General features: G+C 67.8%; 55 protein-coding genes and 1 riboswitch (1 of these 56 cut by a window edge). Of the genes, 18 read left to right on the forward strand and 37 right to left on the reverse strand.

Annotation, left to right across the window (positions count from 1 at the left end; all coding sequences use genetic code 11):
• From APY03_RS44970 to APY03_RS34505, 7 genes are all read right to left on the reverse strand, one after another.
• A partial coding sequence (locus APY03_RS44970) for an aminotransferase class III-fold pyridoxal phosphate-dependent enzyme (protein ID WP_232324522.1) occupies positions 1-887 on the reverse strand: 887 nt, incomplete at its 3' end.
• 186 nt (positions 888-1,073) lie between these two features.
• The gene (locus APY03_RS34480; protein ID WP_068684472.1) at positions 1,074-1,736 is read right to left on the reverse strand and encodes a DUF4126 domain-containing protein; all 663 of its coding nucleotides are present in this window, start codon (positions 1,734-1,736) and stop codon (positions 1,074-1,076) included.
• Positions 1,737-1,749: 13 nt separating this feature from the next.
• Positions 1,750-2,538 carry an enoyl-CoA hydratase/isomerase family protein gene (locus tag APY03_RS34485; protein ID WP_068684474.1) on the reverse strand — a complete coding sequence of 263 codons (789 nt, stop codon included), beginning with the start codon at positions 2,536-2,538 and terminating at the stop codon, positions 1,750-1,752.
• The gene (locus APY03_RS34490; RefSeq protein ID WP_068684476.1) at positions 2,535-3,044 is read right to left on the reverse strand and encodes a DinB family protein; all 510 of its coding nucleotides are present in this window, start codon (positions 3,042-3,044) and stop codon (positions 2,535-2,537) included. Before APY03_RS34490 ends, APY03_RS34485 begins: the two co-directional genes overlap by 4 nt.
• Positions 3,045-3,060: 16 nt before the next feature.
• Entirely contained in the window at positions 3,061-4,674 is a 1,614-nt protein-coding gene (locus APY03_RS34495) for a carboxyl transferase domain-containing protein (RefSeq protein ID WP_068684478.1), read from the reverse strand.
• A gap of 32 nt (positions 4,675-4,706) precedes the next feature.
• Positions 4,707-6,410 carry an AMP-binding protein gene (locus APY03_RS34500; RefSeq protein WP_068684480.1) on the reverse strand — a complete coding sequence of 568 codons (1,704 nt, stop codon included), beginning with the start codon at positions 6,408-6,410 and terminating at the stop codon, positions 4,707-4,709.
• 53 nt (positions 6,411-6,463) lie between these two features.
• Positions 6,464-7,636, reverse strand: a complete 1,173-nt coding sequence (locus APY03_RS34505; protein WP_068684482.1) for an isovaleryl-CoA dehydrogenase — start codon at positions 7,634-7,636, stop codon at positions 6,464-6,466.
• Positions 7,637-7,768: 132 nt separating this feature from the next.
• Here APY03_RS34505 and APY03_RS34510 point away from each other — a divergent pair, with 132 nt between their 5' ends.
• Positions 7,769-8,833 (forward strand): AraC family transcriptional regulator, encoded by a 1,065-nt coding sequence (locus APY03_RS34510; RefSeq protein WP_443082863.1) that lies wholly within the window; start codon positions 7,769-7,771, stop codon positions 8,831-8,833.
• A 74-nt stretch (positions 8,834-8,907) separates the two neighbouring features.
• Positions 8,908-9,105: a hypothetical protein gene (locus tag APY03_RS34515; protein ID WP_068684484.1), complete on the forward strand. Its 198-nt coding sequence runs from the start codon at positions 8,908-8,910 to the stop codon at positions 9,103-9,105.
• A gap of 33 nt (positions 9,106-9,138) precedes the next feature.
• Here the strand turns inward: APY03_RS34515 and APY03_RS34520 are convergent, their stop codons facing one another.
• From APY03_RS34520 to APY03_RS34540, 5 genes are all read right to left on the reverse strand, one after another.
• Entirely contained in the window at positions 9,139-9,831 is a 693-nt protein-coding gene (locus tag APY03_RS34520; protein ID WP_068684486.1) for an HAD family hydrolase, read from the reverse strand.
• A gap of 63 nt (positions 9,832-9,894) precedes the next feature.
• On the reverse strand, positions 9,895-11,781 hold the full coding sequence (gene thiC, locus APY03_RS34525; protein ID WP_068684488.1) for a phosphomethylpyrimidine synthase ThiC: 1,887 nt from the start codon (positions 11,779-11,781) through the stop codon (positions 9,895-9,897).
• Positions 11,782-11,858: 77 nt separating this feature from the next.
• Positions 11,859-11,965, reverse strand: a riboswitch (TPP riboswitch).
• A 27-nt stretch (positions 11,966-11,992) separates the two neighbouring features.
• The gene (locus APY03_RS34530) at positions 11,993-12,970 is read right to left on the reverse strand and encodes a VTT domain-containing protein (RefSeq protein ID WP_068684490.1); all 978 of its coding nucleotides are present in this window, start codon (positions 12,968-12,970) and stop codon (positions 11,993-11,995) included.
• A gap of 2 nt (positions 12,971-12,972) precedes the next feature.
• Positions 12,973-13,815, reverse strand: coding sequence for a DUF3047 domain-containing protein (locus APY03_RS34535; protein WP_068684492.1), 843 nt, complete (start codon positions 13,813-13,815; stop codon positions 12,973-12,975).
• A gap of 215 nt (positions 13,816-14,030) precedes the next feature.
• Entirely contained in the window at positions 14,031-14,459 is a 429-nt protein-coding gene (locus APY03_RS34540) for a YchJ family protein (protein WP_068684499.1), read from the reverse strand.
• Positions 14,460-14,561: 102 nt separating this feature from the next.
• Here APY03_RS34540 and APY03_RS34545 point away from each other — a divergent pair, with 102 nt between their 5' ends.
• Positions 14,562-15,296, forward strand: coding sequence for a helix-turn-helix transcriptional regulator (locus APY03_RS34545; protein WP_083944768.1), 735 nt, complete (start codon positions 14,562-14,564; stop codon positions 15,294-15,296).
• Between the two features lie 36 nt (positions 15,297-15,332).
• Here APY03_RS34545 and APY03_RS44975 read toward each other — a convergent pair whose 3' ends face one another.
• The 9 genes from APY03_RS44975 to APY03_RS34590 all read right to left on the reverse strand — a co-directional run bounded on the left by APY03_RS44975 (position 15,333) and on the right by APY03_RS34590 (position 25,573).
• On the reverse strand, positions 15,333-15,794 hold the full coding sequence (locus APY03_RS44975; RefSeq protein ID WP_068684501.1) for a hypothetical protein: 462 nt from the start codon (positions 15,792-15,794) through the stop codon (positions 15,333-15,335).
• Positions 15,795-16,081: 287 nt separating this feature from the next.
• On the reverse strand, positions 16,082-17,734 hold the full coding sequence (locus tag APY03_RS34555) for a hypothetical protein (protein ID WP_146039411.1): 1,653 nt from the start codon (positions 17,732-17,734) through the stop codon (positions 16,082-16,084).
• A gap of 93 nt (positions 17,735-17,827) precedes the next feature.
• Positions 17,828-19,348, reverse strand: coding sequence for an indoleacetamide hydrolase (gene iaaH / locus APY03_RS34560; RefSeq protein WP_083944769.1), 1,521 nt, complete (start codon positions 19,346-19,348; stop codon positions 17,828-17,830).
• Positions 19,349-19,438: 90 nt separating this feature from the next.
• Positions 19,439-20,569 (reverse strand): acyl-CoA dehydrogenase family protein, encoded by a 1,131-nt coding sequence (locus tag APY03_RS34565; protein WP_068684505.1) that lies wholly within the window; start codon positions 20,567-20,569, stop codon positions 19,439-19,441.
• A 177-nt stretch (positions 20,570-20,746) separates the two neighbouring features.
• Positions 20,747-21,265, reverse strand: a complete 519-nt coding sequence (locus tag APY03_RS34570; RefSeq protein ID WP_068684507.1) for a hypothetical protein — start codon at positions 21,263-21,265, stop codon at positions 20,747-20,749.
• Positions 21,266-21,371: 106 nt separating this feature from the next.
• A complete protein-coding gene (locus APY03_RS34575; protein ID WP_068684509.1) occupies positions 21,372-22,556 on the reverse strand; it encodes an acetyl-CoA C-acyltransferase in 1,185 nt (394 codons plus the stop codon).
• 47 nt (positions 22,557-22,603) lie between these two features.
• Positions 22,604-24,415, reverse strand: a complete 1,812-nt coding sequence (gene aceK / locus APY03_RS34580) for a bifunctional isocitrate dehydrogenase kinase/phosphatase (protein WP_068684511.1) — start codon at positions 24,413-24,415, stop codon at positions 22,604-22,606.
• A gap of 4 nt (positions 24,416-24,419) precedes the next feature.
• The gene (can, locus tag APY03_RS34585) at positions 24,420-25,139 is read right to left on the reverse strand and encodes a carbonate dehydratase (RefSeq protein WP_102905579.1); all 720 of its coding nucleotides are present in this window, start codon (positions 25,137-25,139) and stop codon (positions 24,420-24,422) included.
• A 38-nt stretch (positions 25,140-25,177) separates the two neighbouring features.
• Entirely contained in the window at positions 25,178-25,573 is a 396-nt protein-coding gene (locus tag APY03_RS34590) for a MerR family transcriptional regulator (RefSeq protein WP_068684513.1), read from the reverse strand.
• A 102-nt stretch (positions 25,574-25,675) separates the two neighbouring features.
• Between APY03_RS34590 and APY03_RS34595 the strand changes: the two genes are divergently transcribed.
• From APY03_RS34595 to APY03_RS34620, 6 genes are all read left to right on the forward strand, one after another.
• On the forward strand, positions 25,676-26,737 hold the full coding sequence (locus tag APY03_RS34595; RefSeq protein ID WP_068684515.1) for an MBL fold metallo-hydrolase: 1,062 nt from the start codon (positions 25,676-25,678) through the stop codon (positions 26,735-26,737).
• A 58-nt stretch (positions 26,738-26,795) separates the two neighbouring features.
• Positions 26,796-28,181: a leucine-rich repeat-containing protein kinase family protein gene (locus APY03_RS34600; RefSeq protein WP_083944770.1), complete on the forward strand. Its 1,386-nt coding sequence runs from the start codon at positions 26,796-26,798 to the stop codon at positions 28,179-28,181.
• A gap of 8 nt (positions 28,182-28,189) precedes the next feature.
• The gene (locus APY03_RS34605; protein WP_068684517.1) at positions 28,190-29,083 is read left to right on the forward strand and encodes a pseudouridine synthase; all 894 of its coding nucleotides are present in this window, start codon (positions 28,190-28,192) and stop codon (positions 29,081-29,083) included.
• Between the two features lie 86 nt (positions 29,084-29,169).
• Complete coding sequence (locus APY03_RS34610; RefSeq protein ID WP_068684519.1) at positions 29,170-29,814, forward strand: response regulator; 645 nt, start codon at positions 29,170-29,172, stop codon at positions 29,812-29,814.
• A complete protein-coding gene (locus APY03_RS34615; protein WP_146039412.1) occupies positions 29,807-31,627 on the forward strand; it encodes an ATP-binding response regulator in 1,821 nt (606 codons plus the stop codon). Before APY03_RS34610 ends, APY03_RS34615 begins: the two co-directional genes overlap by 8 nt.
• Before the next feature lie 56 nt (positions 31,628-31,683).
• Positions 31,684-32,454, forward strand: coding sequence for an SDR family oxidoreductase (locus APY03_RS34620; RefSeq protein ID WP_068684523.1), 771 nt, complete (start codon positions 31,684-31,686; stop codon positions 32,452-32,454).
• A 9-nt stretch (positions 32,455-32,463) separates the two neighbouring features.
• Here the strand turns inward: APY03_RS34620 and APY03_RS34625 are convergent, their stop codons facing one another.
• From APY03_RS34625 to APY03_RS34650, 6 genes are all read right to left on the reverse strand, one after another.
• The gene (locus APY03_RS34625; RefSeq protein WP_068684525.1) at positions 32,464-33,354 is read right to left on the reverse strand and encodes a M48 family metallopeptidase; all 891 of its coding nucleotides are present in this window, start codon (positions 33,352-33,354) and stop codon (positions 32,464-32,466) included.
• An 11-nt stretch (positions 33,355-33,365) separates the two neighbouring features.
• A complete protein-coding gene (locus APY03_RS34630; protein ID WP_068684527.1) occupies positions 33,366-34,121 on the reverse strand; it encodes a lysophospholipid acyltransferase family protein in 756 nt (251 codons plus the stop codon).
• Positions 34,121-34,696 (reverse strand): D-glycero-beta-D-manno-heptose 1,7-bisphosphate 7-phosphatase, encoded by a 576-nt coding sequence (gene gmhB, locus APY03_RS34635; protein WP_232081161.1) that lies wholly within the window; start codon positions 34,694-34,696, stop codon positions 34,121-34,123. The genes APY03_RS34630 and gmhB overlap by 1 nt, the downstream gene beginning before the upstream one ends.
• A gap of 11 nt (positions 34,697-34,707) precedes the next feature.
• Positions 34,708-36,861 carry a glycine--tRNA ligase subunit beta gene (glyS, locus tag APY03_RS34640; protein ID WP_068684529.1) on the reverse strand — a complete coding sequence of 718 codons (2,154 nt, stop codon included), beginning with the start codon at positions 36,859-36,861 and terminating at the stop codon, positions 34,708-34,710.
• A 3-nt stretch (positions 36,862-36,864) separates the two neighbouring features.
• Positions 36,865-37,785: a glycine--tRNA ligase subunit alpha gene (gene glyQ, locus APY03_RS34645; protein ID WP_068684581.1), complete on the reverse strand. Its 921-nt coding sequence runs from the start codon at positions 37,783-37,785 to the stop codon at positions 36,865-36,867.
• A 126-nt stretch (positions 37,786-37,911) separates the two neighbouring features.
• The gene (locus APY03_RS34650) at positions 37,912-38,982 is read right to left on the reverse strand and encodes a type II asparaginase (protein WP_068684531.1); all 1,071 of its coding nucleotides are present in this window, start codon (positions 38,980-38,982) and stop codon (positions 37,912-37,914) included.
• A 163-nt stretch (positions 38,983-39,145) separates the two neighbouring features.
• Between APY03_RS34650 and APY03_RS34655 the strand changes: the two genes are divergently transcribed.
• The gene (locus APY03_RS34655; RefSeq protein WP_232081162.1) at positions 39,146-39,826 is read left to right on the forward strand and encodes a TetR family transcriptional regulator C-terminal domain-containing protein; all 681 of its coding nucleotides are present in this window, start codon (positions 39,146-39,148) and stop codon (positions 39,824-39,826) included.
• 20 nt (positions 39,827-39,846) lie between these two features.
• Here APY03_RS34655 and APY03_RS34660 read toward each other — a convergent pair whose 3' ends face one another.
• From APY03_RS34660 to APY03_RS34685, 6 genes are read right to left on the reverse strand one after another with little or no spacing between them, the layout of a single operon-like run.
• Entirely contained in the window at positions 39,847-41,046 is a 1,200-nt protein-coding gene (locus APY03_RS34660; RefSeq protein ID WP_068684584.1) for an MFS transporter, read from the reverse strand.
• A 38-nt stretch (positions 41,047-41,084) separates the two neighbouring features.
• Positions 41,085-41,798, reverse strand: coding sequence for an arsenical resistance protein ArsH (gene arsH, locus APY03_RS34665; protein ID WP_068684535.1), 714 nt, complete (start codon positions 41,796-41,798; stop codon positions 41,085-41,087).
• Positions 41,788-42,846 (reverse strand): ACR3 family arsenite efflux transporter, encoded by a 1,059-nt coding sequence (gene arsB, locus APY03_RS34670; RefSeq protein WP_068684537.1) that lies wholly within the window; start codon positions 42,844-42,846, stop codon positions 41,788-41,790. The genes arsH and arsB overlap by 11 nt, the downstream gene beginning before the upstream one ends.
• Before the next feature lie 8 nt (positions 42,847-42,854).
• The gene (locus APY03_RS34675) at positions 42,855-43,349 is read right to left on the reverse strand and encodes an arsenate reductase ArsC (protein ID WP_068684538.1); all 495 of its coding nucleotides are present in this window, start codon (positions 43,347-43,349) and stop codon (positions 42,855-42,857) included.
• A gap of 47 nt (positions 43,350-43,396) precedes the next feature.
• Complete coding sequence (locus tag APY03_RS34680) at positions 43,397-43,882, reverse strand: ArsI/CadI family heavy metal resistance metalloenzyme (protein WP_068684539.1); 486 nt, start codon at positions 43,880-43,882, stop codon at positions 43,397-43,399.
• 14 nt (positions 43,883-43,896) lie between these two features.
• Positions 43,897-44,223: an ArsR/SmtB family transcription factor gene (locus tag APY03_RS34685; RefSeq protein WP_068684541.1), complete on the reverse strand. Its 327-nt coding sequence runs from the start codon at positions 44,221-44,223 to the stop codon at positions 43,897-43,899.
• A 137-nt stretch (positions 44,224-44,360) separates the two neighbouring features.
• Here APY03_RS34685 and APY03_RS34690 point away from each other — a divergent pair, with 137 nt between their 5' ends.
• The 6 genes from APY03_RS34690 (at position 44,361) to APY03_RS34715 (ending at position 49,984) form a co-directional block, all read left to right on the forward strand.
• Entirely contained in the window at positions 44,361-44,948 is a 588-nt protein-coding gene (locus APY03_RS34690; RefSeq protein ID WP_068684543.1) for an NAD(P)H-dependent oxidoreductase, read from the forward strand.
• 38 nt (positions 44,949-44,986) lie between these two features.
• Positions 44,987-45,844, forward strand: a complete 858-nt coding sequence (locus tag APY03_RS34695) for a creatininase family protein (RefSeq protein WP_068684545.1) — start codon at positions 44,987-44,989, stop codon at positions 45,842-45,844.
• Between the two features lie 64 nt (positions 45,845-45,908).
• Positions 45,909-46,904 carry an ABC transporter substrate-binding protein gene (locus APY03_RS34700; protein WP_068684547.1) on the forward strand — a complete coding sequence of 332 codons (996 nt, stop codon included), beginning with the start codon at positions 45,909-45,911 and terminating at the stop codon, positions 46,902-46,904.
• 20 nt (positions 46,905-46,924) lie between these two features.
• A complete protein-coding gene (locus tag APY03_RS34705) occupies positions 46,925-47,758 on the forward strand; it encodes an ABC transporter ATP-binding protein (protein ID WP_068684549.1) in 834 nt (277 codons plus the stop codon).
• Positions 47,755-48,615, forward strand: a complete 861-nt coding sequence (locus APY03_RS34710) for an ABC transporter permease (protein ID WP_068684551.1) — start codon at positions 47,755-47,757, stop codon at positions 48,613-48,615. Before APY03_RS34705 ends, APY03_RS34710 begins: the two co-directional genes overlap by 4 nt.
• 10 nt (positions 48,616-48,625) lie before the next feature.
• Positions 48,626-49,984: an FAD-binding oxidoreductase gene (locus APY03_RS34715; RefSeq protein ID WP_068684553.1), complete on the forward strand. Its 1,359-nt coding sequence runs from the start codon at positions 48,626-48,628 to the stop codon at positions 49,982-49,984.
• Here APY03_RS34715 and lnt read toward each other — a convergent pair.
• The 4 genes from lnt to APY03_RS34735 all read right to left on the reverse strand — a co-directional run bounded on the left by lnt (position 49,944) and on the right by APY03_RS34735 (position 53,788).
• Positions 49,944-51,518 (reverse strand): apolipoprotein N-acyltransferase, encoded by a 1,575-nt coding sequence (gene lnt, locus APY03_RS34720; protein WP_083944771.1) that lies wholly within the window; start codon positions 51,516-51,518, stop codon positions 49,944-49,946. The genes APY03_RS34715 and lnt overlap by 41 nt on opposite strands.
• Complete coding sequence (locus APY03_RS34725; RefSeq protein ID WP_068684557.1) at positions 51,515-52,393, reverse strand: HlyC/CorC family transporter; 879 nt, start codon at positions 52,391-52,393, stop codon at positions 51,515-51,517. Before APY03_RS34725 ends, lnt begins: the two co-directional genes overlap by 4 nt.
• 87 nt (positions 52,394-52,480) lie before the next feature.
• Positions 52,481-53,206, reverse strand: coding sequence for a GNAT family N-acetyltransferase (locus APY03_RS34730; RefSeq protein WP_068684559.1), 726 nt, complete (start codon positions 53,204-53,206; stop codon positions 52,481-52,483).
• 108 nt (positions 53,207-53,314) lie between these two features.
• Positions 53,315-53,788 (reverse strand): Lrp/AsnC family transcriptional regulator, encoded by a 474-nt coding sequence (locus APY03_RS34735; RefSeq protein WP_068684561.1) that lies wholly within the window; start codon positions 53,786-53,788, stop codon positions 53,315-53,317.
• Between the two features lie 157 nt (positions 53,789-53,945).
• Between APY03_RS34735 and hppD the strand changes: the two genes are divergently transcribed.
• Complete coding sequence (gene hppD, locus APY03_RS34740) at positions 53,946-55,073, forward strand: 4-hydroxyphenylpyruvate dioxygenase (protein WP_068684563.1); 1,128 nt, start codon at positions 53,946-53,948, stop codon at positions 55,071-55,073.
• 80 nt (positions 55,074-55,153) lie between these two features.
• Positions 55,154-55,492 carry the 5' end (the start) of a phenylalanine 4-monooxygenase gene (gene phhA, locus APY03_RS34745; protein ID WP_068684565.1) on the forward strand. Its footprint extends 531 nt past the window's final position, so the window shows 339 of its 870 coding nt (coding positions 1-339); the start codon lies at positions 55,154-55,156; its stop codon lies off the right edge, out of view.

Consider the following 55,492-nt stretch of genomic DNA (forward strand, 5'->3'; position numbering starts at 1 on the left):
CCCTTGGACAGGCACAGGAAATCGGGCCAGATGCCGGCCTGCTCGCAGGCGAAGAAGCTGCCGCTTCGGCCGCAGCCCACGGCGATCTCGTCGGCGATCAGGTGCACGCCGTACTGGTCGCACAGGGCGCGCACCCGCCGCAGGTACTCGGGGTCGTGCATCGCCATGCCGGCGGCGCATTGCACCAGCGGCTCGACGATCACGGCTGCGATGGCGTCGTGCTGCGCTGCGAGCAGCGCGCCCAACGCATCGGCCGCGCGCCGCGCGACATCGGCGGCGTCCTCGCCCGGCCGTGCGGCGCGTGCGTCGGGCGACGGTACGAGGTGCGCATCGCCCAGCAGCGGCGCATAGGCATCGCGGAACACGGCCACGTCGGTCACATGCAGCGCGCCCAGTGTCTCGCCGTGGTAACCCTGGCGCAGCGCCACGAAACGCCGCTTGCCGATACGCCCCGCATTGCGCCAGGCATGGAAGCTCATCTTCAGCGCGATCTCCACCGCGGAGGCGCCGTCGGAGGCGTAGAAGCAGTGCCCCAGTGCGCCGCCGGTCAATGCTGACAGCCGCTCGGCCAGCTCGACCGCGGGTGCATGGGTGCAGCCGGCGAGCATCACGTGCGGCAGCGTGTCGAGCTGCTGCTTCAGCGCGGCATTGATGGCCGGGTGCGCATGGCCGAACAGGTTGACCCACCATGAACTGGTGGCGTCCAGGTAGCGGCGGCCGTCGTGGTCGACCAGCCAGACGCCCTCGCCGCGCGCGATCGGCAGCGGCGGCACGGCCTCGAGGCGGATGCTCTGGGTGCAGGGGTGCCAAACGTGGCGTCGGCTGCGCTGCTGCCAGTCGGCGTTGCGCGATGCGGCGGTTAAGGACGGAGAAGCAGGACTCAGCACAGGTTAAGTTCCTCGTTTGTTGGGGCACTACGGCCGCGCATCGTAGGCAGCCCGGCGCGCCGCCGCAATGCGGGGGTTGCCTGCGAGATGCATGCCGCTTGCGCGACGTTCGCTGCTGTACGAATCATCTTTGCCTCAACGTCGCGCAACGGCCCGGCTACGGGCGGCCGTGCTGTTACAAAAAACTCAAACCTGGCCGTCCTCGTGCTTGTTCAGGCGGAAGGCGGACGTCACGCCCGGGTCCGGCCGGCCGCTGAAGATGCGGGTCAGCCGGCTGAAGAGCGCCCGCAGGAAGCGCCAGCTCTTGCGGATGAGCCAGACGGACAGCGCCAGCAGCACGACGAACAGCAGCAGGAACACGAGCGGATGCGCCACCGCCAGCCACAGCCCCACGGGCACCACGCTGTCCTCGACCAGCGAGGCACCCACATTGCTGAAGGGCTCCGGCGAGGTGTTGATGGCGGCGCGCGTGGTGGCCTTGGCCGCATGCGCTGTGGCGGCGAAGCTTCCGCCCAGCAAGGCAGCGACGGTGGCCATGACCGCGTGGTCGGCGCCGAAGACGCTGGCCGCCAGCGCGGCGCCCGCGGGTATGCGGATTACCGTGTGCACCATGTCCCACAGCGAGTCGAGCCCGGGGATCTTGTCGGCGAAGAACTCGATGAAGACCATGAAGCCGCTGGCCGCGATCACCACGGGATGCGCGAGCAGCTGCAGCCCGCCCGGCAGGGGCACCCAGCCCAGGTAGCCGGCAAGGCCGGTCAGCAGCACGACCAGGTACAGGCGCAGGCCGCTGGCCCAGCCGATGGCGGCGGACAGGGCGAGCAGTTGGGGCAGGTCGAGGGATTCCATGACGCCGGAGGTCTCAGCCGGGAATCCAGGAGGGCTTGCGCTTCTGCAGGAAGGCCTGCACGCCTTCGCGGCCCTCCTCGCTGGCGCGGATGTCGGCAATACCCTGCACGGTCTTCGCGACCAGCGCATCGTCGATCTCGCGGCCCGCCACGTCGGCAATCAGCTGCTTGCAGGCGCGCACCGCCGCCGGGCTGGCGCTGGTGAAGGCCTTCACGATCTCGGCCACCTTGGCATCGAGCGCATCGGCTGTCACCACCTCATGCACGAATCCGATGCGATGCGCCTCGGTCGCGCTGAAGCGTTCGGCCGTGAGAAAGTAGCGCTGTGCGGAACGCGTGCCCATGGCCCGCAGCACGTAAGGGCTGATGGTGGCGGGGATCAGGCCGATCTTGACTTCGCTCAGGCAATACCAGGCGGTGTCCACGCTCACCGCAACATCGCAGGCGGCCACGAGCCCCATGCCGCCGGCATAGACGTCGCCCTGTACGCGCGCGATCACCGGCTTGGGACTCTGGTCGATGGTGCGCAACATCGCGGCCAGGCCGCCCGCATCCGCAAGGTTCTGCTCGTGCGTGAACTCGGCCGCGCGGCGCATCCAGTTGAGGTTGGCACCGGCGCAGAAAGCGGGGCCGTTGGCACCCAGCACGATGACACGCACCTCGTTTGCCGCGCCGGCCTGCGAGAAGGCCTCGTCCAGCTCGCGGATGACGACCTCGTCGAAGGCATTGCGCAGCTCGGGCCGGTTGAGCCAGATGCGCGCGACGGGGCCTTCGAAGGCCAGCTCCAGCGTGGTGAATTTCATTGCTTTGCCTCCTGCTGCAGCAAGTAGACCCAGTCGAGCTCGGGGCCGGGCTGGACCATGCCCGTCAGCGCCGCCGTGAGCTGGCCGCGATGGTGGGTCGCATGGTTGAACACGTGGCCGAGCGCCGGCGCGAAGGGGATGCGCACCTGCTCGCCGTTGTTGCGGGTGTAGGCCAACTCGCCGTCGTAGCGCTCGGGCGCGAGCGTGGCGAGCCAGGGGCTCCAGCGCGTCACGGCCTGCGCCAGCGCCTCGCACAGCGCGGCGCGGTCGGCGTGCAGTTCGGAGTTCAGCGGCACGCGCGGAGAGTGGCCCTCGGCGAAGCGGGAGTACCAGATGTTGTCGGTCACCAGCAGGTGGTTGACGGTGCCATGCACCGAACGGAAGTAGAGCCCGCAGTCGCGGCGCCAGTCGGCCTCCGGCAGTGTCTTCAGGTTGGATTCCAGCAGCTTGTGAGTGGCCCACACGTGGTAGCGCGCCAGGCTCGCGAAGTAGTTCGGCAGCGACATGCTCTTCTCCTTGGCATCACATGCGGAAGATGCCGAAGCGCGATTCGGGGACGGGTGCATGGCGCGCCGCGGCCAGGCCCAGCGCGAGCACGCGGCGCGTATCGGCCGGGTCGATGATGCCGTCGTCCCACAGCCGCGCGGTGGCGTAGTAGGGGTGGCCCTGCAGCTCGTACTGATCGCGGATCGGTGCCTTGAACGCTTCTTCTTCCTGCGCGCTCCACTGCCCGCCCTTGCCCTCGATGCCGTCGCGCTTGACGGTGGCCAGCACGCTCGCGGCCTGCTCGCCGCCCATCACGCTGATGCGCGCGTTGGGCCACATCCAGAGGAAGCGTGGCGAATAGGCGCGCCCGCACATGCCGTAGTTGCCCGCGCCGAAGCTGCCGCCGATGATGATCGTGAACTTGGGCACGTTGGCGGTGGCGACGGCCGTCACCATCTTGGCGCCGTGGCGCGCGATGCCTTCGTTCTCGTACTTGCGCCCGACCATGAAGCCGGTGATGTTCTGCAGGAACACCAGCGGGATCTTGCGCTGGCAGCACAGCTCGATGAAGTGCGCGCCCTTCTGGGCCGACTCGGAGAAGAGGATGCCGTTGTTGGCCACGATGCCTACCGGCATGCCCTCGATCTCGGCGAATCCGCACACCAGCGTCGCGCCGAAGCGGGCCTTGAACTCGTGGAACTCGCTGCCGTCGACGATGCGGGCAATGATCTCGCGCACGTCGAAAGGCTTGCGGGTGTCGGTGGGGATCACGCCGTAGAGCTCTTCGGGCGGGAAGGCCGGCGGGCGCACCTCCTTGGCCTGGTCGGCCTGGGCCTGGCCGCTCCTCGCGTTCAGGTTCCCCACGGCCGTGCGCGCCAGCGCCAGTGCGTGCAGGTCGTTCTGCGCGAGGTGATCGGCCACGCCGGACAAGCGCGTATGCACGTCGCCGCCGCCCAGGTCCTCGGCCGTCACCACCTCGCCGGTCGCGGCCTTCACCAGTGGCGGACCGCCCAGGAAGATGGTGCCCTGCTCCTTGACGATGATCGACTCGTCGCTCATCGCCGGCACGTAGGCGCCACCGGCCGTGCACGAGCCCATCACCACCGCGATCTGCGCGATGCCCTGGGCGCTCATGTTGGCCTGGTTGTAGAAGATGCGGCCGAAATGGTCGCGGTCGGGGAAGACCTCGTCCTGGTTCGGCAGGTTGGCGCCGCCCGAGTCCACCAGGTAGATGCAGGGCAGGCGGTTCTGCTCGGCGATCTCCTGCGCGCGCAGGTGCTTCTTGACCGTCATCGGGTAGTAGGTGCCGCCCTTCACCGTGGCGTCGTTGCACACGATCATGCAGTCCACGCCGCTCACGCGGCCGATGCCTGCGATCAGGCCCGCGCCGGGCGCCGCGCCGTGGTACATCGCGTGGGCCGCCAGCGGCGCGATCTCGAGAAAGGGCGTGCCGGGGTCCAGCAGCTGCGCCACACGCTCGCGCGGCAGCAGCTTGCCCCGCGCGGTGTGCTTGCTGCGCGCGGCCTCGCCGCCGCCGGCCTCGACCTTGGCGAACTGCGCGTGCAGGTCATCGACGAGGGCACGCATGGCGGACGCATTGGCCTGGAATTCGGCGGAGCGGGCGTTGAGTTTGGTTTCTAGTTGGCTCATGGTTCAGCGGGGGTCGAATGCACGGTCCGCGTTCATGCGGTCTTTTCCTCTCCAAGTCCCAGCTGCGCCTTCATCGCCTCGCGGATCTTGAACTTCTGGATCTTGCCGGTCACGGTCATCGGGAACGCCTCGACGAACTCGATGTAGCGCGGCACCTTGTAGTGCGCGATCTGGCCCCTGCAGAACTCGCGCACCTCGTCGGCCGAGAGTGTCTGGCCGGGCTTGGGAATGATCCATGCGCACAGTTCCTCGCCGTACTTCCGGTCGGGCAGCCCGACGACCTGCACGTCCTGGATCTTCGGATGGCGGTAGAGGAACTCCTCGATCTCGCGCGGGTAGATGTTCTCGCCGCCGCGGATCACCAGGTCCTTGATGCGGCCGACGATGTTGACGTAGCCCTCGGCATCCATGGTGGCGAGGTCGCCGGTGTGCATCCAGCCCTCGGCGTCGATGGCCTCACGGGTCTTTTCCTCGTCCTCCCAGTAGCCGTGCATCACCGAGTAGCCGCGGGTGCAGAGCTCGCCCGAGACGCCGGGCGCGACGATCGCGCCGGTCTCGGGGTGAACGATCTTGACCTCGAGGTGCGGCTGCACCTTGCCGACGGTGGAGACGCGCTTGTCCAGCGGAGTGTCGGTGGAGCTCTGGCAGCTCACCGGGCTCGTCTCGGTCATGCCGTAGGCGATGGTGATCTCGGCAAGATGCATCTGGTCGACCACTCGCTTCATCACCTCGGTGGGACAGGGTGAGCCCGCCATGATGCCGGTGCGCAGGGTCGAGAAGTCGAACTCGTTGAAGCGCGGATGGTCCAGCTCGGCAATGAACATGGTGGGCACGCCGTGCAGCCCGGTGCAGCGCTCGGCCTGCACCGTCTGCAGCACGGTGAGCGGATCGAAGCCGTCGTTGGGGTACACGATGGCCGCGCCGTGGGTGAGGCAGGCCAGGTTGCCCAGCACCATGCCGAAGCAGTGGTAGAGCGGCACCGGGATGCAGAGGCGGTCTTCCGGCGTGAGCTTCATGCACTCGCCGATGAAGAAGCCGTTGTTGAGAATGTTGCGATGGGTCAGCGTCGCGCCCTTGGGAAAGCCCGTGGTGCCGCTGGTGAACTGGATGTTGATCGGGTCGGTGGCCTTCAGCGTCTTCGCGATGCCGGGCACGCGCGGGTCATCGGCACGGCCCATGTCGAGCAGGGCCGAGAAGCGCATCAGGCCCGGCAGTTCCTCGCCCTCGCCCGCCCGGTCGATCCAGGCCACGGTGCGCAGCTGCGGCAGGCGCGCCGCCTGCAGTGCGCCGACCTGGGCGCTCGCGAGCTCAGGGGCCAATTCGCGCAGCATGCCGACGTAGTCGCTGGTCTTGAAGCGCTGCATCGTGACCAGCGCCTTGCAGCCCACCTTGTTGAGCGCGTACTCGAGCTCGGACGTGCGATAGGCCGGGTTGATGTTGACCAGGATAATCCCGACCTTGGCGGTGGCGAGCTGCATCAGCACCCAGGCCACGTTGTTGTGCGACCAGATGCCCACGCGGTCGCCCGGTGCCAGCCCCAGTTGCAGCAGCGCGCTGGCCAGCCGGTCGGCTTCGCGCTGCAATTCGAGGTAGCTCAGGCGCCGTTGCTCGTGCGCGCTGGCCAGCGCATCGCGATCGCCCTGGCGCCGGGCCATGTCGTCGAAGAAGTCGCCGATGGTCTGCTCGATCAGCGGGACATCGGTAGGGCCGCGGTCGAGGCTCTCAGTCAAGGCCATATCGTCTCCTGTCTTGCGCCCTCTCCCTTCGGCGGAGGGCATGAGGTCCAACCCTAGGCCGTCTCGGCGAAAAGCTCGCGTCCGATCAGCATGCGGCGGATCTCGCTCGTCCCCGCGCCGATCTCGTAGAGCTTGGCATCGCGCCACAGCCGCTCGACGGGGAAGTCCTTGGTGTAGCCCACGCCCCCCAGCGCCTGGATGGCCTCGCCGGCCATCCAGGTCGCCTTCTCGGCAGAGTAGAGGATGGCGCCGGCCGCGTCCTTGCGGAAGGTGCGCGCATGGTCCTTGCGGTCGCAGGCCTTGCCGACCGCGTAGACGTAGGCGCGGGTGGCCTGCCAGGTGGAATACATATCGGCCAGCTTGCCCTGCATCAACTGGAACTCGCCGATGCTCTGGCCGAACTGCTTGCGCTCGTGGATGAAGGGGAGCACCGCATCCATGCAGGCCGCCATGATGCCAAGCGGGCCGCCGGAGAGCACCGCGCGCTCGTAGTCGAGGCCGCTCATCAGCACCTTGGCGCCCTGCCCCTCGCCGCCCAGCACGTTTTCCTCGGGCACCTCGCAGTTGTCGAAGAACAGTGGGAAGGTGTTGGAGCCGCGCATGCCCAGCTTGTCGAGCTTGGTGCCGGCCGAGAAGCCCTTGAAGCCCTTCTCGACGATGAAGGCCGTCATGCCGCGCGCGCCCATCTCGGGCTCGGTCTTGGCGTAGATGACGAGCGTGTCGGCGTCGCCGCCGTTGGTGATCCACATCTTGCCGCCGTTGAGCACGTAGCGGTCACCCTTCTTCTCGGCGCGCAGCTTCATGCTGACCACGTCGGAGCCGGCATTGGGCTCGCTCATGGCCAGTGCGCCGACATGCTCGCCGCTGACCAGCCTGGGGAGGTATTTTTTCTTCTGCGCCTCGCTGCCGTTGCGGTGGATCTGGTTGACGCAGAGGTTGGAATGCGCGCCGTAGGAGAGGCCGACCGACGCCGAGGCGCGCGACACCTCCTCCATGGCCACGATGTGGGCCAGATAGCCCAGCTCGGTGCCGCCGTACTCCTCCTTCACCGTCATGCCGTGCAGGCCGAGCTCGCCGAGCTTTTTCCAGAGGTCGTGGGGAAAGAGGTTCTCGCGGTCGATCTCGGCGGCACGCGGCGCGATCTCCTGGGCGGCGAAGTCGGACACCGCGTCGCGCAGCGAATCGATGGTCTCGCCAAGATCGAAATTGAGGCCGGGATCATGCATGGGAGTCTCCTTGGATTCGGGTTCGTTTCGCGCGCCGAAGAAATCCCGCGCGGGCAGTCGCAGCTTACGCCGGCTGTCGTTGCATTTGGCGTCACAATGGTTGCATATCGCGCCATCGAAATTTCGTCTCTCGTGACCGCTTCTCCCTTCAAGCCCGCCCGCCGCGCGGCCACGCCCATGGCATTCGTCCGAGCGATCGTGAAGGGTTACGAGCGCCATGGCAAGGATCCGTCCGAGGCCCTGGCACAGGCACAGATTGCGCCGCGCGAGCTGCAATTGACGGGAGGCCGCGTGACCGCGGCCCAGTTCGAGGCGCTGTCTGGCCACGCGATGCAGGAGCTGGACGACGAGGCCCTGGGCTGGTTCAGCCGCCGCCTGCCCTGGGGCACCTACGGCATGCTGTGCCGCGCCTCCCTGAGCTCACCCGACCTCGGCGTGGCCGTCAAGCGCTGGTGCCGCCACTACCGCCTGCTGACCTCGGACATCGGCCTCGAGCTCCAGGTGGCGGGCGGCGTGGCCACGGTATCGATCCGCGAGAACATCGACCTGGGCGAGCTGCGCGAGTTCTGCCTGGTCTCCAACCTGCGATTCCTGCACGGCTACGCTTCCTGGGCCATCGATTCGCGTGTGTCGCTGCGCGCGGCCCGCTTTCCTTTCGAGGCACCGCCGCACCGCGATGCCTATCCGCTGATGTTCGGCGGCGAGCTGCAGTTCGGGGCCGGGGTCGCCAGCTACAGTTTCGACGAACGCTACCTCGCGCTGCCGCTGCGCCGCGACGAGCAGGCGCTGCGGACCATGCTGCGGCGCGCCCTGCCTCTGACCGTGTTGCAGTACCGCCGCGACCGGCTGCTGGGCCAGCGGGTGCGCGAGCTGCTGCGCACCCACGGACGGCAGGCGGCCACGGCCGAGACCCTGGCGGCGATCCTGAACGTCTCGGCCCGCACGCTGCACCGCCAGCTGCTGGAGGAAGGCGTCTCGCTGCAGCATCTCAAGGACGCAGTGCGCCACGAACAGGCAGCCGAGCAGTTGCGCCGCACCCAACGTCCGATCAAGAACATCGCGCTGTCCGTCGGGTTTCGCAATGAGAAAAGCTTCTCGCGCGCCTTCCGCGCCTGGGCCGGCGTCACGCCCGGCGCATTCCGACGCTCGAGCGCGGCTTCCGCGCCAGGAAACTTGCCTGGCAGCGACAATTCGTGACAAAGTTCGCCGCTGCACCCGGCACCGCTCGCCAAGCAGACTCCGGCCCAGTTTTCTCGCCATAGGATCGAGGCATGCACATCCCCGACACCGACACTTCCGAATACGCGGCATTGATCGAGTTCGCCGCCACCTCCGGCCGGTCGCGCATTCATCCCAACGTCGAGAAGAACGCCGACCAGCTCATCGCCCGTTTCTGGTCTGCCCGTGCCCAGGCCATGACCGAAGCGCTGGCCGCGATGGCCAGGGCCGCCACCCCGCGCCGCGGCTGAGCCGCCGCATCCTCACCGGGAACCGACGCCCCCTCAGGCCATCACCGCGGGCCACGCAGCCAGCAGCGCGGGCAACTGCGCCATGTCGCTGAACACATGCGCCACACCGGCGGCGCGCAGTGCCTCGGGGCCGCTGTGGCCCAGGTCGCAGGGGCTGTAGCCGAAAACCGTGGCGCCGGCCGCCACGCCGGCGGTGGCACCGGTCACCGTGTCCTCCACCACCGCGCAGCGCGCCGGGTCCACGTCCAGCGCCGCGGCCGCCGCCAGGTAGACGTCGGGCGCCGGCTTGGAGCGCGGCGTCTCGTGGCCGCTGAAGATGCGGCCCTCGAAGGCATCGAGCAGGCCGATCTTCTCCAGCTGCAGCCGGACCTTGTGCCGGTCCGCACCCGAGGCGCAGGCGATGCGGCCGGCCGTGCTCGCGTGCAGCATACGCACCGCAGCGGGCGCGCCGGCGATCTCGACCAGATCGCGTTCGAGCGCCTCGTTGCGCCGCGCCCGGAACTCGGCCAGCCAGTCGGGCGTGACAGTGAAGCCGGTCATGGCCTCGATCAAGGCGGTCTCGTCCTTGACGGCCTTGCCGGTGAATATGCGCATCGAATCCTGGACGGTGAGCGCCCAGCCGAGCTCGCCGAGCATTTCGGCGAGCACGCGGTTGGTGATGGGTTCGGAGTCGACGAGCACGCCGTCGCAGTCGAAGAGGACGGCGTCGAAGGGGATGGAGGGCATGAGGTCGATGGTAAGGGCCCTCGCAAACCTCCGCGCCTTCCGCGCTCGGATTCCTGCTTCGACTTATGCCGCGGGCTTGATCGGGATGTACATTTCCCCGCCGGCCGCCTTGAATTCGGCAGACTTGCCGGCCATTCCGTCGACCACCGCCTCCTGCTCCGCCAGGCCACGCGCGGCCGCGTATTCACGCACCTCCTGCGTGATCTTCATCGAGCAGAACTTGGGGCCGCACATGGAGCAGAAGTGCGCCACCTTGCTGGAGTCCTTGGGCAGGGTCTCGTCGTGGAACTCGCGCGCGGTGTCGGGGTCCAGGCCGAGGTTGAACTGGTCCTGCCAGCGGAACTCGAAGCGCGCCTTGGACAACGCATCGTCGCGCGCCCGCGCGCCGGGATGACCCTTGGCCACATCGGCGGCATGGGCCGCGATCTTGTACGCGATGATTCCCTGCTTCACGTCCTCGCGGTCCGGCAGGCCCAGGTGCTCCTTGGGCGTGACGTAGCACAGCATCGCAGTGCCGGCCCAGCCGATCATGGCGGCGCCGATGGCGCTGGCGATGTGATCGTAGCCCGGCGCGATATCGATGGTCAGCGGGCCCAGCGTGTAGAAGGGCGCCTCGTGGCAGTGCTTGAGCTGCTCGTCCATGTTGGCCTGGATCATGTGCATGGGCACGTGGCCGGGGCCTTCGATCATGGTCTGCACGTCGTGCTTCCACGCGATCTGCGTGAGCTCGCCCAGGGTGCGCAGCTCGGCGAACTGGGCCTCGTCGTTGGCGTCGGCGGCGCAGCCGGGGCGCAGGCCGTCGCCGAGCGAGAAGCTCACGTCGTAGGCCTTCATGATCTCGCAGATGTCCTCGAAGCGGGTGTATAGGAAGCTCTCCTGGTGATGCGCAATGCACCACTTGGCCATGATCGAGCCGCCGCGCGAGACGATGCCGGTGCGGCGATCGGCCGTGAGATGGATGAAGGGCAGGCGCAGCCCGGCGTGGATGGTGAAGTAGTCCACGCCCTGCTCGGCCTGCTCGATCAGGGTGTCGCGGTAGATCTCCCAGGTGAGGTCCTCGGCCACGCCGCCGACCTTCTCGAGTGCCTGGTAGATCGGCACCGTGCCGATGGGCACCGGGCTGTTGCGCACGATCCAGTCGCGGGTGGTGTGGATGTTGCGGCCGGTGGAAAGGTCCATCACGTTGTCGGCGCCCCAGCGGATCGCCCACACCAGTTTCTCCACCTCCTCCTCGATGCTGGAGGTGACGGCGGAGTTGCCGATGTTGGCGTTGATCTTGACCAGGAAGTTGCGCCCGATCGCCATCGGCTCGACCTCGGGATGGTTGATGTTGGCCGGGATGATGGCGCGCCCACGCGCAACTTCGTCGCGCACGAACTCGGGCGTGATGAGCTTCGGGATCTGCGCGCCCATGGGGTTGCCGGCGAGGCGCTTCTCGCGCGCGGCGTCGCCGAGGTACTCGGCCATCCATTCGCGCTTGCCGTTCTCGCGCAGGGCCACGTACTCCATCTCGGAGGTGATGATGCCGCGGCGCGCATAGTGCATCTGGCTCACGTTGCGGCCGGGGAGGGCCCGCCGGGGCTGTCGCTGCAGCCCCGAGGCGGCGCCGCGCAGCTCGGCGAGTTTCTGGGCATCGCGGTCGGCGTGGGTGGCGCCGTCGTCGAGCATCTGGCGGATGCGGCCGCCATAGGCCTCGGTGTCGTTGCGTTCGGCGATCCAGGCGCCGCGCACGCTGGGCAGGCCGCGGCGCACGTCGATGTCGGCGGATGGGTCGGAGTAAGGGCCCGAGGTGTCGTAGAGCGAGACCGTCTCGCCGTTGGTCAGAAGCACGTCGCGCACGGGCACGCGCACGTCGGCGCGGCGCGGGCTCGCGATCGCGCTCTTGGTCGAGGCGGGGAAAGGCTCGCGCGTGAGCGTGAGCAGCGAGGCGAACTTGTCAGGGGCATTCATGCGGGGCACTCCTTCGGGTTGATGGGTGCTCCGCAATCGCTCCGGGTCGGCGCGGCGGAAATGGGAAGGTTCCGTGGCCGGGGAGTCGCAGCTCTTCTTACGCTGGTATGAACCAGTTCAAGTTCGCGGGTTCGGCCGCTTGGCCATCTCAGCACGCATCGCGCGTACACCCCGGAGCGGGGCCGATTCTAGGCCCCGCGCGCGAGAAGGATCAAGCGGGATGTACGGCGACGTCCGGCGCATCGGCCTCGAGCGGGGCCGGCTCCGAGGCCAGCGCGTCGGCAGCGGCCCAGGCCGCGATGCCGCCGGCGAGCACGCGCACGCGCGGCAGGCCGGCCTTCGCCAGCAGCCGTGCGGCAGCGATGGCGGTCTCGTCGTTCGGGCAGTCGCAGAACACCACCAGCTCGCGCGCGGCCCGGAGTTCGGCCAGGCGATCCGTCAGCTCGCCGTACGTGATGCCGACGGCGCCAGGCACGGCGCGGTCGTCGAACCGGCGCGATTCGGCCGAGCGCAGGTCGACCACCATGAGGCGCGCGCCGACGGCGAAGGCCTCGCGCAGCGCGCCGACCTCGATGTGCGCGATGTCCTCGGCCTGCCGCGCGATGCGGCGCGCGCGATATCGCCAGGCCACGAAGGCGGCCAGCAGCAGCGTGCCCACCAGCGTGGCCGTGAGGCCGACGTTGGCCATCACCGCCAGCACGTCCTGGATCGCGGCATGGAACAGACCGCCGAGCGCCAGGAAGCCCAGCGACCATATCGCCGCGGCGAGCGTCTCGTAGGCCAGGAAGCGCGCGTTCGACATGCCCAGAGCCCCGGCCATCGGCGGCGCCACCACCGACACGCCCGGCACGAACTTGGCCGCGATCAGCGACAGGCCGCCCCAGCGCCCGAGAATGGACTCGCTGCGCCGCACACAGGTGTCGGCCGACAGCGACACGCGGCACAGGAAGCGCATCACGCGGTAGCCCCAGCGGCGCCCGGCCAGGAACCAGGCGCCGTCGCCGAGGATGTTGCCCAGCACGGAGGCAAGCATCACGGCAATGAAGGACAGCTGCCCGTCGACGGCGAGCCCGCCGGCGACCACCAGGAAAGGCGCGGCCGGCACCGGCGCGCCCAGGCGCGTCGCCAGCGTGGCCAGGAAGACCACGGCGGCGCCCTGCGCGGAAAGAAGAGCGACGAGATCGTTCATCGCTATTCCGCCGTGCCGGCGCGCGCCGGCGGGAGCTGGACCCCGGCACTGCGGGTCGTCGCGATGCTGCGCAGGTCGATGTCGGAGAAGTACGCCAGCCCGTGGCCCTGGGTGTTGTCTGCGTCGGCCGAGACCGCAACCGCGACAACGTCCGGCAGCGTGTCGCCGGCCTCGTCGCCAAAGGCGCGCTTGTAGTCGGCCAGCAGATTGCGGCGCTCACTCACGAAGGCCACGGGATTCGACGCAGCGCCGGACTCCAGCACCACCATTCGCATGCGCCGGGTGAAGGCGTTGTCCAGCGCGGCGCCCTTGGCTTCCTTCTTGTCCCACACGTAGCACAGCGCCTCGCTGGGCACTTCTTCGCCGGTGGTGCGGCGCGCCAGCGCCAGGCGGGTGCGCTCCCCGAAGGACAGGCGCTCTACGGGCAAGTCGAAGAAGACGCAGAGCTTCGCTGCGCCGTCATCGCCGGCGCGAGTGCGCAGGTTGGCGCCCTCCACGAAGGTGTCGACGCGCCACCGCCAGGCCAGCGTGGTCGAGGGATTGAGCGGCACGCGGGTGGCATGCACGAGGTTGCCGTAGGACTGCTCGGCCTCGACCTTGAGCACCTTCTGCGCGCCCTCCTGGACCACCTCGAAGCGGGTCGGCGTCTTGTTGGGCAGGCTGGTAAAGCGCCAGGGCTGGGGCGCCTGGGCGCCGCGCGCGGCGGAGAAAGGGGTGATCACAGCCTCTTCGGCATGTGCGGCCGGCGCGGCGAGCCAGAAGGCGGCAGCGGCGATCGGCGCAGCCAGCATCGCGCCGATCCAGCGGGATGCGGTCGGGATGATCGTGCTGTACTTCGTCGCCATGGAGTTCTCGGGGTGTCGGTATGTGCTGCTTGGAGTGCTGCTCGGTGTGCTGCCTGAGCTTGAGGGGAGTGTGGGGGCCGGAGCGCCCCGGATAAAGTAGCCAAACGGAATCGGACTGTCGCCAAATCGCGCACAATGCGCGGCCTTGCTATCGAATCCGTAGCAAGAAATGCCGGCTGCGCGAGGGGTCTCTGTATTTCAAGCGCAGGAACGATTCAGCGCATCACCCCGTCGATGTAGTACCAACGGAGGAGATCGCCCTCGCCTTTCTCGCGCACGAAGCGGCTGCGCTCCACGAGCCGGGTGGCCGTGCCCGACCGGTCGCGCTGGCGCGCCACGAACTCGACCTCGGCATGGCCGGCCTCGCGCTCGGCATGGGCGCGCACTTCCAGGCCCAGCCATTTGACGCCGGGCTCGAAGTCGAGGCGATCGGGGCGGCGCGAGGGATGCCAGGTCGCCAGCAGGTAGTCGGCGCGTTCGCGCACGAAGGCGGTGTAGCGCGAACGCATCAGGGATTCGGCGTCGGGCGCCGGCGTTTGCGCGAAGTCGTTCAGGTAGCGGCCGCAGCATTGGGCGCAGGGCAGGACAGCGCCGCGACGGTCTCGGCGGCCGCAAGGGCAGGAATCGGGCTCGGGTCTGGGCATTGGGGGGGCGTGGCGGGTGCGGCCATTGTGCAACCCTGAATCGCCCCGATGGCGCGTTGCTTGCTCGCGCCCTAGGCTTCGGCAAGGACGAGGAGAACGGCCATGTATCTGAAGGCTTCGGAACAGCAGGCGCTGCGCGACATCTTCGCGTTGCTGGCGGAGGACCAGGGAGAGTCCGAGATCCGCGAGCGCCTGGGCTGGGCGCTGCTGGACTTGCTGCGGGCGGACCAGTTCGCCTCATTCGTGTGGGATGCAGACAGCGGCACTTTCGGGAAGCGCGTGGCGCTCAACATGGCGCCGAGCAACCTCGACCGCTATGCGCAGTGGCACCAGCACCACGATCCCATCACCTTCGTGCTGCAGTCGCGCCGCCGCGCCACCCGCGTGACCGAGGTGATGCCACAGCGCGCGCTGATGCGCACTGCCTTCTTCAACGACTTCCTGTCGCGTGACGGCTTGCACTGGGGCATGAACCTCCATGCCTTCGATGGCGAGCGTGCGCTCGGCGACCTGCGGATCTGGCGGCGACGCGGGCGTGGGGACTTCGGCGCGCACGAGACGGCGCTGCTGGATCTGGTCGAACCGGCGTTCATCGGCGCCTTGCGCCGCGCCCAGCGAAATGCTTCGCCCGCCGCCACGCGCGAGGCGGCCTGGGCCAGCCTGAGTGTTCGCGAGCAGCAGGTTGCACGAGCGGTGTGCGAAGGCCTCACTGACAAGGAGATCGCGCGGCGCGCGCGTGTCGGCGTGCCGACAGTGCGCACTTATCTGCGTCGCATCTTCGGCAAGCTGGGCATCGAGCGACGCTCGGCGCTGGCGGCGTGGGTGCCGGGGCGCTGAAGCGGAGAAGTGCGCTGGCGGCCTTGCATCCTTGCGTCACGGCTCGCAGGTATTGCCGTTTGGAAGCGTCGTGGAGCTTCCAGAGCTCGCTGCGTTGTACTGCATGTACCGGACTGCGCGCTCTCGCGTATTGGCCGTCATCGCTTCGATCTTTCCTAATAAGTGAGAGAAGATCGCGTAAGGACTGAATACGCTGTCGCCACAATTGGTGGACGCCAATATTTCTTCACCGCTTTTCTGCAAAGCAGTCTTGTCCTTGACGTCCAGAATGAGTGTTCGCTGCAAGGCCCTTGCACTTTGCATCAGCGCCTTGCGCTGCAAGTCGGTGATCGGCTGGGCGTTGATCCATGCCTCGATATCGTCCCGCACGCCGTTCCTATTGGCATCGGGTCCTGCAACATCGCTGGAACGGTCGAGCGCGGGGTAGGCGCCACTCCGCTCAAGTGCGGCGATCTGCTCCCTGAGCGCAGGTGGCGTGGCAACGCCGGGGACTGGCATGGAAGGTGGCGGGGGCGCTCCTGGCGCGGAAATTGGCGCTGCGGACGCGGGCGCCGAACTTGCCGCTGGTACTGATGCCGCTCCCACCCCTCCTGTTGTCAGCCCCGCAGCCGTTGGTGCACCCGCAGGTGCTGTGTAGTTGCTGCTGCCGCTGTTGCCACTGTCCCCGCCGCAGGCTGCCAGCGAAGCGATCAGGACCGTGCCGAGTGCCCAACGAACGGTAGACAAGGCGAATTCGACTTTGGGTGCGATACGCATGTGACTCCCTCCTTTTTGATTGACGTTTCTCAGAGGGCCTCCAGCGCAGCGCTGATCATGGCCTTGATTCGGTCACGGGCGACGCGCGCAGCGTCAAGATATGTGGCGACCAGCGTGTGCCCGCTTGCATCCGCCGCGCTCCATGGCAGCCAGATGTTGATGGGCAGCACACTGTTGCTGCCGAAGTTGCGCAACCCGTTGATGACCTGATCAATGTCGGCTAGTACATGCTCACCGCGCGACGTAGGCGACGCGGGCGCAACATGGACCACCTTGGCCCTGACGTCGGCGCGACTCGCGCGCAGCTCGTCGTAGGCGACGTTAACGAACAGGTTGCCTTGCGAATGTGCCACCAGGACGAAGTCCGATCCCTCGTCGGCCAGTCCTTGCAGCTTGATCAAATGCGCCGCCATATCCCCTGCCGTGGGCGGATTGCTCAACAGTTGCGATACGCCCTTGACGAATCCTGCCAGCATTGAGCTGGCAGCGGCATCGATCAGATCGGCCAGCCCCGCTCCTCCTTGCTTCAAGCCGATCAGAAGACTTCCGGTCATCGAGCTCGGATCGCCCTGGCGACCCGAGAGCAGGTCCCAATAGTGCTCCCAGCGGTTGGCCAGAACACCGTCAAGTTCCTTGCTGCGCTGAATAAATGTCTCGGCGATGTCTTGCAGGGCAGTATTGCCGTTGCCCTTACCGGTCTGGTTATAGAAGTTCTCGTAGCGAAGGGGCACGTCGTTGTGAGTCGGCCCGACCAGTCTCCTCAGCGCTGTCAGGCCATCACCCGCCTGCAACCTCGTATTCCACACCCCATTGAAAAACCCGATGACAACCGGCGCCATCTTGATCTCCACCATCGCCGGCTGATCGCAACTGGAGCATTCCGCCTTGATGGTGTCGATCTGCGCCTTGTCGAAACGGGCAGGAAAGCGGTAGGCACTGCCGAAGCGTCCTGTCGCATCGGTGATGCCGTTTGCGACCGACAGCGTGCCGGGCGTCCCCTCATTCGGCGTCACCGTCAGCGTGATGCGCTGGCCCGCAATTCCTGTGCTGCCACCTTCGTGAACATGAATCCACAGGTCCACCGGCTTGTCCCCCTCCTTCTTCGAATAGCGGGTTCTGGAAGCCTTCAGCTCGATCTTGCGAGGCGGCACGCAAGCACCCGAAGGAAAGTCCGGGCGGCTGCCGGCGGGGCAGATGCAGGTTCCCGAAGAGCTGCCGGTAGCAAACGGTTCCCGTGAGATGTAAGCGACGGCACCGATGGGCCATCGTGCCGTCCTCGGATAGTCGCGACAGACCGGATGGATCGGGCCATCGAGATCATCCATGACGACGGGGGAGCCGCAACCCACCGCGCGACGCCGGCACATGGGTCCATCCCATTCATTGTCAAGCGCGTCTCCGGCCGCAGAGCAGTACTTGCTGCCTACCCACGAATACTCGCGCCGCGCAGCACCACAGACCTCCGACGCGGCCGATGAGAACGTCGTCAGGCCGGGCCAGACACCCCGGTCGACATCCCGCATGTCGTATTCGAGCGCATAGCCGAAAGGCTCCCAGGAGAAATGTGTTTCGGAGGCATGGCCCAAGCCGGTGCACCCGAACAAACACGCCATGATCCACGTCCGCCACGAAGCTCGCATCCATGCGCGCAAGGCGGCCCATCCCTGCAGTCCACTGTTCATTTGTTGCTCTTTCTGCCGCGACGCTAACAGCGAGGCCGCAGGTGCTGCAACGATTAACACTTTTTCTTCGGCGCTCCGGCGGCGCCGCGCCGTTTACTTCGGCGCAGGCAAGCGCCCCAGCACTCCCTCGACCGCGAGCCCCACGGCCAGCAGCCTGCGGTCGCTGCCCGCCGGCCCATCGAGCTCCAGCCCCACGGGCAAGCCGCTCGCGGCGCCCAGCCCCGCGGGCAGCTGCAGGCCCGGGATGCCGGCGTTGCTACCGGGGTCGGTGTTCTGGATCAGGAGGCCGAAGTTCTCCACGCTGCTGGATTCGGGCGTGGCGGCCAGTGCCACGCGCGGCACGGTGGGGAAGACCAGCGCGTCGAGCCGGTGCTTCCTGAAGGTATCGCGGTAGAGCTTCTGAAGGGCGGGCCGCGCCTTGCGCATCGCGTTGTCGTAGGCCGGCCTGGCGTCGACCACGCCCTGCGCTGCCGGCAGCTTGCGCGGCAGCACCAGGCCTTCGAAGGTGCCCTTGACGTCGGGACTGACAATGCCCGCGGCCACCTGGCCGATGTCGACGCCGGCACGGTACTTCGCCAGGTAGCTTGCGAGGTCGTCATGGATCTCGTAGAGCGCGACAGGAAAGCTGATGGCGCTGTTGAGCTCGGCCAGCCCGGCCATCTCGACATCGACGAGCGTGACGCCGGCGTCACGCAACCTGGCGAGCGCCGCATCGGTGGCGGCGCGGGTGTCCTCGTCGAGATTGGCGTAGAAAACCTTTGCGACGCCCAGCCGTACGCGCTTGAGGTCCGCCGGCACCACCGGCGTGCCGCCGGCGATGACGCGGTCGAGCAGCGCCAGGTCGGCCACCGACAGCGCCATCGGCCCCGCAGTGTCGCGCGTGTGCGAGATCGGCACGATGCCCTGTTGCGAATAGCGTCCCACGGTGGGGCGCAGCGCGGCGCAGCCGTTGAAGGCGCACGGGATGCGCACCGAGCCGCCGGTGTCTGTGCCCAGCGCGGCTGGCACCATGCGCGCACCCAGTGCTGCGCCATTGCCCGAGGAGGAACCGCCGGCGATGCGCGTCGCATCGTAGGCATTGCGCACGCCCACGTCGGGCCCCGTCTGGAAGGCCGGGTTGTAGCCGCTCACGCCGAAGGCCAGCTCGTGCATGTGGGTCTTGCCCAGCACCACGGCGCCAGCTGCGCGCAGCTTCGAGACCACCGGCGCGTCAGCGCTGGCGACGAAGCCCTTGAGCGCGGGCGTGCCGGCGCTGGCCGGCAGGCCCTGGACCTGGATGTTGTCCTTGATCGCCACCGGCAGGCCTCCCAGCAGCTTGCAGGGGCCGCCACGGCGGCGCGCCGCATCGGCAGCCCTCGCGGCCTTGAGGGCGCCCGCCTCGTCCAGCGTGATGAAGGCATTGAGTTGCGGCTTGGCCTTGGCCTGTGCGAGGTAGGCCGTCACCAGTTGCTCGCTGGTCAGCGAGCCGGCGCACAGGCGCTGCGCGGCTTCGCTGGCGGTCAGCGTGGCGAGGTCAAGGGGCGCACCCTGCGCGCCCGCGGATGAAACGAAAGCAGCCGTGCACAGCGCGAGCGCGACGGTGCAGGCGGACGATGCGCGGCGATCGATGGACATGGTGGCCCCCTCCGTGAGACAAAGGCCCCATGGTGCGCCGCCGCGCCGCGCTTGTCTGTCATCCATATCGATGACAGCCGTGGCAGCGCTTCAGGCCAGCGCTCGCTGGATCAGCAGTTTCTGGATGTCCGACGTGCCTTCGTAGATCTGGCACACGCGCACGTCGCGGTAGATGCGCTCCAGCGGGAAGTCGTTGACGTAGCCGTAGCCGCCCAGGGTCTGGATGGCCGCGCTGCAGACGCGCTCGGCCATCTCGCTGGCGAACAGCTTGGCCATCGCGGCTTCCTTCAGGCAGGGCAGTCCGGCATCGCGCAGGCTGGCCGCGTGCCAGATCAGCTGGCGCGCCGCTTCGATCTGCGTCGCGCAGTCGGCCAGCCTGAAGCCCACCGCCTGCTGCTCGAAGATCGGGCTGCCGAAGGCCTGGCGCTCCTTGGCGTAGGCGAGCGCGACCTCGAAGGCGCTGCGCGCCATGCCCACGCTCTGCGCTGCGATGCCGATTCGCCCGCCTTCGAGTGCGCCGAGCGCGATCTTGTAGCCCTCGCCCTCCTGGCCGATCAGGTTCTCGGCCGGAATGCGGCAGGCGTCGAAGTTGATCTGCGCGGTGTCGCTCGAATGCTGGCCGAGCTTGTCCTCCAGCCGCGCCGCCGTGTAGCCGGGCGCGTCGGTGGGCACGATGAAGGCGCTCATGCCGCGCTTGCCCGCGCCCTTGTCGGTGACCGCGATGACGATCGCGACCTGGCCGTTCTTGCCGCTCGTGATGAACTGCTTGACGCCGTCGATCACCCAGCCGTCCGCGTCCTTGCGTGCGGTGGTGCGCAGCGATGAGGCATCGCTGCCGGCCTGCGGCTCGGTCAGGCAGAAGGCGCCCAGCATCTGCCCCTGCGCAAGTGGCTGCAGCCACTTCTTCTTCTGCGCCGCGTTGCCGTAGCGCATGAGGATGGCATTGACCGGGCAGTTGGTGACGCTGATGGCGGTGCTGGTGCCGCCGTCGCCGGCCGCGATTTCTTCGAGCACGAGGGCGAGCGTCAGGTAGTCAAGGCCGGCGCCGCCATCCTCCTCGGGCACGCAGATGCCGTAGGCGCCCAGCGCCGCCAGGCCCGCATGGGCTTCCTTCGGGAAGAAGTGCTCGCGGTCCCAGCGCGGCGCGTTGGGCCAGAGCTCGGCCTGGGCGAAGGCGCGCACCGCGTCGCGGATCGCTTCCTGGTCAGGGGTCAGCAGCATGGCGGCTCCTGGATGACGGTGACTTCGGGGCCCGGATGCATGAAGGAGGTCTCCGCGAGTTGGGGAACCCGTCATTCTAGGGAGCGCTCGCCCCCATCGGCCCGTGTGCGCGACGGGCCAAGAAATGTCACAGCGTGCCGAGAAACGGCCAAAAAGTGTCAGCGCGCGCGCGGCGCGTCAAGCGGCCAGCAGGGCCGCGGCGGCCCGTGCGATGGCCCGTGCGTTCAGCTGCGCGGAGGTGCGCAGCACGCCTTGCCAGTAGCGCTCGACAGCCTCGAGGCCGCCGGCCTTCTCCTGCTGCTCGAAGGGGATGTAGAGCGACCAGTCTGTGAGACCAAGGAAATGAGCACGAAAGACTTCGCCATGGAACTCGGCAGTCTCTTCGGCAGTGACGTCGCGGGTGATCAAGGGACTCTTGTCGAACTGCAGGCTCAGGGCATCGAGGTAGCCGCAAGCCATGGCGAGCCGGATCTGCGTGAGCTCACCGGCCTGCAGGTGCTGCACAGTCTCCAGGCGCAGGCCCGGTACCGTGCCGAGCCGCGGCTCGGCGGGCGATCTTCCGTCGACCTCGCCGGCGGCCCAGCATGCGTAGTAATAGCCGTGATCGGCCAGGTAGGTGTAGACCGAGCCCACCCGCCCCTGGCCAAGCAGCAGGCGAAGCTTCCTGAACTGGGCCTGCGAGATCGGTGAAGGCATTGAGGGCTCCGGGCATCGGCAAGGGTTGCGCATCGAGTGAAGGCGCCCTGGGCCGATGGTCGGCGCCCTCACGGTCCTGCAACTGCAGTTATCGTGCCTGCCGGCTTCAGACCAGTTCGAGCGCGACCGCCGTGCCCTCGCCCCCGCCGATGCACAGCGTGGCGACGCCGCGCTTCTTGCCCTTTTGCTGGAGCGCATGGATCAGCGTGACCATGATGCGCGCGCCGCTGGCGCCGATCGGATGGCCCAGCGCGCAGGCGCCGCCATGCACGTTGACCACGGCGTGCGAAACGTCGAGCTCGTGCATCAGCGCCATCGGCACCACCGCGAAGGCCTCGTTGACCTCCCACAGGTCCACGTCCTTCACGCCCCAGCCGGTCTTCTTGAAGAGCTTGGCCACCGCCCCCACCGGCGCGGTCGAGAACCACTCGGGCTGCTGCGCATGCGTGGCGTGGCCGAGTATGCGCGCGATGGGCTTGGCGCCCAGCTTCTTCGCGGTGCTCTCGGTCATCATGACCAGCGCCGCGGCGCCGTCGTTGATCGAGGAGCTGGAGGCGGCGGTAATGGTGCCGCCCTCCTTCTTGAAGGCCGGCTTGAGCGTGGGGATCTTGTCGAGCTTGACCTTGCCCGGGCCCTCGTCGATCTCGATCAGGGTGTCGCCGCCACGGCCCTTGACCAGCACGGGCGCGATCTCGGCCTTGAAGGCGCCCGAGGTGGTAGCGGCCTTGGCGCGCTCCACGCTGGCGATCGCGAACTCGTCCTGCTGCTGGCGGGTGAACTTGTACTTGGCCGCGCAGTCCTCGCCGAAGGTGCCCATGGAACGGCCGGGCTGGTAGGCGTCTTCCAGGCCGTCGAGCATCATGTGGTCGAAGATGCGGTCGTGGCCCATGCGGTAGCCGCCGCGGCCCTTGAGCATCAGGTAGGGCGCGTTGGTCATGCTCTCCATGCCACCAGCCACCATCACCTCGTGCGTGCCGGCCAGCAGCAGGTCGTGCGCGAGCATCGCGGCCTTCATGGCCGAGCCGCACATCTTGCTGAGGGTAACGGCTCCGGCGCTGTCGGGCAGGCCGCCCTTGTAGGCCGCCTGGCGCGCCGGTGCCTGGCCCTGACCGGCCATCAGGCAGTTGCCGAACAGCACCTCGCCGACCGTGTCGGGCGCAATGCCCGCGCGCTCGATGGCCGCCTTGATGGCAACGCCGCCCAGGTCGTGCGCGGCGAGGGAAGAGAAGTCGCCCTGGAAGCCGCCCATGGGGGTGCGCGCGGCGCCGACGATCACGATCGATTCAGACATGAAGTGCTCCTTGGTGAAGTCAAAGACAAGTTCGGACGTGGCCGATCTCAGAAGTAAGGCGCATGGCCATCGTGCTGGAAGCGCTGCGCCTCGTCGTAGGGAAAGACATCGAGCATCTGGCCGGCCTGGATGCGCTCCTTGTGGCTCTGCCAGAACGCGGCGTCGAGCAGGTCGGCGTGGTGGGCCATGAAAGCCTCGCGCACTGCCTCGTTGCCGAGCAGGAAAGGGCCAAAGGTCTCGGGGAACACATCCTTCGGGCCAACCGAGTACCAGACCTCGCCGCTCAATTCGTCCTCCTCGGTGCGGGCCTCCGGCACGCGGCGGAAGTTGCACTCGGTGAGGTACTCGATCTCGTCATAGTCGTAGAACACCACCTTGCCGCCGCGCGCGACGCCGAAGTTCTTCCACAGCATGTCGCCGGGAAAGATGTTGGCCGCGACCATGTCCTTGATGGCATTGCCGTATTCGACGACCGCGTGCTCCAGCTGCTTGCTCGCCCGGTGCGCGTGCTCGGGATGCTCGAGCTGGTCGAAGGCCTCCTGCAGGTAGATGTTGAGCGGGATCATGCGGCGCTCGATGTAGACATGCTTGAGCACCAACTCCATCTCCCCGTTGCCGTCGCGGTCGCCGATCTCGAGCTGGCTGGGGGCGAACTGCCTGATTTCCTCGATCAGCTCGGGCTCGAAGCGGTCCAGCGGGAACCCGACGTCGCTGTACTCCAGCGTGTCGGCCATGCGCCCCACGCGGTCGTGCTGCTTCACCAGCATGTACTTGCTCTTGATCTGCTCGCGCGTGGTGTCCTTCTGCGGCGGATAGAAGTCCTTGATGACCTTGAACACGTAGGGAAAGGAGGGCAGGTCGAACACCAGCATCACCATGCCCTTGATGCCGGGGGCGATGCGGAACCGGTCGGTCGAGTAGTTCAGGTGGTAGAGGAAGTCGCGGTAGAAAAGCGTCTTGCCCTGCTTGGCCAGCCCGAGCGCGTTGTAGATCTCGGCGCGGGGCTTGCGCGGCATCAGCGAGCGCAGGAACTGCACATAGGCCGATGGCACCTCCATGTCGACCATGAAGTAGGCCCGCGCGAAGCTGAAGAGCATCTGCAGGTCTTCCTCGCCGAAGAGCGCGGCGTCGATGTAGAACTTGCCGGCGCGGTCATGCAGGATCGGGAGCGCGAAGGGCAGCTCGATGAAGCCGTTCATGATCTTGCCGACCACGTAGGCGCCCTTGTTGCGGTAGAACAGGCCCGACAGCACCTGCAGCTGGAAGTTCGCGCGCAGCTTGACCTGGTGGAAGCGCCCGAGGATGGCGGCGGCCACGCGCTCGGCATCGCGCTGGATATCGGCAAAGCGGCCTTGCAGGGCGTAGTCCTCGAGCAGCCGGCGCACCGTGCCGGCCAGCGTGTGCTGCTCGGGGTAGTAGGCGCGGTAGGTGGGCGCGCCGCGCGGCTCGATGTACTCGGTGCTGATGGCCGGCCGCACGAAGATGAAGTCGTTCTGGAAGTAGGCGCGGTGCAGGATCTTGGTGGTGACCGAGTTGAAGAAGGTCTCCGCCAGCTCGGGCTGGTGGTGGTCGACCAGGAGGCCGATGAAGTGCAGCTTGACCTGGTGCCAGACGTCCATGGGCTGCTCGCCTGCCTTGAACTCCTTCTCGAGTCGGGCCACCGCCTCGCTCACGCGCAGGTCGTAGAACTCGATGCGCTCGCGCTGCGCCCGCTGCTGGCCCGGCCAGTCGGCGGTCTCGAATCGATGCTTGGCGCGGGCCGACTCTGCGCGGAACAGCCGGTAGTGGCGATCGAAGCCGTCGCGCATCGCCTTGGCGATGTCATAGGCGAGCGGGGAATCGAGGCGCTGGGGAAACATGATTTCACGGCTCGGCTTGCGCCGGATCGACGTTGGCTTGCGGCAGTTCGGCCCGCTTGCTCCACTTGTAGCGGATGCGCTGGACGGCCGCCTTGTACAAGGCCTCGATGGGCTTGACGCCGTCGAGCGTCATGCCGAGATCCTGCAGCAGCCCGTCGTGGACGCCGAAGGCCCAGCCGTGGATGGACACGGATTGCTTGCGGCTCCACGCATCCTCCATGACGGTGCTGACCGCGACGTTGACCACCTGCTCCGTCACATTGAGTTCGCACAGCGCGTCGGCGCGAAGCTCTTCGGGCAGGGAACTGAGCAGTACGCGATGGCGGTCTCGCACGTCCTGGATATGGCGGATCCAGTTGTCGGCCAGCCCGATGCGCGCGCCTTCGAGCGCCGCCTGGACGCCCCCGCAACCGTAATGACCCACCACCATGATGTGCTGGACCTTGAGCCGCTCGACGGCGAACTGGATCGCCGACAGCGCGTTGAGGTCGGAGTGCACCACGATGTTGGCGACGTTGCGATGCACGAACACCTCGCCCGGCTCCAGCCCGGTGATCTGGTTGGCAGGCACGCGGCTGTCGGAGCAGCCGATCCACATGTATTTGGGCGTCTGCTGCTTCACCAGGCTGGTGAAGAAGCCGGGACGATCCCGCTCCATGCGCGCTGCCCACGTGCGGTTGTGGGCAAAGAGATCCTCCAGGTTGTCGGGCGTGTCGTTTTCCATGGGGTCGTGCATAGTGAATGAGGGACGATGATGAGGCCTCAGCGGGCCTTCGGCTTGGACGCGCGGGTCAGGGCCGCGCGGGCCTGCTTCTCCTGCGCGCGGATCTCGGCGAGGTTGGTCTGCATCTCCTCCAGCTGCGCTTCGAGCTGGGCGCGATGGCTGCCGAGCACGCCAAGGAAGCGCTGCAGCTGCGGCACGGTGTCGCGCGGGCTGTCGTACATGTCGAGGATTTCCTTCACCTCGTTGAGCTTCAGGCCCAGGCGCTTGGCACGCAGCGTGAGCGCCAGCCGGGTCCGGTCGCGCGCGGTGTAGACGCGCTGCTGCCCCGCGCGCTCGGGGGCGAGCAGGCCCATGTCCTCGTAGAAGCGGATCGCCCGCGTGGTGAGGTCGAATTCCCTGGCGAGTTCGCCGATGGTGAAGGTCTGCGAGGACATCGGTGAGCCGGTTGGTCGATTGCGCGGGCGACAGCAGCTTCGGGCCTGACTACCTACAATGATGGGTCTTCCCCATGACGTTTACGTTAACGTCAATCCTACATGAACTTGCTCGAACGCGAACTCCATTACCCCCACGGCGACACGCTGCCTGCGCCGGGCCGGACCTTCGAAGTGGCGCCTGGCGTGCGCTGGCTGCGCATGGCCCTCCCCTTCGCGCTCGACCACATCAATCTCTGGCTGCTGCGCGACAGCATCGACGGCGTGGAGGGCTGGACGGTGGTGGATTGCTGCATCGCGCACGAGGCCTCGCGCGCGCAGTGGGAGCAGGTCTTTGCGAACGAGCTCCAGGGCCTGCCGATCCTGCGCGTGATCGTGACGCACATGCACCCTGACCACATCGGCCTGGCCGACTGGCTCTGCCAGCGCTGGAATGCGCCGCTGTGGATCAGCTCGACCGACTACCACGTCGCGCGCGTGCTCACCAGCACCGGCGACACCCTGGCCGGCGGGAATGCGGCGGCGGACTTCTTCGTCTCGCACGGCATGACCGATGCAAAGGCGCTGGCGGTCATCCGCGGTCGCACCAGCTACTACGCCGACATGGTGCCCTCGGTGCCGGCGAGCTTCGTACGCATGCTCGACGGCGACACGGTCCGCATCGGCGGGCGTGCCTGGCGCTGCATCAGCGGCTACGGGCACGCGCCGGAGCACATCTCCCTGTATTGCGAGGAGCTCAATGCGCTGCTGGGCGGCGACATGATGCTGCCGCGCATCTCCACCAACGTGAGTGTGCATGCGGGTGAGCCCGAGGCCAACCCGCTGCGCCTGTTCCTCGACAGCATCGATCGCTTCAACGCGCTGCCGGCCGACGCACTGGGCCTCCCCTCGCACGGCAAGCCATTCACCGGCATCCACCAGCGCGTGAAGCAGCTTCAGGACCACCACCGCGACCGCCTCGCCGAGCTTCTGGAGGCCTGCACGGCCCGGCCGCTCACCGCCGCCGAAGGGCTGCCGGTCCTGTTCAAGCGCGCGCTCGACGTGCACCAGACCACCTTCGCCCTGGGCGAGACCGTGGCGCACCTGCATCTGCTGTGGTGCGAGGGGCAGCTGCAGCGGCGCAAGGGAGAGGACGGCGTCTGGCGCTTCGGCGTATTTGGATGAGACACCGGGCCGCTCCCAAGTCGAATAGCCCCGCAGCGCATGGCGCGGAGGTTACCGGATGACCGCCGCCCGGCCGCCCGGTGGCGGTCGCATCGCAGCCGGGGGCGCAGCCACTCCAACAACCACGCTGGACCCGTTGCGCAATGGGCAGCTGGCGGGAGCGCGACGGCTTGCGCTGCGCTGCGGGCTGACCGAGTTCCCGCGCGAGATCTTCTCGCTGGCCGACACGCTGGAGGAACTCGACCTCTCGGGCAATGAACTGTCGGCGCTGCCCGAGGACCTCGGACGGCTGCACCGTTTGCGCGTGCTCTTCTGCTCGAACAACCGCTTCACCGAGCTGCCCGCTGCGCTGGGCCGGTGCGGCAGCCTCGACATGATCGGCTTCAAGGCCAACCGCATCCGTACGGTGCCGGCCGAGGCGCTGCCGCCCGCGCTGCGCTGGCTGATCCTGACCGACAACGAGATCGACGCGCTGCCGCCCGCCATCGGCAACTGCACCCGGCTGCAGAAGCTGATGCTGGCCGGCAATCGCCTCCAGGCCCTGCCGGCCGAGCTGGCCGCCTGCCGCGCGCTGGAGCTGCTGCGCATCTCGGCCAACCGTCTCGAGGCCCTGCCGGACTGGCTGCCCGCCCTGCCCCGGCTTGCCTGGCTGGCCTTCGCGGGCAACCCCTTCGACGACCGGGCCGAGACGGCCGCGGTGGAGGCGGCGGCCATCCCGGCGGTTGATTGGCGGCGCCTGTCGCTGCGCGACCAGTTGGGCGAAGGCGCATCCGGTGTGATCCACCGCGCCGACTGGGCGCAGGAAGACGGCAGCGTTCGGCCGGTGGCCGTGAAGCTGTTCAAGGGCGAGGTCACCAGCGACGGCTGGCCGCACAGCGAGATGGCCGCCTGCATCGCCGCCGGCGCGCATCCGAACCTGATCGCGGTCGAAGGCCGGGTCCAGGACCACCCCGAAGGCACATCCGGCCTGGTGCTGGCGCTGGTGGACCCGCGCTTTCGCAACCTGGCGGGGCCACCGAGCCTGGATTCCTGCACCCGCGACGTCTATGCCGCTGACGCCGGCTGGCGGGTGGCGGCCGCCCTGCGGCTGGCCCGCGGCATCGCCTCGGCCGCCGCGCAGTTGCATGCGCGCGGCATCGTGCATGGCGACCTCTATGCCCACAACATCCTGTGGGATGGCGAGGGCAACGGCCTGCTGGGCGACTTCGGCGCCGCCTCCTTCCTGCCGCCGGACAGCGCGGATCAGGCCCTGGCGCTGCAGCGCCTCGAGGCTCGCGCCTTCGGCCTGCTGCTCGGGGAACTGCGCTCGCGCTGCCGCCCGGCGGACGATGCAGAACGTGCCGTGCTGGAGCGGCTGGCCGAGCTCGAAAGGCGCTGCACACAGCCCGAGGCCGCCGCGCGTCCGCGGCTGGCCGAGATCGCCTCGGCCCTGGCCGCGGCCTGAGGCCCGCCATGCCGGCCGTGCCGCTGCCCACCCGCGACGGCGTCGGCCCGAGCCGCGTCGCGCTGCCGCCCGGCCCCTGGCCCACCATCGCCGAATTCCTGGTCGAGCGCTTCGCCGCCATTCCGCGCGCCGCGTGGGAAGCGCGCATGCGCGCGGGCGATGTGGTGGATGAGCACGGCGTCCCCGTCACGCCGACCCGGCCGTACCAGCCGCGGCTGCACGTCTTCTACTACCGCTCGCTCGACAACGAGCGGCCCGTGCCCTTCGAGGAAACGGTGCTGTTCCAGGACGAACACCTGCTCGCGGTGGACAAGCCGCACTTCCTGACCGTGGCGCCGGTGGGCAAGTACGTGCAGCAGAGCCTGCTGGTGCGCCTGCAGCGCAAGCTGGGCCTGGACCAGCTCGCGCCACTGCACCGGATCGACCGCGAGACCGCCGGCCTGGTGCTGTTCTCGGTTCAGCCGGCCACGCGCCATGCCTATCACGCGCTGTTCGCCGCGCGCACCATCACCAAGGGCTACGAGGCCATCGTGCCGTGGCAGGGCACGCCGGCCCTGCCTGCCGTGCGCCGCAGCCGCCTGGTCGACGACACGCATTTCATGCGCATGCGCGAGGTGGAGGGCGAGCCCAACGCCGAGACCCGTTTCGAGCTGCTGGAGGCCCGCGACGGCTGGGCGCGCCTGCTTCTGTCGCCGCTGACCGGCCGCCGCCATCAGCTGCGCGTGCACTGTGCCGCGCTGGGCCTGCCGATCCGCCATGACACCCTCTACCCCACGCTGCTGCCGGAGGGCGCCGACGACTTCGACCGGCCGCTGCAGCTGCTGGCCAAGTCGCTGGCCTTCCGGGACCCGCTCGACGGACGGCCGCGCGCCTTCGAGAGCCTTCGCTCGCTCACCCTCTGAACGAGCCTCGCGGCTCCCGACAAACCCGCTTCGACCAAAGTCGAAGGCCGCTCGAACCGAGCCTGTTCTGATGAATACTCCCGTCGATGAACGTACTGATGATCGACGACCACGTGATGTTCCTGCAGGGCATGAAGAACCTGCTGAGCGTCCTGGTGCCCGAACTGCGCGTGGAGACCGCGGGCGAGATGAGCAATGCCGTCAAGCTGGTGGAGCTGGCCGAGTTCGATCTCGTACTGCTGGACTGGCACCTGGCCGATTGCACCGGCGAGGAATCGATCCGCCGGCTGCGCGACGCCGGCTGCATGGCGCGCATCGTGGTGCTGTCGGGCGACACCGACGCCACGATGATCCGCAACACGGTGGACTTGGGCGCGGCCGGCTTCATCCCCAAGAAGTACAGCTCGGAAATGATGGTCGCGGCCCTCCAGCAGGTGCTGGCCGGGCGCATCTTCCTGCCTCTGGAAACCCTCAATGCGGCCCCGCCGCCCCAGGTTGAAAGCGCCGCAGCTGCGGGGCAAGACCCGCGGCTCGCCGGCCTCACCCCGCGGCAGATGGACGTCTACCGCGCGGCCGCGCGCGGACTGCCCAACAAGCTGATCGCGCGCCAGCTGGACATCGCCGAATCCACCGTGAAGGCCCACCTCACGGCGGTCTACACCGCGCTGGGCGTGCGCAACAGGACCGAGGCTGCCTACCAGGCCTCGCGCGAGGGCGTGCGCATTGACTGAAGCCGTCTCGGCCCCGATGCCGCTGGCCGGGACCTCGCGCGAGGCCAGGATCGGGCAGCGCATCCTGGAGCGTCGGCTGCAGCTCATCCTCGAGTACTCGCGGCGCCTGCCGCTCAACTACCTGGGATACATCCTGGTGGCCTTCATCGTCTGGCGCCAGGGCGTGGCATTCTGGCCGTGGGTCTGGCTGGTGCTGACCGGTGCCGTCATGGTGTACCGCTGGCGCCTGGGGCTCGCGGTGGAACGCGCCGAACCGAAAGCCCAGCTGCAATACCTGCCGCGGCTGCTGCGCGGCTTCGACTACAACGGCGTGTCGACCGCGAGCATCGTGCCCTTCGCCTTCTACGCGCCCGGCGACTTCGCACCGATGGCAGTGGCCGCCGTGCTGATGGCCGGCTGCACCATCGGCGCCGCCTCGGTGGCGGGCTCGCAGCGCGCCTTCGTCGGCTTCTGCACCCTCACCTTCTGCCTTCTTGCCGGCGGGTGGGCCTGGCGCGGCGGCGCCATCGGCTACATGTTCGCGGCCGGCATCCTGCTCGTCTATTTCATGCTGCTGGCCACCGTGAAGGACCAGGGCCGCATGCTGCACAAGCTCATGAACGTGCTCGACGACAACGCCGTGCTGTCGGAGGCGGTGCGCCAGGAACGCGACCGCGCCACCGCCGCCAGCGAGGCCAAGACCCGCTTCTTCGCGGCCGCCAGCCACGACCTGCGCCAGCCGCTGCACGCGCTGTCCATCAACGCCACCACGCTCGACATCCTGGCGCGCCGCTCGCCGGACCCGCTGCTCAAGGAGGTCAGCCGCGGCATCGGCAGCGCGCTGCGCCAGAGCAGCGGCCTGCTCGACGGCCTGCTGGACATCTCGCGCCTGGACGCCCACACGATCGAGGCCCGGTTCGCGCCGCACGACATCGGCGCGGTGCTGCGCGCCTCGCGCGACGAATACGCGGCACTGGCCGCGCAGCAGGGGCTGTTCCTGAAGGTGACGGTGCCGGAGACGCCGCTGTGGGGTCTGACGGATGCCGACCAGCTGATCCGCATCGTCGGCAACCTGGTGAACAACGCGATCAAGTTCACCATGCGCGGCGGCGTGACGCTCTCGGCCGGATCCGCCGCCGACGGCCGGGTGCTGGTGCGGGTGAGCGATACCGGCCCGGGTATCCCCGAGAACGAGCGCGAGCGGGTGTTCGAGGAGTTCTATCAGATCGGCAACCCCTCGCGCGACCGCAGCCAGGGCCTGGGCCTCGGCCTGGCGATCGTGCGACGCACGGCCGAGCTGCTGAAGATCGAGATCGGACTGGACAGCGAACCCGGACGCGGCACCACTTTCACCCTGCACCTCGCGCCCGCCGTGCCGATGGACGAAACCCACCCCGAAGTCGCGACCGCCCGGGCGCGCGCCTGCGACGGCACGCGACTGGCGGTGCTGCTGGTGGACGACGAGTCCGAGGTGCTGTCCGCAATGTGCACCTACTTGCACCAGCTGGGTTGGTCGGTCAAGGGCGTGTCCACCGGCGCCGAGGCGCAGCAGGCGCTGGCCGAGGGCTTCGAGCCCGACGTGATGGTGGTGGACTACCGCCTGCGCGACGAGACCGGCCTGGGCGTGATCGCGCGGGTGCGCCAGCAGCGGCCGGCGCTGCCGGCGGTGATCGTGACCGGCGAGACCGCGCCATCGCGCTTCCGCGAGTTCTCGACCGTGGCCGCGCGCATCCTGCACAAGCCGCTGGATGGCGACAAGCTCGCGCGCACCTTGCAGGAGGTGGTCCTGGCGCTGGACGAGGACGCAGCGCCGGAGCCGGTGGCGCCAAGGTGACGCCCGGCAGTGCCCGCGCGCACTAAGCTCGGTCCCCATTCCTGGAGACAAAGCGCATGGACACCACCCGACTCTTCTCTCTTGCCGGCCGCACGGCCCTCGTCACCGGCGGCTCGCGCGGCATCGGCCGCATGATCGCCGAAGGCTTCCTGGCCCAGGGCGCGCGCGTCTATATCTCGGCGCGCAAGGCCGAGGCCTGCGACCAGACCGCGCAGGAGCTCTCCGCTTTCGGCCCCTGCATCTCGCTGCCGGCCGACGTCTCCACCGTCGAAGGCGCCCACGCGCTGGTCCAGGCCTACGCGAGGCACGAGAGCACGCTGGACATCCTGGTCAACAACGCCGGTGCCGCCTGGGGCGCGCCCTACGAGGAATTCCCCGAAAGCGGCTGGGACAAGGTGGTGGACCTCAACCTCAAGACCCCGTTTTTCCTGACCCAGGCGCTGACGCCGATGCTCAGGAAGGCGGCCACCGATCACCTGGCGAAGGTGATCAACATTGCCTCGATCGACGGCATTTCCGTCAATCCGCAGGAAACGTACTCGTACGCGGCGAGCAAGGCCGGCCTGATCCAGCTCACGCGCCGCATGGCACTGCGCCTGGCGCAGGAGCGCATCGTCGTCAGCGCGATCGCGCCGGGCGCCTTCGCTTCCAACATGAACAAGGATGCCCGCGATCATGGCGAGGAGATCAAGGGCCGCATTCCGGCCGGGCGCATCGGCGAGCCGGAGGACATGGCGGGGGCGGCCATCTACCTGGCCTCCCGGGCGGGCGACTACGTGGTGGGTTCGACGCTGGTGGTCGACGGTGGCGTCACGCACGCGCGATAGCCGTGAGCGTCACCACTTCGGAACCGGCTGCTCCTTGAGTTGCTGGCGCAAGTCGTCGTAGTTCGGCACCACCGTTTCCACCGTCTCCCAGAAACGCGCGCTGTGGTCCATCACGCGCAGGTGGGCCAGTTCGTGGGCGACCACGTAGTCGATCACGGGCAGCCGGAAGTGCACCAGCCGCCAGTGCAGGCGGATCGCGCCGTCGACCCGGGCGCTGCCCCAGCGCGTCGAGGCGTTCGACAGGGTGAGCTTGTTCCAGGACACGCCGAGGCGCGGCGCGAAGTGGTCCAGGCGCTCGGTGAAGATACGCCGCGCCTGGCGCATCAGCCAGGCCTGCGCGGCATCCTTGATCTGGGCCGGGCTGGCGTTGTGCGCGAGCGCCACGCGCAGGATGCGCGACTCCTCGCCGTGACCCGCATCGAGCATCGCGCCCACGCCCTCGAAGCCGTGGTGCGGGTCGAGGCGCACCAGCACCGGCTCGCCCAGGAACGGAAAGCTCACGCCGTCGCGCCATTCGATGCGCGCGGCCTCCAGCTTCGCATGGCGCTGCTGCGTCTCGGCCAGCTTGCGCAGGATCCAGTCGGCCTTCTCCTTCACCGCCGCATCGACGTCGCGCAAAGCCACCCAGCGCGGCGCGCGCACCGTCAAGCCCTCGGCGCCGACGACGAAGCCGATGGTTCGGCGCTTGCCGCGCGTGAACTCGTAGGCCACCCGCGCATTGCCCAGCGTGAGCTCGCGCGTGGCGCGTGGATGGACGAAGCTGGCCGGGCTCATCGCGTCCGCCAAGGGGATCGCAGGGGGCGCGGCGTTGTCCACAGGCGCGGGTGGAGCCGGCGCAGGGGCCGGCGGCGGCACGGGCGCCTCGAACAGGTCGAGCGTGAATTGCAGCAGGCCGCGCATGATGCCTGTCCTCAGGCCGACACCGTCTCCACAGAGACGTAGGCCTCGGGATCGAGCCTGCGCATCTCACCCTCGATCCAGGCCTCCACCTCGCGCATCAGCTCATCGGGCTTGCGCCCGACGCTCGAGATGGCCGGGCCGATGGAGACATCCACCACGCCGGGGCGCTTGATGAAGGCCTTGCGCGGCCAGACCTTTGCCGAGGTCACCGCAATGGGAATCACCGGCACCCCGGTCTCGCAGGCCAGCCGCGTGCCACCGGTCTTGTAGATGCCCTGCTGCCCGCGCGGGATGCGCGTGCCTTCCGGGAACATGATGATCCAGATCCCCTGGGCCAGCAGCGCGCGGCCCTGCGCGACCACCTTGTTGAAGGCCTGGGTACGCTGGCTGCGGTCGATGTGGATCATGTCCAGTCGCGCCATGGCCCAGCCGAAGAAGGGCACGTAGATCAGCTCCTTCTTGAACACGTAGGCCAGCGGATGCGGCATCAAGGTCGGCATCAGGAAAGTCTCGAAAGTCGACTGGTGCTTCACCAGCAGGACGCAGCCGGCGAGCTTGTCCTGCGGCAGGTTCTCCATGCCGGTCACGCGCGTCTCGATGCCCAGCAGCACGCGGGCGCCGCCGATCGCCCAGCCGAGCCAGCGCGCCGCCATCCAGTACAGCGGGATGCCGCGCTTCCACAGGGAACTGACCACCATGATCATCCCCCACGGCACCACGGTGACGAGCATCCACAGGGCGTGGACGATGGATCGGAGGAGGGACATCACACTGCCAGGTTGATTGCCTTGCGCTCTTCGCGCTCCAGCAGGAAGTCGACGAAGGCCGCCAGGTCTTCGTGCACACGCGTCTTCGGCGGGTATTCCGGCGGCAGCGGCACGCCGCGGCAGGCAGCGCCCATGCCGGTCAGCAGCAGGTGCGGCTCGCAGCCCGCGGCCGCGCCGGCCAGCATGTCGCGCAGGCTGTCGCCGGCGGTCGGCACGTTGGCGAGATCCACGCCATAGCGTTCGGCAATCTGCAGGAACAGGCCCGGCTTGGGCTTGCGGCATTCGCAGTTCTCGTCGGGGCTGTGCGGGCAATAGAACACCGCGTCCACGCGCCCGCCCACGGCCGCGAGCATCTTGTGCATCTTGGCGTGCATGGCATTGAGCGAGGCCACGTCGAACAGCCCGCGGCCGAGGCCGGACTGGTTGGAGGCGATCACCACATGCCATCCCGCATGGTTGAGCCGCGCCACCGCCTCCAGCGCGCCGGGCAGCGGCGTCCACTCGATGTCCCTCTTGACGAAGTCCTCGCGGTGCACGTTGAGCGTGCCGTTGCGGTCGAGGATGACGATTTTCATGGGGCCCCCGATCACGCCGCCAGCCTCTCCAACTGCGCCACCCGGTTCATGGCCCGGTGCAGCAGCATCAGCAGCCCCAGGCGGTTGAGCCGCAGGTCGGACTGCTCGACATTGACCATCACGTCGTCGAAGAAGGCGTCGACCGGCCCCCGCAGCGCAGCCAGGGTCTGCAGCGAGGCGGTGTAGTCGCCGCCGTCGAACTGCGCATTGGCCGTGGGCACGACCTTCTGCATGGCGGCGTGCAGCGCCTTCTCGGCCGGGTCCTGCAGCAGCAGCTCGCTCACATGCGCATCGGCCTCGGGCGATTTCTTGAGGATGTTGCCGATGCGCTTGTTGGCCGCGGCCAACGCCGGCGCCTCGGGCAGGGCTGCGAAGGCGCGCACCGCCGCCAGCAGCTTGGGCACCTCGCCCAGGCGCTGCGGCGCGGGTGCCAGCACCGCCTCGACCTCCTGGGCGCTGGCCCCCTGCTCGCGCAGGCTGCCGGCCAGGCGGTCGTAGATGAAGGCTTCGAGCGCCTCGGTCGGGTCGGCCAGCGGATGGTCGCCCGCCTTGGGTGCGCCGAAGGCGGCGTAGGCCTGGCCGATCAGGTCGCGCAGGCCCAGCGGCAGCTGACGCTCGGTCAGCATGCGGATCACGCCCAGCGCATGGCGGCGCAGCGCGAAGGGGTCGCGGTCGCCGGTCGGCAGGTTGCCGATGCCGAACATGCCCACCAGGGTCTCGAGCTTGTCGGCCAGGGCCGCCACGATACCGACGGGACCACGCGGCAGCGCGTCGCCGGCGAAGCGGGGCTTGTAGTGGTCCTCGATCGCATCGGCGACGGCGTGCTCGAGGCCGTCGTGCAGCGCGTAGTAGCGGCCCATGATGCCCTGCAGCTCCGGGAACTCGCCGACCATGTCGGTGACCAGGTCGGCCTTGGCCAGCTGGGACGCCTGCACGGCGCGCGGCGCCAGCGCCGGGTCGCTCGACGCCTTGCCCAGTTGCTCGCCGATGGCGTGCGCGATGCGCATCACGCGCTCGACGCGCTCGCCCTGCGTGCCGAGCTTGTTGTGGTAGACCACCTTGCCCAGCGACTCGACGCGCGAAGCAAGTGACTTCTTGCGGTCCTGGTCGAAGAAGAACTTGGCATCGGCCAGGCGCGGGCGCACCACGCGTTCGTTGCCCCCGACCACGGCACTGGGGTCGGCCGGACGGATGTTGCTGACCACCAGGAACTTGTTGGTGAGCCGCCCGGCGGCATCGAGCAGCGGAAAGTACTTCTGGTTGGCCTTCATCGTGAGAATGAGGCATTCCTGCGGCACGCCGAGGAACTCGCGTTCGAATTCGCAGACCAGCACGTTGGGGCGTTCGACCAGTGCAGTGACTTCGTCGAGCAGCGCATCGTCGTCGATCGGCTGCGTGCCGGCGCCGGCCGACAGCGCAGCCTCGGCCAGCTGGCGCGCGATCTCGAAGCGGCGCGCCTCGAAGCCGGCGATCACCGCGCCTTCTTCCTCCAACTGCACCGCATAGCTGTTGGCGTTGCGCAGCACGATCGGGTCGCGCTGGGCCTCGAAGCGGTGGCCATGGGTTTCGCGCCCGGCCTGGAGGCCCAGCGCCTCGACCGGGACCACGGTATCGCCATGCAGCGCAACCAGCCCGTGCGCCGGACGCACGAAGCTCACGCTGGTCCACCCGGGCAGCGCACAGCCGGCTTCGAGCTGGTAGCTCATGACCTTGGGGATCGGCAGCTTCGCGATCGCCTCGGCCAGCGCCTTCTGCAGGCCTTCTGCCAGCGTCGCGCCCTTGGCGCTGCTGTCGAAGAACAGGGCCTCGGCCTTGCCATCCATCGCACGGCGCAGGCTGGGCACGGCGGCAGGATCGGCGCCCAGCGAGGCCAGCTTCTTGAGCAGTGCCGGCGTTGCCTGGCCGGCTGCATCGAGCCCCACGGCCACCGGCATCAGCTTCTGCGAGACCGCGCGGTCGGCCGCCTGCGCGCCGATGTTGGTGAGGTGCGCCGCCAGGCGCCGCGGAGAGGCATAGGCCGTCAGCACCGAGCTCGCGTCGGCCAGGCTCTGGGCCATCAGCTGGTCGCGCAGCACGCCGGCGAAGGCATCGCCCAGCTTCCTGAGCGCCTTCGGGGGCAGCTCTTCGACGAACAGCTCGACGAGCAGGTTGTTCTTGGTGCTCATCGCTCAGGCCGCCTTCTTCGTCATCTCGGCCACCCACTCGCGCGGCGCCAGCGGGAAGCCGAGGCGCTCCCGGCTTTCGTAGTAGCTCTGCGCCACGCTGCGCGCAAGGTTACGGATGCGGCCGATGTAGGCCGCACGCTCGGTCACGCTGATGGCGCCGCGCGCATCCAGCAGGTTGAAGCTGTGGGCCGCCTTGAGCACCTGCTCGTAGGCCGGCAGCGCGAGCTTCTGCTCCATCAGATGCTTCGCTTGCTTCTCGTGCGCAGCGAAGGCAGCGAACAGGAAGTCCGCGTCGCTGTGCTCGAAGTTGTAGGTCGACTGCTCGACCTCGTTCTGCTTGTAGACGTCGCCATACGTCAGTTTCTCGCCCTTCGAACTTTCGGTCCAGGTCAGGTTGTAGACGTTGTCCACGCCCTGCAGGTACATCGCGAGGCGCTCGAGGCCGTAGGTGATCTCGCCCGTGATGGGCCGGCAGTCGATGCCGCCGACCTGCTGGAAGTAGGTGAACTGCGTCACCTCCATGCCGTTGAGCCAGACCTCCCAGCCCAGGCCCCAGGCACCGAGAGTGGGGTTCTCCCAGTCGTCCTCGACGAAGCGGATGTCGTTCTTCTTCAGATCGAACCCCAGCGCCTCGAGCGAGCCCAGATAGAGCTCGAGGATGTTGGCCGGCGCCGGCTTCAGCACGACCTGGTACTGGTAATAGTGCTGCAGGCGGTTCGGGTTCTCGCCGTAGCGGCCGTCCTTGGGACGCCGGCTGGGCTGGACGTAGGCGGCTTTCCAGGGCTCGGGGCCGAGCGCACGCAGGAAGGTCGCGGTGTGCGAGGTACCGGCCCCCACCTCCATGTCGTAGGGTTGCAGCAGCGCGCAGCCCTGGGCATCCCAGTAGGACTGCAGCTTGAGAATGATTTGTTGGAAGGTGAGCATCTTGGGGTGTTGGCTGTTCGAGTCCTCGAACAGCGAACCGGGCATTTTAAGAGCGCCTGGATGGACAACGGCCGCAGGGCTTGCGCCGCTGCGGCCGTCGAGGTGAAGCGGGAAGCCCCCCGGGGTTCAATACTCCCAGAAGATCCTTTGCATTTCCTTCGGGTCGTTGGTCTTGGTCAATGCCACCATCGCGAGGATGCGCGCCTTCTGCGGCTTCAGGTCATGCGCCGCCACCCAGTCGTACTTGTCGTCGGGCTGCTCGGCATTGCGCAGCACGAAGCCGTCGGGCACGCGGGAGCTGCGGATGATCTGCACACCGTCGCCGCGCAGCTTCTGCAGCACGGGCACGATGCGGTCGGCCACCGAGCCGTTGCCGGTGCCGGCATGGACCAGCGCCTTCACGCCGCTCTTGGCGAGAGCATCGATCGCGGTCGCGGGGACGCTGCCGTAGCCGTAGACGATGTCGACCGCGGGCAGCGCAGCGATCTCGTCGATGTTGAATTCCGACTGGATGGTGTGGCGCTTCACCGGCGCGCGGAACCAGTAGTTCTTGCCCTCGACGATCATGCCCAGCGGGCCCCACTGGCTCTTGAAGGCCTCGGTCTTGATGTTGACCACCTTGCTGACGTCGCGCCCACTCTGGATCTCGTCGTTCATGGTCACCAGCACGCCCTTGCCGGACGCGTCCTTGCTGGCGGCGACGTTGACGGCGTCGTACAGGTTGAGCGCGCCGTCGGCCGACAGCGCGGTGCCCGGACGCATCGAGCCGACCACCACGATGGGCTTGGAAGTGCGCACCACCAGGGTGAGGAAGTAGGCGGTCTCCTCCAGCGTGTCGGTGCCGTGGGTGATGACGATGCCGTCGACGTCCGCCTGCTTGGCGAGGGCAGAGACGCGCTTGGCCAGCACCATCAGGTTGTCGTTGGTGAAGCTCTCCGAGGCGATCTGGAACACCTGCTCGCCGCGCACGTTGGCGACCTTGGAGATCTCGGGCAGGCCGGCGATCAGCTTGTCGACCGGCACCTTGGCGGCAGCATAGGTGGCACTGTTGGCGGCCGAGGCGCCGGCGCCGGCGATGGTGCCTCCGGTCGCGAGGATCACCACATTGGGCAGGGCCTGCTGGGCATGGGCGATGGCGGCGGCGGCCGTCAACGCCGCAGCGGCCGCGAAGGCACGGAAGCGGGGGGCGAAGAACATGGGGGCTCCTGTTGGCGTGAAGAATTTCACGAAAGGCAGGGGACGATACCGGAAGCCCGCACCACCGTGACAAGCCTGAGATGCTTCCTGCGCATGGGGCGATGCCGGCGAGACGGTTCGAACGAAGCGCTACCATCGCCCACGCGGCAATGCCGCCCTACCCATGAGCAGTCCAACCCTTCCTGCCGGAGCCGCGGAGGCGCAGCAGATGCCGGCGCCGGAAGGCCCGCTGTCGCGCGCACGGCCGGGCCGCGAGCGCATCCTGGCCGCGATCCGCAGCGCGGCCATCGCCGAGTTCAGCCTGCACGGGCTCAAGGGCAGTTCCACCCAGGCGATCGCGGCGCGCGCCGGCCTCACCAAGCCGCAGTTGCACTACTACATCGCCGGCAAGGAAGAGCTCTACGAAGAGTTGCTGATGCAGGTGCTGCACGACTGGAAGGTGGTGTTCGCCTTCGAGGAGCACGCCAGCGCGCCGGGGCCGGTGCTCGCGGACTACATCCGCAAGAAGCTGGACCATGCCTTCGACAACCCCGAGATCTCGCGCATCTTCACCCGCGAGGTGCTGGACGGGGGGCGCAACCTGGCACGCTACTGGCCGAACGCGCGCGCCTGGACGCAAAAGAAGGTGGACATCATCAACGGCTGGATCGCGCGCGGCCTGATGCGGCCGCTGGACGCGCGCCTGCTGCTGATGCACATCTGGGCCATGACCCAGAGCTACGCCGACTACGCGCTGCAGACACGGGTGATGCTGGGCCTGCCGCCCGACGCGCCGATCGAGCGCGAGCCGATCGCGCGCGAGTTGGTCGCCTTCGTGCTGAACGGCTGCGGGATCGATCGCTGATTCGCCTGGAGCAGCGCGACTCAGCGACTGGCGACGGCATCCTTCACCAACCCCGCATCCGCCGATCGCCGCGCCGGCGCCGGCGGCAGCTTCATGGCCAGCAGGGCGGCGCAAGCCGACAAGCCGAGCCCGCTGGAGAGCCAGAGCGCGCCGGCACCCCAGCGCTCCAGTGCCAGGCCGAACAGGAAGGGCGCACCGGCCTGCACGATTCGCGCAGGCACCATCAGGAGGCCCTGGCGCTGCCCATAGCCCTTGGGGCCGAAGATCAGCAAGGGCAGCGTGCCGATGGCGATGGTCAGGATGCCATTGCCCAGGCCATGCAGCACGGCGAAGGCCGCCGCTGCCTGCATTCCGAACAGACCCACGCACAGCGCACCCAGCGGGTGCGCCAAGGTGGCTAGGCGGGCCGACAGCAAGGGGTGCGCACGCTTGAGGAACCCGAATTCGATCAACCGGCCCGCCACCTGTGCCGGCCCCACCAGCGCCGCGATCGACACCGCCACCGCGAGCGTTGCCCCGCCGGCCAGCAGCAGCCGTGGCAGATGGGCGGCCATCGCGGTACTGATGAACCAGGTGACGGCGAACACGTAGGCCATGATCCAGGCCGCCCGGCGCTGCTGCGCCGGCGTGAGGGCGGCGGCCCGGCCCTGCTCGGCGTTGCCATCGTCCGCCTGCATGGCATGCGCCGGCGGCGGCCGCGGCAGCAGCGCGTTCAGCGGGAGGCCGAGGACCAGGTGCAGTCCGGCCCAGGCCAGGCATGCACCCCGCCATCCCGCGACGTCCTCGAGCCAGGCCGACAGCGGCCAGCCCACCGTGCTCGCGAAACCCGCCAGCAGCGTGATGCCCGTGATCGCACCACGCGCATCGCGCCCGTGCAGGCGCACCGCCGTCGCGAACGCGGCCTCGTACAGCCCACTGCCCATCCCCACGCCGAGCAGGAGCCAGGCAGCGAAGACATGGACGGGATGGGTGGCCAGCGCGAGCCCGGCGAGGCCCGTGGCGAACACCAGGTTGCTCGCGACGAGGACCGGCCGGCCGCCGAAGCGGTCGATCGCGCGCCCCGCCCAGGGACCGGTCGCCGCGGACACGAGGAGCGCAAGGGAGAAGGCCGCGAAGATCGTGGAAGGAGAGACACCGAGCTCGGCCCCCATGGGCCCGGCCAGGACCGCGGGGAGGTAATAGGAGGAAGCCCAGGCGAGCGTCTGCGCCACGCCGAGCATCAAGGTGGTGGTGCGGCGGCCGGGCAAGGCTTTCCCGCTCAGTGGCTGCGCTGATTGACGCGCTTCGACAGCGCCGCGGCATTCTCCCGGCGTTCGCTGTAGCGGTCGACCAGGTAGCCGGCGCAGTCGCGCGTGAGCAGGGTGAACTTCACCAGTTCCTCCATCACATCGACCACGCGCTCGTAATAGGGCGACGGTTTCATGCGCCCATCTTCGCCGAATTCGAGAAAGGCCTTTGCGACCGAGGACTGGTTGGGGATCGTGATCATGCGCATCCAGCGGCCCAGCACGCGCATCTGATTGACCGCATTGAAGGACTGGGAGCCGCCGGACACCTCCATCACGGCGAGCGTCTTGCCCTGCGTGGGCCGGACCGCGCCGACCGACAGCGGGATCCAGTCGATCTGCGCCTTCATGATCCCGGTCATCGCGCCGTGGCGCTCGGGCGAGGTCCAGACCATGCCCTCCGCCCATTGCGCCAGGTCGCGCAGCTCGCGGACTTTCGGATGGTCTTCAGGCGCGTCGTCGGGCAGCGGCAGCCCGCGGGGATCGAAGATGCGGGTCTCCGCTCCCATGGCGCGCAGCAGGCGCGCGGCCTCCTCTGTCAGGAGCCGGCTGTAGGAGCGCTCCCGGGCCGAGCCGTAGAGCAGCAGGATGCGGGGCGCATGCGCGGAACGCTGCTGCACGAACAGCTGATCCAGGCCGGGTCTGTCGAACTGGGCAGGGTCGATGTTCGGAAGCTCAGGACTCATACCAACCCCGCGATGCATTCACTACCTTCACCACCGCCAGCATGATCGGCACCTCGATCAGCACGCCCACCACGGTGGCCAGCGCGGCGCCGGAATGGAAGCCGAACAGGCTGATGGCCGCCGCCACGGCCAGCTCGAAGAAGTTCGAGGCGCCGATCAGCGCCGAGGGGCAGGCCACGTTGTGCTTCTCGCCGACCTTCCGGTTCAGCCAATAGGCCAGACTCGAGTTGACGATGACCTGGATCAGGATCGGTACGGCCAGCATCGCGATCACGAGCGGCTGCCGGAGGATGGCCTCGCCCTGGAACGCGAAGAGCAGCACCAGGGTCAGCAGCAGCGCCGCGATGGACCAGGGACCGATGCGATGCAGGGCGCGCTCGAAGGCCGCGGGGCCGGCACGCAGGATCCGACGGCGCAACAGCTGCGAGAAGATCACCGGCAGAACGATGTACAGCCCCACCGAGGTGATCAAGGTGTCCCACGGCACGGTGATGGCCGAAAGGCCCAGCAGCAGCCCGACGATCGGCGCGAAGGCGAACACCATGATGGCATCGTTCAAGGCGACCTGGGACAGTGTGAAGGCCGGGTCGCCGCCAGTCAGCCGGCTCCAGACGAAGACCATGGCCGTACACGGTGCCGCGGCCAGCAGGATCAGGCCTGCGACGTAGCTGTCCAGTTGCTCGGCCGGCAAATAGCCCGCGAAGACCTGTCGCACGAACAGCCACGCGAGGAAGGCCATCGAGAAGGGCTTGACGGCCCAGTTGACGAACAGCGTGACGCCGATGCCGCGCCAATGCTGCTTCACTTGGGCCAGCGCCGCGAAGTCGACGCGCAGCAGCATCGGGATGATCATCACCCAGATCAGCACGCCCACCGGGATGTTCACGCGCGCGACTTCCAGTCGGCCGACGGCCTGGAAGGCGGCGGGGAACAGTTGGCCGAGTGCGATGCCTGCGACGATGCACAGGAACACCCAGAGAGTCAGATAGCGCTCGAAGACGCTCATGGAGGCCGCGCCCCGGGGCGGGCTTTCGATCACTGCGCTCATGGTGGCCTTCAGCGCTTGCCGATCTCGCGCACCTCGTGCTGGATCGCCATGTGCTCCAACTTGTGGAGCGGCAAGGACAGCATGAACTCGATGCGCCGCTTCAGCGTCACGGCGGCGTCCATGAAAGCGCGCCTTTTCTCTTCATCGGTGCCTTCTACCGCAGCCGGATCGGGCAGGCCCCAGTGGGCCGTGACCGGTTGGCCGGGCCAGACGGGGCAGACTTCGCCGGCCGCCTGGTCGCAGACGGTGATGACGAAGTCCATTTTCGGTGCGCCATCCTTGGCGAATTCGTCCCAGCTCTTGCTGCGGTAGTCCGCGTCCGGGACGTGAAGGGTGCGCAGGGTCGCGACGGCGAGGGGATGCACCGCGCCCTTCGGATAACTGCCGGCCGAGAAGGCCTTGAACCTCGAGCGGCCGAGGTGGTTGGTCAGGCCTTCCGCAATGATCGAGCGGGCAGAGTTGCCCGTGCAGAGGAAAAGCACGTTGTGGGTCGTGTCGGTCATGGGTGGGATCGTCGAAGTGAGGGGATTGGGTTGGGCGATATGTGCCGTCAGCAGCAGGAAGAGGCGCTCTTGACGGGTACGGCGAGCCGTTTTCCCCTCGGCACCGCGCCGGTGCAGCAAGCGCCGCCGCCCTGTTGCACGGTGGCTGCAGGGCGGGTTTCGCCATAGACTTCCACGCGTTCCAGCGTCCGGTAGTGCTCCCAGGCGATGCCCTGCGGATCGGTCACCCAGTGCTTTTCGCTGCGGGCGTAGCAGCACACCGTTGCGCCTTCGTCCAGGATCGCGCGGTCGGCCGATTCGGCGCGTGCCTTGAGCTCGGCCAGTTCGACTTCGTCCTCGGCCTGGAAGCCCAGATGGTCCACGCCGTGGCCCTGCCCGTGCGTGGAAATGGCGAAGTTGAGCCGAGGATCGTCGAGCATCCACTTGGCGTAGTCGGCCTCGAGGCGGACCGGCTCCGCCGCGAACAGCCTGGAATAGAAGCCGACGCTCTGGGCCAGGTCGTCTACGTGCAGGTGAACGTGGAAGCGCTTCATGGGGTTTCTCTCCTTCAGCAGTTGTTGCAGGCGTCCGCTGCCTCGGGAAGACAGGCCTCCCCCTGGCAGCAGTTCTCGGTCAGGTAGCCCAGCAGGGCGGTCATGCGATCGAAGGCGGCGCGGTAGATCAGGTTGCGACCCTGGCGCTCCTGCGATGCCAGGCCGGCGTTGACGAGTTCCTTGAGGTGGAAGGAGAGGCCGGTCGCGGGCAGCTCCAACGCCTCGACCAGTGCGCCGGGCGTGAGGCCCGCGGGGCCGGCGACCACCAAGCTGCGGAACACCCGCAGCCGAACCGGCTGGGCCAGCGCCGCGAGGGCTCGGACAACGTCGTTTTCTTCCATTGTTCAATCATATTTGAATCATTGGATTGAAAGCAACAAGTATTTGGGATGCCGCTTCCGCCCCATTCGGGTGCGTATCTGCTGGCACGTCGCTTGCGTAACCTGACCATCTGCTCTGATTAAGCGGTCAACATTCAATGCGCGTACTCGTCGTCTACTGCCACCCGGTCGAAACCAGCTTCCATGCCGCCCTGCACCAGGAGGTGCTGCGCAACCTGAAGGCGGCGGGGCACGAGGTGGACGACTGCGATCTGTATGCCGAGGGCTTCGATCCGGTCCTCTCGCGCGAGGAGCGCCTGGGGTACCACGAGGTGCCGAGCAACCAGCTGCCGCTCATGCCCTACATCGAGCGCCTGCGCCGGGCCGAGGCGATCGTGTTCTGCTTTCCGACCTGGTGCTTCGGCCTGCCCGCGATGCTCAAGGGCTACTTCGACCGCCTCTTCATGCCCGGGGTGGCCTTCGACCTGAGCGACCCCGCCAACGTCAAGCCGATGCTGACCCATATCAAGCGCATCTCGGCCGTCGTGACCTACGGCCGGCCGCGCTGGGTCGCCTGGTACATGGGCGACCCGCCTCGCAAGATCGTGACGCGCTACATGCGGCGCCTCACCGGCCAGCAGGCGCGCGTGGACTACCACGCCCACTACCACATGAACGTGGCGACCGAGTCCCAGCTCAAGCGCTTCCTGCAGCGCGTGGGCCAGGCGATGGCGCGCTTTGCCTGAGCCCTTTCTCTCTCACCGCCTCCCACCACGAGTCCCCCATGCTGCACGGCTACATCCCGCCCCACCGCTTCCTGCCCTATCTGAGCTGGACCGAGATCGACGCGCTGCCCGACCGCGAGAACACCGTGATCGTGCTGCCCTGCGGCGCGATCGAGCAGCACGGCCCGCACCTGCCGTGTTCGGTCGACAGCGTGATTGCCTCCGGCGTGATGGGCAAGGCGCTCGAACGGCTGCCGCCCGAGGTGCGTGCCTTCGCGCTGCCGACGATCACCTACGGCAAGTCGGAGGAACACCTGCACTTCCCCGGCACCATGACGCTGAGCGGTACCACGCTGCTCGCGACCGTGACCGAGATCGGCGAGTCGGTCTACCGCGCAGGCTTTCGCAAGCTGCTCTTCGCCAATGGACACGGCGGCCAGCCGCAGGTGCTGGAAATGGCAGCGCGCGAGCTGCGGCTGCGCCATGGCGACTTCATCATCGTGCCGCATGGCGTCTCGCGACTGCCCAATGCGTCGAGCCGGCAGATCAGCGAGCAGGAGAGAAAGCTCTCGATGCACGCCGGCCATTCCGAGACCGCGCTGATGCTGGCGCTGGCGCCCGACACGGTGCACATGGACCGCGCGGCGGCCAACTTCCCGCCGCCCTTCCCGATCAAGCTGCTGTCGGCTGACGGCCGCCCGGCCTGCGCCTGGACCGCGCGCGACTTCGGGCCCAGCGGCGTGATCGGCGACCCCACCAGCGCGACGCGCGAACAGGGCGAGGAGATCCTCGACACGCTGGCCGCCAGTTGGACGCAGGCGTTGACCGAGCTGCATGCGCTGCGCTGGGTGGTGCGCGAGGAAGCGACCTGGGAGCGCGGCCACCAGCGTGGCTTCATCCAGTCCGCAGCGGCCTGAGGCGCGCTCCTTGCAACGGCGACTTTTTCTTCAACCCTTCCTTACCGCTCAAGAGGTCTTCACCATGCGCGATCTTTCCGCCTCCCGCCTCGGCCGCCTGGCCGCTGCCGCCATCCTCGCCTGCGCTACCGCCGCGACGGCGCACGCGCAGGACAAGTTCACCTACATGACGAACTGGTACGCGCAGGCCGAGCACGGCGGCTTCTACCAGGCGGTCGCCCAGGGGATCTACAAGAAGTACGGGCTGGACGTGACGATCAAGATGGGTGGACCGCAGGTCAACATCACGCAGATGATGGCTGCCGGCCAAGCCGACTGCATCATGGGGTCGAGCGACATCCAGATGATGCAGGTGCGCGAAGGCGGCGTGCCGGTGGTCAACGTGGCGGCCTTCTTCCAGAAGGACCCGCAGGTGCTGATCGCGCACGACGACGTCAAGAAGTTCGAGGACCTCAAGGGCAAGACCATCCTGATCGGCTCGCAGGCCAACCGCGGCTACTGGCCCTGGTTGAAGGCCAAGTTCGGTCTCACCGACGAGCAGGCCCGGCCCTACACCTTCAACATCCAGCCCTTCGTGGCCGACAAGAACACGGCGCAACAGGGCTACCTGACCTCCGAGCCGTATGCGATCCAGAAGGCTGGCGTGAAGAGCACGGTGCTGATGTTCAGCGACCACGGATTCCCGGCCTATGCGACCACCGTGTCCTGCATGGACAAGACGGTGAAGGAGCGCAGCAAGCAGGTGGCCGCCTTCGTCAAGGCCTCGGCCGAGGGCTGGAAGAGCTACCTCGCCGACCCGGCGCCAGCCAACGCGCTCATCAAGAAGGACAACCCCAACATGACCGACGACCAGCTGGCCTACAGCGTGGGCAAGCTCAAGGAGATGGGCATGATCACGGGCGGCGACGCGGCGACGATGGGGATCGGCGTGATCACCGATGCGCGCGCCAGGGCGAGCTACGACTTCCTGGTGGCGGCCAAGCTGCTCGACCCGGGCAAGGTGGAGATCGCGAAGACCTACACCACCGAGTTCGTCAAGGAAGCCAAGGTCCTGCCCTGAGAGACCGCAGGGCCGCACGCATGAACCGGATCGAACCCGCCGTGCTCGCGCCGCCGGCCGCGCCCGCCGCGCCGGCGGTGGAGCTGCTGTCGGCCGAGAAGACCTACCCGAACGGCACCCGCGCCCTGCTGCCGGTGGACCTCGCCATCGCCGAGGGCGAGTTCGTCACGCTCCTCGGCCCTTCGGGCTGCGGCAAGAGCACGCTGCTCAAGATGGTGGCGGGGCTGCTGGAGCCCAGCGATGGGCGCCTGCTGCTGTGGCGCCGGCCGGTGGCCGAGCTGCACAGTTGCGCCCACAAGATGGCCTTCGTCTTCCAGTCGCCCACGCTGATGCCGTGGGCCAGTGTGCGCAGCAACGTGCGGCTGCCGCTGGACCTGGCCGGCGTGCCGCGCAAGGAGGCCGATGCGCGCGTGACCGATGCGCTGGAACTGGTGGGCCTGCACAAGTTCGCGACCGCACTGCCGCGCGCGCTCTCGGGCGGCATGCAGATGCGCGTGTCCATCGCGCGCGGGCTCGTGACCCAACCCGACCTGCTGCTGATGGACGAGCCCTTCGGCGCGCTGGACGAGATCACGCGCCACAAGCTCGATGCGGAGCTGCTCGACCTGTGGCGCAAGAAGAAGCTCACGGTGATCTTCGTGACGCATTCGATACACGAGGCGGTGTTCCTCTCCAGCCGCGTGGTGATGATGGCTGCACGGCCCGGCCGAGTGGTGGAGGAGTTCCACATCGACGAACCCTATCCCCGCAGCGCGGACTTCATGGTGTCGCCGCAATTCAGCCGCTATGCGAAGCAGCTGCAGGACAGCCTGCTGCGCGCCAGCAATGGCACTTACGACGAGAGCACACCATGAGCCGCACTGCCGCTCCGGGGGCGACCCGCACCGTAGCCGAAGTTGGTGCAGCGAGCAGACGACTGCCTCTGCTGCAACAGCCGCGCGCGCAGCGCGTGATCTACCCGTTGCTGGTGGGCGTGGCGCTGCTGGCACTCTGGCAGGGCCTGGTGACGGCCATGGAGCTGCCGCCCTACCTGGTTCCCTCGCCGTGGCTGATGACGAAGACGCTCATCGTGGACTGGGTGCCGCTCGGCACAGCGTTGCTGGTCACGCTGAAGATCACGCTGCTGTCCTTCGTGCTGGCCACGGTCGCAGGCGTGCTGATCTCCTTCCTGTTCGTGCAGAGCAAGCGGATCGAGACCGCGCTCTTTCCCTATGCGGTGCTGCTGCAGGTGACGCCCATCGTCGCGGTGGCGCCGCTGATCATCATCTGGGTCAAGAACCCCACGGCCGCGATGGTGGTCTGCGCGGCGCTGGTCGCGCTGTTCCCGATCATCAGCAACACCACGTTGGGGCTGCGCAGCATCGAGCCCGATCTGCAGAGCTACTTCAAGCTCAACCGGGCGACGCGATGGCAGCAGCTGGTGCGGTTGCGCATCCCGAGCGCGCTGCCCTATTTCTTCGGTGGCCTGCGCATCTCGAGCGGCTTGTCGCTGATCGGCGCAGTCGTGGCCGAGTTCGTGGCCGGCACGGGCGGCAGCGGCGCGGGACTGGCCTACCAGATCCTGCAGTCCGGCTTCCAGCTCAACATCCCGCGCATGTTCGCGGCGCTGCTGCTGATCTCTCTGACAGGCGTCGCGCTCTTCGTGCTGATGGCCTGGCTCACCAAGCTCGCGCTGGGTTCCTGGCATGCGAGCGAACTCTCACAGGACTGACTTTCTTTCCATGAACGCCCCCGCCTCCGCCGTCGAGCAATTGCATCTGGAACTGCCCGAACTCGACTGGATCACCGATGAGAGCCGCATTGCGCGGCTGTCGCAGGACTTCTCATGGTTCAGCCCGGTGCTCCAGCGTCAGCTGAAGGACAAGCGCGCCGACGCGGTGGTGCGCCCGCGCACCGAGGACGAGATCCGCGCCGTGGTGAGCGCCTGCGTGCGCCGCAAGGTCCCGATCACCATTCGCGGCAGCGGCACCGGCAACTATGGCCAGACCACCCCGCTTGCCGGCGGCGTGGTGCTCGACATGACAGGCTACAACGCGATGCGATGGGTACGCCCCGGCCTGGCGCGCGCGCAGGCGGGCATCCGGCTCGGCGAGCTCGAGAGGCACACCCGACCCTCCGGGCAGGAGCTGCGCTGCGTGCCCTCCACCTATCGCAGCGCGACGCTGGGCGGCCTGTTCGGCGGGGGCTTCGGCGGCGTGGGATCAATCAACTACGGGCCCCTGGGTGCGGCCGGCAACGTGCTGGGGGTGCGGGCCATGACGATCGAGGCCGAGCCGCAGGTCATCGAGCTTCGCGGTGCCGAGGCGCTGCGCATGCACCACTTGTGGGGCACCAACGGGCTGGTGCTCGAACTTGAAGTGGGGCTGGCGCCCGCACATCCCTGGCTCGAGAGTCTGGTGGTCTTCGAGGACTTCGACGCGGCACTGGCCTTCGCCGACGGGCTCGCGCATGCCCCGGGCATGGTCAAGCGCGAGATCGCCTTCTTCGCAAGCCCGGTCCCGGATCACCTGGCGCAGCTGGCCGAGCACCTGCCGCAAGGCTGCCATGCGGTGTTGTCGCTGGTGGCCGAATCATGCGAGGACCCGCTGCTGGAGCTGATTGCCGCCCACGGGGGCCGCATGAGCTACCGCAAGACAGCCGAGGAGGTGCACAAGAGCAACCGCACGCTGATGGAATTCACCTGGAACCACACAACGCTGCATGCACTCAAGGTCGACAGGAACCTGACCTATCTGCAGAGCGGCTTCACGCCCGGGCAGCATGTGCGGCAGGTTGCCGAAATGGAGAAGCTCTTTGCGGGCGAGGTGATGATGCACCTGGAGTTCCTGCGCAACGCCAGTGGGCTGATGACCTGCAGCGGCCTGCAGCTGGTGCGCTTCACGACCGAGGAGCGGCTGGACGAGATCATCCGCCTGCACCGCGAGCACGGCGTGCACATCAACAACCCGCACGTCAACATCGTCGAGGACGGCAAGGCCGGCGGTTCGTTGCCGGCGGAGGTGATCGAGCTCAAGAAGCGCTTCGACCCGTTGGGCCTGCTCAATCCGGGGAAGCTGCGCGACTGGCCGGTCGCCGCCTGATGAAGGGCGCGGCGGCCACGATCACGATCGCCAGGCCCCATATCGGCCACAGCCCGAAGCGCGAGACCCACCACGCAAAGGGCGTGAGCCCTGCGCGACCTTCGACCGGCGCGACCAGCACGCCGCGCGTGAGGCGCGGCAGCGCGCGCGTGACGCGGCCGCGATGATCGATCACCGCGGTGGCGCCCGTATTGGTGGCACGTACCATCGGCCGCTCGAATTCGAGCGCGCGCATGCGCGAGATGGCCAGGTGCTGGTCGATTGCCACCGTGTCGCCGAACCATGCGATGTTGCTCACGTTGAGGAGGATGGTGGGAGCTCTTGCCTCGTCGCGGAAGTTGGCGCCGATCTCGTCGCCGAACAGGTCTTCGTAGCAGATGTTGGGCGCGATACGCTGGCCCAGCCATTCCAGCGGCGGCTGCGCGAGGCCGCCGCTGTGGAAGTCGCCCAGGGGAATGTTCATCATGTCGGTGAACCAGCGGAACAGACGGGGCACGAATTCACCGAAGGGCACGAGGTGGTGCTTGTCGTAGCGGTAAGGCGTGCTGCGCCCGGGGCCGAAGCCCAGAACCGTGTTGGTGTAGACGTGGCCATTGCCCAGTGGGAGGCCGACGATCGCGGTCTGCGAGCCGCTCGCGTAGCGCGCCGCGATGGCGTCGAGGTAGCCGGGAGGCAGTTGCGAAGGCAGCAGGGGCAGCGCGGTTTCGGGCGTGATCACCAGCGGCGCGGTGGCGCGCTGCAGTTGCTCGCCGTACCACTGCAGCGCGGTGGCGATGCCGCCGCTGGGGATGAACTTCTCGTCCTGCGGGATATTGCCTTGCAGCAGCGCCACGTCGATACGGCCGCGCGAGAGTGCCGCCTCGTCGGGTGTGCCGCGCGCGGCGACGAACAGTGCCGGCGCGGCCAGGAGGATCACGGCCGCGCCCAGTTCCCGCATCCGCGTGCCGGCGCGCGGGGCGCGCAACGCAGTTGCAGCGAGCGCCGCAATCGCAGCCGCGACGGCGCCCAAGCCATACGCGCCCAGCAAGGGCGCGTATGCCGCGAGCGGACCGTCGACGTGGGCGTAGCCGCCCGCCCCCCAAGGAAAGCCTGTGAACAGGCTGTTGCGCAGCAGCTCGGCCAAAGTCCATGCGGCGGCGAACAGGATCACGGCGCCCGCCCGATGGACAGGCGCGAACGCGAAGTAGAAGGCCGCGGCTGCAGCGTAATACAGCGACAGGGCTGCCGACAGCGCCAGCACGGCCATCGCCGCGAGCGGCACCGCGAGCCCGCCATAGGTGTGCATCGAGACGAAGAGCCACCAGAAGGTGCCGCACAGCCAGGCGGTCGAGAACACCCAGCCGTAGAGCGCCGCACTGCGCCATGAGGGGCGCGGCGCGGCGCGATCCCGCAGCGCATCGAGCTGCCAGACCAGCGCGGCCAGCGATAGCAGTTGCAGCCACCACAACGGCTGGCCACTCCAGGGAGCCGCGATCGACGCGGCCTGAGCGAGCCCCGCGAGTCCGAAGCCCAGCGCGCGCACCGGCGCTTTCAATCGCCCGCGTCGTCGCCGCGCGCCGGCGAGACCTTGAACCAGCGCACGGCGCCGCCCTTCGTGTGGAGCACGACGAAGTCGAAGGCACCCAGCGCGTAGTGCTCGCCGCGCTTGGGCACATGGCCCATCTCGTGAGCGATCAGGCCGCCGATGGTGTCGAAGTCCTCGCTCAGCACTTCCTCGTCGAAGACGATGCCGAAGGCCTCGGCCACGCGCTCGATCGGCGTGTCGCCCGAGACGCGGTAGGTGTGGTCGGCCAGGCCGAAGATGTCGCCCTCGTCCTCGGCAATGTCGAATTCGTCCTCGATTTCGCCGACGATCTGCTCCAGCACGTCCTCGATGGTGATGAGGCCGGCCACTCGGCCGAACTCGTCGATCACGATCGCCAGATGGTTGCGGTTGCCGCGGAATTCACGCAGCAGATCGTTCAGACCCTTGCTCTCGGGCACGAAGGTGGCAGGACGCAGCAGCGCGCGGATGTTGAGCCCTGGCGCGCGCTGGAGCTTGAGCAGGTCCTTCGCCAGCAGGATGCCGATGATGTTTTCCTTCTCGCCCTCGTAGACCGGAAAGCGCGAGTGTGCCGTGTCGATCACCAGATTGAGCAGCGACTCGAAGGACGCATCGATGTTGACCAGGTCCATGCGCGGCGCGGCCACCATCACATCCCCGGCGGTCATGTCGGCCATGCGCAGCACACCCTCGAGCATGACGCGCGACTCGGCGCCGATCACGTCGTTGTCTTCGGCGTCAGCGAGGGTTTCGATCAGCTCGTCGCGCGAGTCTGGTCCGGGATGAATGAACTCGGCGAGTTTCTGCAGGAAACTGCGCTTGTCCTCGCGTTCAACGGGTGCGCGGTCGGGGTGTGGATCAGCCACTGCGGGAGGGCGGAGTTGGGGAAACGCAAGGATACCGGAATGGGCCCCTCGCGCGGAGCTCCGCCGATCGCCTGTGGCAGCGGCCCTTCAAGGCGAGGACTGCTCGCGCGCGGCGCGCACGCCGCTGCGGATCTCCTGCAGGGTGGCCAGCAAGGCCCAGAACTGCTTGGCACGCGTCTTGAGCTGGAAATCGACCTCGGCGTAGTGCTCGAGCGCGATCTCGCTCATGCGGCTGTCGAAGGTCGCATTGGGCAACTGCAGATGGGCTTCTGATTCGGAGCCGCTGCGCACCACCGTGGCGCCGGCACTGCGCGCGATCTTGAGCATGGCCGTGTTCTCGCTCAGCGCGTGAATGAAGAGCATGCCTACGCCCTCGTTGCGCGCGATCACCACTGCGCGCTCGAACAGGCGGGCGCCATAGCCGCGGCCGCGAGCGTGCTCGGCGACGGAGACGCCGAATTCGGCGCAATCCTTGAGCTGATCGTCCGGGGCAAAGGCGAGGTGCGCCATCGCGATCAGATCGAGACGGCGGTTGTAGATGCCAAAAAGCTCGTCGCGATCGAAATCGAGACCGCCGACGTAGCGCTGGATCTGCTCGTCAGAGGCGGCGTAGCCGAAGCGCAGGTAGCGGTCGTGGGGCTTGAGCGCGAGCAGGTGCTGCGCGATGCGATCACGCTCGCGTGGCCCGATCGAACGGATCGGCACCATCACAGGGGCGGGCGCGGGAGTGCGCGGCTGGGCTTCAACCATGGGCGTTTTCAGGAAGGAGCCGAGGCCGAGCGAGGCTTTGAAAAGTGCCTTGGCGGTATGCATGGCTCCAATATAGGGGTTTTCCCTTAACCAACAAGCTCGCAAGGACTAAAAAGTAATTCATAAGATTACAAAACTGAAGTCCGAGACGGACAATGCCCCTCCCTGTTGCTATATCGGCACAGCGGTGGTGGCTTTCACCCTGTCCAGCACGAAGCTGGTCTTGCAGTCCTCCACGCTCGGATGCTTCAGCAACGTGTCCATGATGAAGCGGCTGTAGTGCGCCATATCGGCAACAACCACGCGCAGCAAATAATCCATTTCCCCTGTCAACGCGGCGCATTCCACCACCTCTGGCCAAGTCTGGACGCTGGCACGGAACAGGTCCATCGGGTTGCGCTTGTGGGTCTCGGTGTGCTTCTCGAGGCGGACATTGAGATATGCCGTAAGACCGAGGCCCACAGCCTCAGGCTTCACCAGTGCGACGTAGCGGTCGATGACGCCGCTCTCCTCCAGGCGCCGGACCCGTCGCAACACCGCGCTTGGGGAGAGGCTGACCTTCTCGGCCAGTTGGTCATAAGTGGCCCGGCCATCGCTTTGCAGCGTGCGCAAGATAAGTCGATCCAGCTTGTCGAGTGCGTCCATTTCTTTATTGTCACAGTTTTCCTGCGTTATGACTGAACTTTAGGCGTGATAACGCTGAAATCATGAGAACGTGCGCTTTTACAGTTGAACACTTGCCTGCGCGACCGCAGCGCCAAACTCGACAACCCCTCCCACTCTCTTACTGGAGACGCCCCCCATGAGCACCGCCGACGCCCCCGCCTTCACACCATGGGAGAACCCCATGGGCACCGACGGCTTCGAGTTCATTGAATACGCCGCGCCCGATCCGGCCGCCATGGGCCAGGTTTTCGAGCGCATGGGCTTCAGGGCCGTGGCGAAGCATCGCCACAAGAACGTGCTGCTGTATCGCCAGGGAACGATCAACTTCATCGTGAACGCGGAGCCGGACTCCTTCGCGCAGCGCTTTGCGCGCCAGCACGGCCCCAGCGTCTGCGCCATCGCGTTCCGCGTGCAGGACGCCAAGGCCGCCTATGAGCGCGCCATCTCGCTCGGCGCGTGGGGCTTTGCCGACAAGGCTGGGCCCGGCGAGCTGAACATCCCGGCAATCAAGGGCATCGGCGACAGCCTGATCTATCTGGTCGATCGCTGGCGCGGCAAGAACGGCGCGGAGCCGGGCGACATCGGCAACATCGGCTTCTACGACGTCGACTTCGAAGCCCTGCCCGGCCTGACGGCGCAGCAGGCGCTTGCGCCGGAAGGTAACGGCCTGACCTACATCGACCACCTCACGCACAACGTCCACCGCGGCCGCATGAACGAGTGGGCCGACTTCTACGAGCGCCTGTTCAACTTCCGCGAGATCAAGTACTTCGACATCGAAGGCCAGGTGACGGGCGTGAAGAGCAAGGCGATGACCAGCCCCTGCGGCAAGATCCGCATCCCGATCAACGAGGAAGGCAAGGAGCAGCCCGGCCAGATCCAGGAGTACCTGGACCTCTATCGCGGGGAAGGCATTCAGCACATCGCGATGGGTTCGGACGACCTGTACAAGACGGTCGACGCACTGCGCGCCAGCGGCGTCAAGCTGCTCGACACCATCGACACCTACTACGAACTGGTGGACAAGCGCATTCCGGGCCACGGCGAAAGCCTGGAGGAACTGCACAAGCGCAAGATCCTGATCGACGGCAAGAAGGACGCGCTCTTGCTGCAGATCTTCAGCGAGAACCAGTTGGGCCCGATCTTCTTCGAGTTCATCCAGCGCAAAGGGGACGACGGCTTCGGCAACGGCAACTTCAAGGCGCTGTTCGAGAGTATCGAGCTGGATCAGATACGTCGGGGCGTGTTGAGCGCCGCGCAATAGTTGCTCCATCACACACAGAGCAAGCAATGCGCAGCGCGTCTTGGACCGCTGGCTCAAGCAAACATCATTCGGAGCTTTTCATGGAGACGCCTTCAGGTGCGGTCATGCCCGCGGTCTACGGTCAATCGGATCGGCCGCCGCGCGGCGACTATTCGCGCGGCGGTGCCGTGCTCGCCGACTACACCTGCCCGCAGGACTGGGCCAGCTATACGCCGGCCGATCACGACACCTACCGGCGCCTCTATGAACGCCAGGCCGCGCAGTTGCCAGGGCTGGCCTGCGACACGTTTATCGAATCGCTGCCCCTGCTCGGCATCAAGGACCGTATCCCGCGCTTCGACGAGATCAACGAGCGGCTCTATAAGGCGACCCGCTGGGAGATCGTTGCGGTGCCCGGGCTGATCCCTGAGCTGCCCTTC

Origin of the sequence: Variovorax sp. WDL1 (assembly GCF_001541225.1) — a bacterium.
Taxonomy (GTDB): Bacteria; Pseudomonadota; Gammaproteobacteria; order Burkholderiales; family Burkholderiaceae_C; genus Variovorax.

Bases quoted from the DNA above. Each gene is read 5' to 3' on its own strand.
- APY03_RS34575 (WP_068684509.1), bottom strand. From the start codon at position 22,556: ATGTCTGAATCGATCGTGATCGTCGGCGCCGCGCGCACCCCCATGGGC.
- APY03_RS34500 (WP_068684480.1), bottom strand. From the start codon at position 6,410: ATGGCCTTGACTGAGAGCCTCGACCGCGGCCCTACCGATGTCCCGCTG.
- APY03_RS34620 (WP_068684523.1), top strand. From the start codon at position 31,684: ATGGACACCACCCGACTCTTCTCTCTTGCCGGCCGCACGGCCCTCGTC.
- APY03_RS34485 (WP_068684474.1), bottom strand. From the start codon at position 2,538: ATGAAATTCACCACGCTGGAGCTGGCCTTCGAAGGCCCCGTCGCGCGC.
- APY03_RS34625 (WP_068684525.1), bottom strand. From the start codon at position 33,354: ATGCGCGGCCTGCTGCAATTCACGCTCGACCTGTTCGAGGCGCCCGTG.
- hppD (WP_068684563.1), top strand. From the start codon at position 53,946: ATGAGCACCGCCGACGCCCCCGCCTTCACACCATGGGAGAACCCCATG.
- APY03_RS34495 (WP_068684478.1), bottom strand. From the start codon at position 4,674: ATGAGCCAACTAGAAACCAAACTCAACGCCCGCTCCGCCGAATTCCAG.
- APY03_RS34545 (WP_083944768.1), top strand. From the start codon at position 14,562: ATGTATCTGAAGGCTTCGGAACAGCAGGCGCTGCGCGACATCTTCGCG.
- arsH (WP_068684535.1), bottom strand. From the start codon at position 41,798: ATGAGTCCTGAGCTTCCGAACATCGACCCTGCCCAGTTCGACAGACCC.
- thiC (WP_068684488.1), bottom strand. From the start codon at position 11,781: ATGAATGCCCCTGACAAGTTCGCCTCGCTGCTCACGCTCACGCGCGAG.
- APY03_RS34655 (WP_232081162.1), top strand. From the start codon at position 39,146: ATGAGCAGTCCAACCCTTCCTGCCGGAGCCGCGGAGGCGCAGCAGATG.
- APY03_RS44975 (WP_068684501.1), bottom strand. From the start codon at position 15,794: ATGCCAGTCCCCGGCGTTGCCACGCCACCTGCGCTCAGGGAGCAGATC.
- APY03_RS34630 (WP_068684527.1), bottom strand. From the start codon at position 34,121: ATGTCCCTCCTCCGATCCATCGTCCACGCCCTGTGGATGCTCGTCACC.
- APY03_RS34600 (WP_083944770.1), top strand. From the start codon at position 26,796: ATGACCGCCGCCCGGCCGCCCGGTGGCGGTCGCATCGCAGCCGGGGGC.
- APY03_RS34570 (WP_068684507.1), bottom strand. From the start codon at position 21,265: ATGCCTTCACCGATCTCGCAGGCCCAGTTCAGGAAGCTTCGCCTGCTG.
- arsB (WP_068684537.1), bottom strand. From the start codon at position 42,846: ATGAGCGCAGTGATCGAAAGCCCGCCCCGGGGCGCGGCCTCCATGAGC.
- APY03_RS34680 (WP_068684539.1), bottom strand. From the start codon at position 43,882: ATGAAGCGCTTCCACGTTCACCTGCACGTAGACGACCTGGCCCAGAGC.
- APY03_RS34540 (WP_068684499.1), bottom strand. From the start codon at position 14,459: ATGCCCAGACCCGAGCCCGATTCCTGCCCTTGCGGCCGCCGAGACCGT.
- APY03_RS34565 (WP_068684505.1), bottom strand. From the start codon at position 20,569: ATGCTGCTGACCCCTGACCAGGAAGCGATCCGCGACGCGGTGCGCGCC.
- APY03_RS34590 (WP_068684513.1), bottom strand. From the start codon at position 25,573: ATGTCCTCGCAGACCTTCACCATCGGCGAACTCGCCAGGGAATTCGAC.
- gmhB (WP_232081161.1), bottom strand. From the start codon at position 34,696: ATGAAAATCGTCATCCTCGACCGCAACGGCACGCTCAACGTGCACCGC.
- can (WP_102905579.1), bottom strand. From the start codon at position 25,139: ATGGAAAACGACACGCCCGACAACCTGGAGGATCTCTTTGCCCACAAC.
- glyQ (WP_068684581.1), bottom strand. From the start codon at position 37,785: ATGCTCACCTTCCAACAAATCATTCTCAAGCTGCAGTCCTACTGGGAT.
- APY03_RS34735 (WP_068684561.1), bottom strand. From the start codon at position 53,788: ATGGACGCACTCGACAAGCTGGATCGACTTATCTTGCGCACGCTGCAA.
- APY03_RS34605 (WP_068684517.1), top strand. From the start codon at position 28,190: ATGCCGGCCGTGCCGCTGCCCACCCGCGACGGCGTCGGCCCGAGCCGC.
- APY03_RS34535 (WP_068684492.1), bottom strand. From the start codon at position 13,815: ATGGCGACGAAGTACAGCACGATCATCCCGACCGCATCCCGCTGGATC.
- APY03_RS34715 (WP_068684553.1), top strand. From the start codon at position 48,626: ATGAACGCCCCCGCCTCCGCCGTCGAGCAATTGCATCTGGAACTGCCC.
- APY03_RS34660 (WP_068684584.1), bottom strand. From the start codon at position 41,046: ATGCTCGGCGTGGCGCAGACGCTCGCCTGGGCTTCCTCCTATTACCTC.
- APY03_RS34710 (WP_068684551.1), top strand. From the start codon at position 47,755: ATGAGCCGCACTGCCGCTCCGGGGGCGACCCGCACCGTAGCCGAAGTT.
- APY03_RS34610 (WP_068684519.1), top strand. From the start codon at position 29,170: ATGAACGTACTGATGATCGACGACCACGTGATGTTCCTGCAGGGCATG.
- APY03_RS34505 (WP_068684482.1), bottom strand. From the start codon at position 7,636: ATGCATGATCCCGGCCTCAATTTCGATCTTGGCGAGACCATCGATTCG.
- glyS (WP_068684529.1), bottom strand. From the start codon at position 36,861: ATGAGCACCAAGAACAACCTGCTCGTCGAGCTGTTCGTCGAAGAGCTG.
- iaaH (WP_083944769.1), bottom strand. From the start codon at position 19,348: ATGTCCATCGATCGCCGCGCATCGTCCGCCTGCACCGTCGCGCTCGCG.
- APY03_RS34650 (WP_068684531.1), bottom strand. From the start codon at position 38,982: ATGTTCTTCGCCCCCCGCTTCCGTGCCTTCGCGGCCGCTGCGGCGTTG.
- APY03_RS34700 (WP_068684547.1), top strand. From the start codon at position 45,909: ATGCGCGATCTTTCCGCCTCCCGCCTCGGCCGCCTGGCCGCTGCCGCC.
- APY03_RS34730 (WP_068684559.1), bottom strand. From the start codon at position 53,206: ATGCATACCGCCAAGGCACTTTTCAAAGCCTCGCTCGGCCTCGGCTCC.
- APY03_RS34695 (WP_068684545.1), top strand. From the start codon at position 44,987: ATGCTGCACGGCTACATCCCGCCCCACCGCTTCCTGCCCTATCTGAGC.
- APY03_RS34555 (WP_146039411.1), bottom strand. From the start codon at position 17,734: ATGAACAGTGGACTGCAGGGATGGGCCGCCTTGCGCGCATGGATGCGA.
- APY03_RS34520 (WP_068684486.1), bottom strand. From the start codon at position 9,831: ATGCCCTCCATCCCCTTCGACGCCGTCCTCTTCGACTGCGACGGCGTG.
- aceK (WP_068684511.1), bottom strand. From the start codon at position 24,415: ATGTTTCCCCAGCGCCTCGATTCCCCGCTCGCCTATGACATCGCCAAG.
- APY03_RS34530 (WP_068684490.1), bottom strand. From the start codon at position 12,970: ATGAACGATCTCGTCGCTCTTCTTTCCGCGCAGGGCGCCGCCGTGGTC.
- APY03_RS34480 (WP_068684472.1), bottom strand. From the start codon at position 1,736: ATGGAATCCCTCGACCTGCCCCAACTGCTCGCCCTGTCCGCCGCCATC.
- APY03_RS34595 (WP_068684515.1), top strand. From the start codon at position 25,676: ATGAACTTGCTCGAACGCGAACTCCATTACCCCCACGGCGACACGCTG.
- APY03_RS34690 (WP_068684543.1), top strand. From the start codon at position 44,361: ATGCGCGTACTCGTCGTCTACTGCCACCCGGTCGAAACCAGCTTCCAT.
- APY03_RS34705 (WP_068684549.1), top strand. From the start codon at position 46,925: ATGAACCGGATCGAACCCGCCGTGCTCGCGCCGCCGGCCGCGCCCGCC.
- APY03_RS34675 (WP_068684538.1), bottom strand. From the start codon at position 43,349: ATGACCGACACGACCCACAACGTGCTTTTCCTCTGCACGGGCAACTCT.
- APY03_RS34490 (WP_068684476.1), bottom strand. From the start codon at position 3,044: ATGTCGCTGCCGAACTACTTCGCGAGCCTGGCGCGCTACCACGTGTGG.
- APY03_RS34685 (WP_068684541.1), bottom strand. From the start codon at position 44,223: ATGGAAGAAAACGACGTTGTCCGAGCCCTCGCGGCGCTGGCCCAGCCG.
- APY03_RS34515 (WP_068684484.1), top strand. From the start codon at position 8,908: ATGCACATCCCCGACACCGACACTTCCGAATACGCGGCATTGATCGAG.